The sequence below is a fragment of the Corynebacterium phocae genome, assembly GCF_008693075.1.
Classification (GTDB): domain Bacteria; phylum Actinomycetota; class Actinomycetes; order Mycobacteriales; family Mycobacteriaceae; genus Corynebacterium; species Corynebacterium phocae.
Map to the genome: position 1 here is coordinate 1 of NZ_VXKJ01000002.1, position 44217 is coordinate 44217.

A 44217-nucleotide genomic window follows, 5' to 3' on the forward strand; every position below is an offset into this window, starting at 1 on the left:
ACAACGGCAACACCAATCGCCCACCCCAAACAAGGCAAAAGCAACCAGCACACCGCAGCCAAACCAGCCCAAAAACTGATCCACCAAGTGGATCAATTTTCGCGCCAATCTGGATCACTTCTAGGAGACCACATACAGCCAGCCCGACGCAGGTTAGGGAGGAGATGATGGCTATGCGCCAAGAGGGAGCAGACATGAGGTGCCTTTCCAATATAGACTTTTATACTTAGGTTAGCCTACGCTTTGCCCGGGAATATTTTCAAGCGCTTGTTTCCCGGCTGCTCAGGTGGATTTACAGCAGCGTTCCCGCCCCTGAATTCTGCGCGAAACCAATGGAGACCCAACCGTCCATCGCTTAGTCAATAGTGAGAAGCCACCTCAAGTCCTTAATGCGATCCCAAATTCCGCACTCAACGGCGGAAAGGCCGTAACTACGAGCGCGCCTTTCGAAGTCCTCGACGGATTCGAGGAGACCCTCCACTAGCTGCTGAAGCTCCGCGCGGGCGTCTTCGGGGCTGATGAATTCGATGTGTGCCGCGCTCATCCCTAGTCTTCTTTCTTTAGCGCCGGGCGTTAGTTTAAAAACGGTTAGTGTTGCGCCGCCCGGAGGCTTTTGCAACAGCGGGAGCCATGAAGGACTCCGCAGTACACTACAGACGGGGGTAGCCGCAGGCACCTGCGGCTAGAAACTTTGTGGACGGGTCTCCAATCCGTTCACGGCTGCGGTTCCGAATGAGATGTATAGGTTTCCGCCGTACCGTTTCTGCGGAATTTCAGATTTTACAAAAGGTTGGACATGATTTTTTCCATGATTCTCATTGGGCTGGTGGGCGGCGTGCTCACCAGCTTGTCGCCGTGCATCTTGCCGGTGCTGCCGCTCATCCTGGCCGTCAGTAGCGGGGATAAACGCCGCCCCTACCTGGTGGTGGCTGGCCTGGTGGTCAGCTTCGCGGCGCTGACCCTGGTGGGTTCCCTGGCGCTCAACGCGCTGGGCTTGCCGGGCTCTACAGTCAAATGGGTAGGTATTGGCCTGCTTATTGCGGTGGGCCTGGGCATGTTGGTGCCCAAGCTGGGCGAGTGGCTCCAAGCCCCTTTTGACAAGGTTCCCAAGCCGTACTTCCTGCAGAACAAGGTCCGCGACCGCGGCGGTTTCGCGGTGGGCCTGGTCCTGGGCGCGGTCTACGTGCCCTGCGCCGGTCCGGTGCTAGCCGCCATCACGGTGGCTGCCGCCACGGGTGAGATTGACGCCCGGATCTTTGGTTTGACGCTGTCCTTTGCTGTGGGTGCCGCGTTGCCGCTGCTGGCCTTTGCCGTGGGCGGCAACAAGGTGGGCCAGCGCGTGGATTGGTTCCAGTCCAACCAGGGCATCATCCGCCGGGTGTCTGGCGTCATTGTGATCCTGCTGGCCATTGCCTTGGCCTTCGACGCCCCCGCCGCCATCCAGCGCTCCCTCCCCGACTGGACCTCCTCCGCGCAGCGTTCCTTGGGCGATAAGGTCATCATCGGCGACGGTGACTTGGAAACCTGCCGCCGTGAGGAAGACGCCACCAAAGCCAATGACTGCGGCAAGCTGCCTGAACTAGCCGGCCTGGAAAACTGGTTCAACACTGACCAGCCGGTGGACCCGCTTACCTCCGGCAACGTGACGCTGGTGGATTTCTGGGCCTACGCCTGCATCAACTGCCAGCGCGCCAATGAGCACGTCACCAAGCTCTATGACAACTACAAGGACTACGGCCTGGACGTCATTGGCATCCACGCCCCGGAATACTCCTTTGAGGAGGACCTGGCCAACGTCAAGAAGGCAGCCCAGGACACCGGAATCAACTACCCAGTGGTACAAGACAACAACTTTGTCACCTGGAAGAACTTCAACAACCGCTACTGGCCGGCGCACTACCTAACCGACCATAACGGCACCGTGGTCCAAATCCACGAAGGCGAAGGCAAGTACGCCGAAACCGAAACCCTGGTCCGCCAGCTGCTTAAAGAACGCGACCCCAACGTGGAACTTCCCGCTCCTGTGGAAAAGGACGTCACCGATCAGCCCCGCGAACCCCGCAACCCGGAGACTTACCTTGGCGCGCAGCGCTCCCGCTACCAGGCCAACCCAGTGCGCGGCCAGTCCATCGGCATGGTGGACTACGGTCCCGGCACCCCGCCTTCCTTGGGTCAGTATTCGCTGGCCGGCAAGTGGGACATTGGTGAGATGAGCATCAAACCCCAGCCGGGCGCTAGCCTGCAGCTGAACTACCAGGCCAAGTGGGTGCAGTTGGTGGTTTCCGGAAAGGGCACCATCAAGCTCACCCACGAGGACGGCAGCGTGGAGACCTTTGACATCACCAACCCCGGCAGCGTGGACCTCATCCGCGTGGAGAACAACCACCAAGAGCTCATCACCATTGAGCCTGACGCAGGGTTGGAGCTTTACTCCTTCACCTTTGGCTAAACGGAAACAAGATTAGCGCGGGGCACCGGTTTTGGTGCCCCGCGCTTTTTCGCTTTTGGTAGCCATGTCAGCGACCCCGCTAACCGGTTCCGGAGTTCACTTCTGATTGGTTTCTTCTCCCGGGTTCCTTTTCTGGGAGCTTAGTTTGCGGCTAAATCCTAGTCCTTGGGAGTCAGTGATTGGGGCTATTCGCCGTTGGCGGGACTTGCTCCTTCTTGTAACTTGTCCTCTTCTGCTTGGCGCCGGAGCTCAGCTAATTCGTCTGCGAAAAGTTCTTCGTACCCCGGGTCACTGCCCAGGTAATCCGGATTACACATTGCAGGGTCATCAACGAAAGCATCCGTGCCGGGGCAGTTGTAGCCACTGAGATCCCTTACCGGTTCAAGTATGTCCGGTGGAGTGATGGGTTGCTGTTGTGCCGCTGGGGGCGCAATTGGTTGGGCTGGTACCTGGGGTTGCTGTGGCTGCACCGGTGCTGCAGCCGATGGGGACGTAGTCACCGATGTTTCAGCCTTAGACGAAGCTGATGTGGACGGCGAACTGGACGGAGACTTCGAGGATGATGGCGTGGAGGTCTGCGACTTAGTGCTGGAATTCGTTGCGGTGGTTTCCTCACTATCAGTGTTTGACCCGGGACTACATGCCGTAAGAGCCAGGCACAAAGCGGCAAACAGAGGGACGAATTTTTTCAATTTCTTTCCATTCAAAATCAACTTCTGTGTTGGACTAAACCTAGCACGCGGAGGTGACGGCGCGGTGGTCCCGGTTCTTCCTCAGAAAGCACCTTGTAGTGTTCGTCGATTTTGGCTTGGCCGGTTCAGCTCTCCGTTGATGTCGCTAGACGTGCCTTCTAAAATGGCGCTCGACATCTTGATCCTCGAAAGTGACTTCAAGGTAAGGCCACAAACGGTCCCGCGATAGCCACTCTGTTTTTAGGTGTGTGTGGTTCATTCGAATCCCCCGGTTCGACTTGAATATTTAGGCAGATCCCAGTGTTTTAGCGCAGGTAATCCCCTCCCATCCAGGATTACGCGTTTTCACGTTACGGCCGCGGAGGGGTTTCCAAGTTTTGAAGTGAATTGGAAATCGTGGTCGGGGGTTTAAGGGCGGCGACCTTGACGGGTTTCAAAAGACCTCGTTTCCTTCGCTGCGCTGCTCAGTATTTTGGCTCAACCCATGAAGTGGTTTCCCTGCAATCCTTTCCGGCGTGTGCGTCGGTACGTTGTGCGAGGTAAATCCCGGGTCATGCCCGAAGCGCCCGTTTATTCCAATCGCCCACAATAGGAAAGGCCTGCAGGCACAAGTTGTCCTGTAGACTTTTTTGCTCGTAGCAAGGGACCTTGTCCTTACTTTCTTGACCGTCTATCGTACGCTACTAAATTTTTACCGCGACTCGGTTCGAGATAAGTATCTATGGCCGAGTCTCTTGCGGGCATGTCTTCGCTGGGCCGCGTAGCAGAGTCGGGGAGTGGGTATTGGTATTGCGCACTATCACGTGGGGCCTGCTGGAAGGGTTTCGTGTCGCTAGGTGAAAACCTTAATGTGTCGATTGGCAAACTGTGCACGGGTTTCACATCGTTGAGGTTCTCCCGCGTCCGGGCATTGTGGGACTGCTTCCAGAGCAGGTAAGAGTCCTGGAGATTCAGCCAGAATTCCGCGGAGGTGCCCAGGGCAGCGCCGATCTGGGTTGCAGATTCCCGCGTGATCTCCTTCTTTCCGGAAATAATCTCCGAAACAAATTGCGCCGGCCGTCCGAGTACCTCGGCAAATTCGGACTGGGTCCAGCCGCGTGCGTCCAGCTCGTCAGCGAGGATCTCTCCGGCCGGGAATAGCTCCGCTGAAATTGGAGTATTCATGAGTTCACCTTCTCTCAGTGGTGATCGACTATTTTCAATGACGATGGCCGCGGAGTCATCGCTGTCGGTTGCGAATCTAAGGATGAGTCGAAACTGCTTGTTCAAGCGGATTGAGGAGGTCCAGACTTGGTCACCTCCGTTTGTTCCAGATGTAACGACCGCAGGGCCCGCAGGTCCCGTTCATCCACGTCTTGGGCCAGGATCTGGAGTTCCTTGCGGTATGCCTCGACGATGTTCAGCCCCACCGTTTGGGGTGAGCCATCCTTTTGCTCACCTTAGTATCATTACCCTTTATATGAAGTAGGCTATCCGAGCAGTGTTGAGTTCGCGAGTAGGGGCCGGATGTGATTGAGGTGCCCCGGGTTCTTGACCCCAGGTATTTACCTTGATTTCCTTGCTGCTTGGCGCTGCGCCGCAGTTTCTTGATCAGGTTCCAGTGCGCTTTTGTCTAGGGCGGCACGCGGCCCCCGGCCCCAGGCTTGGGGGTTTCATGTGCGCGACGCTATTCCACTGCTAGCGCTAGTAGCGGATCTTCACAGCCTTTTCGTTAACGCCGAAACGCCATTTTCAGGGATGTGAATGGCATTTCGGAAAAATTTTTTGAAAAACTTTAAAAAAGTTTTCAGCTCCCACTCGAGCCTGCGGCGAGGACTATTGGGTTGGGTCATTACCCCAGGTAAAGCCATTATTAGGGTGAAAGTGGAGGGGGTGGAAGCTGCTGCCGATCGTGGTTTTCCGTGGCGAAGTCGGCAATCCCTTTCACTGTTTTTGACGGCGTGAATGACGTTCACGCTTGACACTGTTTAAAACAGGGTTTAGAGTAGTCCTTAACGAAAGCGAAAATGGCATTCACGCCCAGAAAGGTTTAACATAATGACTACACGGAAAATTGCCCTCATCGATATTGAGAACTTCAACGGAGGTCCTATCGCTACCCCAGGACAGGCACAGTGGTGCCGTACGATGCTCGAGCAATGGATTAAGCCTGCAGCCGATGAGCACATCGTGGTTGCAGCGGACGTAACTTCGGTAACTAACATCGACCTTGTCTGGCCGGGAATTCGCATCCTGGCGGGATATGGTGAGAATGGTGCTGACCTCCGGCTCCTCAAGGTGATGGAGGAAAACCTTCCGGAACGCTTCACCGGCATGACCCTCGTCAGTAAGGACCGAATCTTCGCCGAGAAGGTGAGTGATCTAGCCGGCCAAGGCCTTCCCACCCACGTGTATAGCTGGCCCCAAGCACTAGCGAAGCGTTTGCGATTTGCCGCTACTGAAGTAACTACCTCCATGAACTACAACTTCTCCCCAGACTACCGAAAGGCTGCCTAACAGTGACTACATACCAAGGCCAATTGGCGCTTAAAGACATCGCAGAGTTTGCAGGTGTCAGCCGTCCGACCGTGAGCAACTGGCGGGCGCGCAACGAAGATTTCCCGCAGCCCACCCAGGATTCGACTCCCCGTCGTCCGTTCTTCGACTTTAGTGAGGTCCTCGACTGGCTGGAAAAGCAGGACCTTCTTCCCGAAGACTGGAAGGACAAGGCGGCCTACATGGCCGTGAGGTCGGCAATCAACCCGCTCATGGCTTTCCGCCTGGACCCAGTCGAATCATCGATTCTGTGTCTTGGGCTGCTTGCCGCAATCAAGCGGGGATACAACGGACTCGCCGCCGCCGGTGGCAGCGGTTCGGCAGAAATGCTAAAAGCTCTTAAAGCTGCCTTTGACAGCCTCAAGGATTCACGTCTCCTTTTCATAGAACCCGGTAAAGTTCTCGAACCTGCAGAGTCGCTAAGTCCCGAGGTGGTGCGCACGCTCATCGGAGGACTAGCTCCGGTGGAGGAAGACTCCCTTCCCCAGGCTGCAGTCACAGTACTCGAGACCTTCCTCGGCAAGTCCGGACGCAGCGCGTTTGGTTCGCTATCAACGGATAGCTCCACAGTCACCCAGTTCCTCGCCAATGCGGCTAGCACCACCGTCGGCAAGGATGACGTTATCTACGATCCCACCTGTGGTACCGGTTCCGCGTTGCTTTCGCTTCAGAAGATTGCCCCGGAAGCGACATTCTATGGCAATGACCTCGACGCACCTACCGCCACCATCGCGGCCCTGCATGCCTACCTCCGCGGAGCAAACGCCACCATCACGCAGGATGATGCCTTCGAGGCATTCACCGCTCCAGAAGAGGCTGTTGACACCCTGTTGTGTGAACCACCTCTCGGCGAAAAGGTCGGTAAGGATACGTTCGCAGCGCTCACCATTCCTCTTGATTTGCCTAGCTCATCTCTCATGCCAAGGTCTGAGATCGCTATTCTTGTTTCCGCTATAGATAAGCTGTCTGCGAATGGGCGTGCCTATGTCCTGGTTCCTACCCAGGCGTTGACGGTTAAACCTTTCGCAGAGTTCCGTCAGAGGCTAGTTGCGCGCGGAGTGGTTGAAGCGGTGATCCAGTTGCCGCCTAAGTTCTTGACGTACACCTCTGTTGGTATGTCCTTGTGGGTTCTTCGTTCACTCGAGTCGCCGGAGACCACACAATCGGTGGCCATCGCTGACGCCACAGATGCCGATGCCCCCGCAGACCACATCGCAAGCTGGCTCCAGGGCCTGCGCAAAGGCGAGGACATCGGAATACCTTCGGGAATCATCGACCTTGGAACGCTGGTCACTAATGGTGGGGATCTCCTTCCGGCGCGCTTCTTGCAGGCACAGGATAAGGGGGAGTTGGTGGAGCAATATGTCACTTCGCTGGATGAACTTGACCGTTCTATTCAGCAGCTGAAGGATCAGGTAGGGCACTATTCCCGGTCGAAGAATCAGATTCCCACGTCTAAGACAACCGTGACGGTCCGGCAACTCATTCAAGATGGTGAGTTGAGACTGCTGCGCCACCTACACCTCTACGACCGGGACGGGACGATTGAAGCAAAAACAGTCGGTTCTAATCCCGATCGGGATAGGAAAGAGACCGTCGCAATTGCCTCTGCTGAAGATGCCCTTGTTCCCGGCGACATCATCGTTCCTGATTTTGTAGAAGCTCCTGTGTGGGTATTCGATCGTGAGGGCACGTGGGCACCGTCGCGAGGCATGTTCGCCCTGCGGGTGCAGGGTGACAAGTATCGTGCGGAATACCTTGCAGAGTGCATTAGTGCTGAGTACAACAGTGTTGATGACGGCTCAAGGCTTCCCCGTAGGTCTACTTCCCAGCTCCGCATTCCCGTGCTTACGCTGGAAGAGCAGGACGCTCTAGTGGACTGGTTCAAAGAACTCCGTCAGCTGGACCAGACCGCCAAGGGGCTGAGCCAAGCCATTGACGCTGCAGCGAATGGGGCGCTTAACGTTGTGCGTTTCTTTGGCAGCAACTAATCCAACCGGGGAGCCGAGCCCCTTCTCGGCTTCCATGTCCACACTTACATCTATAATCGTTCTATGACATTTTTCTTCACGAATCCCGTCGTAGTTCACGGGGTTGGTCTCTTCGACTAGACCCAGGTCGATCCGCAGAACCTTACAACGAAACATCAACTTAACCCTGCTCGAGGACGCCGAGCAGGGATCCCAGAAAATTAAGGAAAACATGGCTAATTCGTCATCCCAACTCTTCCAGGCAACATGGGGAGCCGCCGATACTTACCTCCGCGGGGTAGTGCCCCGTCAGCAGTACGGTAATTACATCATCCCGTTCACGGTTCTTCGGCGTCTGGAATGCCTACTCGAACCGACCAAGGCCGAGGTAATCGAGTTCGTTGAGAGCTCACAGCTCCCGCAAGATTTCGTTGACAGCTTGGTGGCTGAGGAATTTGGAACAACGTTCTACAACACCTCGTCACTCTCTCTGGAAATCATCGCCTCTACCGATGACAATGTGCAGGAGGGACTGATGGCGTACATCGCTGGTTTCTCCGACAACGTTGTCAAAGTATTTGAGTCTTTCGAGTTCTCAAAGTTGGTGGACAAGCTCGCTGACGGCAACGTGCTGTGGGGAATGATCAAACACTACTCCACGCTGGATCTTTCGCCAGGCAACATTGGTGAGCACGGCATGGGGGACCTTTTCGAGAACCTAATGTATCGTTCGTTTAGCGAAAACGGACAGGTCGCCGGTGAGTTCTACACTCCGCGTGACGCTATTCGTTTGATGGTGGACATTCTTTTACGCAGTGACGACAAGGGTATGCAAGGCTCCGCGCCTATCCGGTCGGTGTATGACCCAACTGCGGGTACCGCTGGCATGCTGCTCACTGCCAAGCACGCGATGAAAGAGATCAACGAGGATATCTCTATCACCTTGGCCGGTCAGGAATTGATGGCGGAGTCGTACGCTCTTGGCGCTTCCGACCTAATTGTCTCTGGTGAAGATCCAGACGTGCTGAAGCTGGGCGATACCCTTACCGATGACCAGTATGCTGATCAGAAGTTCGATTACGTTCTAGCCAACCCACCGTATGGTACCGACTGGAAACGCTCTAAGGCTGCCGTTGAAGCGGAGGCAAAAATAGAAGGATCACGCTTCAATCACGGGCTTCCTCCCACGTCAGACGGGCAAATGCTGTTTTTAACTCACATTGTGGACAAGCTGACGCCGAAGGTCTCTGAAACCGCGGGGGGGGGGGCGCGCATCTGTAGTTACTAACGGTTCCCCACTGTTTACCGGTGGTCCGGAATCCGGCGCGGACTCCATCCGCAATTATCTCATAACTGAAGATCTCATTGATGCGATCATCGCACTGCCCAAGGATATGTTCTACAACACGGGCATCCAAACCTACATTTGGGTTCTGGACAAAAACAAAGAACCCCACCGCCGTGGCTACATTCAACTAATCGATGCCACGGAAGTCTACGAGCCCATGCGAAAGTCGATGGGCAAGAAACGCCGCGAGCTAAGCCAGAAAAATATCGAGTTCGTCGCGAAGCTTTATGAAGCCTTCGAAGAGAACGATCACTCAAAAATTGTCACGGCGGACGAACTAGGCTTTGTGGACATCCCTATGTTCCGGCCGTCCCGTCTCCGTGTGAAAGTCAACGCCGATACCGTTGCTGCGGCCCTGAACCACGTAAGCGCGGCGACGCGTTCCCAGTGGGAGCCAATCCTCTTCGATGCGGATTCTCTCTCGTACAATGACCTAACTCCGTACCTAAAGCGCGAGGCCAGGGCCGCAGGCCTCAAACTTCAAGCCGGTCTGTTGAAGAATCTACTCGTGGAGCTCAGCGTGGAAGACCCCGACGCTGAGATCGCCCTGGACGCCAAGGGCAAGGTCATGCTGGACAAAGACTCAAAGGTCGTGGAACGGATCCCGCTGACCGAAGACATTGAGGAGCATATACAACGCGAAGTCCTTCCGTACGCTCCTGACATGGTGTGGAACCTGAAGGACGCAAAGACCGGCTACGAAATCCCGATGACCCGCCTTTTCTACAAGCCCGAGCTGACTGAAACAGTCGAGGAACTGGATGCTCAGGCGGCAGAGCTGCTTGCAGCTATCGAATCACAGTTTAAGGAGATTCGACATGAAGACTAAATCCGTCCGCCTTAACCTACTCGCCAAATTTCATAACGGAAAGGATTGGAAAGCAGTTGAGTCATCAAGCGGTGAGTATCCCGTCTATGGATCTGGCGGAATTTTTGGATCGGCTAGCCAGTACCTCCACGACGGTGAAGCAGTGCTATTCGGCCGTAAAGGTACGGTTGACAAGCCACTCTATGTTAGTGGAAAGTTCTGGACCGTGGATACCATGTACTATGCGGTTCCAAACGAAAAGATTCTGGCGCGCTACCTTCACTACTGGGCAACGACGATTCCATTTTCTACCATAACTACACAAACTGCCTTGCCAAGTGTTACTCAAACTGATTTGTCTCTTCTATCCGTGCCTTACTATTCGGTGAGTGTACAACGTGAAATAGTCGCTTTCCTCGACAGGGAAACGGCCAAGATCGATTCCCTGGTCGCCAACATCGATAAATATGTTGAGGTGTTGGGAAAATTGCAAGCTCGAGTGATAGTAGAGGCGCTGAATCTGGACCAATTGCCCTGTTCGACTATCGGGCGTCATGCACAGGTCAGTCTCGGAAAGACGCTACAGGCTAAAAGCAAGAGTGTGTTCGAAGTCGAGATGCCATATGTGCGCGCCGGCAATATCCAGCCCGGAGGTAGGTTGGATGGAGAGATTAAGACCATGTGGTTCAATCCGGCTGAGGTCGAAGAGTATGCACTCGAGGCTGGGGACGTATTGGTAGTTGAAGGCGGTTCAGTCGGCAGAAGTCTAACCCTTAGTGAAGAGCTGGAGGGATGGGGATTCCAGAACCATGTAATCCGCGTGCGTCCACACTCCGGTTGGAGCGGCAAGTACATTGATTACACCATTCGGGCTCACAAAGCTCAGGGGTTAATAGATTTGCTGGCAGTCGGAGCAACAATTCAGGGGTTATCAGCCGAGAAGTTAAAAAAGCTGCCCATCGCCTTCCGAACTTTGGAGCAGCAATGCGAGGTCGTTGATTTCATCGACGAAAGGCTTGGTTCTTTAGATGCCCAAATTACCAATTTCACCAAACTCCGCGACATTTTGGTCAAGCGTCGTGCGGCACTAATTACTGAAGTCGTGACCGGGCAGAGGGAGGTCTAGGAATGTCTGGACACGGAATGATTATGGAACGCGCTTTTGAAGAGTCTATCTGCGAGGCTCTTCTGGAATCGGGCTGGGTGTACGAGCCGGAGAAGAAGACGGAGGGTTGGGACAAGCAGCGTGCGCTGTACCTTCCGGACGTTGAGTATTGGTTGAAGTCGCAGTTCCCGAAGGAGTGGGAAAAGGCGGTGCCGGAAGGCATATCGGAAACTAAACGTCAGGTGCTGACCAGCAAGTTGTATGACCGGCTGGTGCAGATGTTGGACAAAGATCCAGTATTGGATGCCCGGACGGGTGAGATTAACCAGGGGTTGCTGGGCGTTTTGCGCAAGGGGTTTAGCTTTGCGCAACGCGGTGCCACCAAGTCGAAGTTTGACAAGATGGTTGAGTTCGCGCCAGAGAACCCGTTGTATACGGATGTGTTAGAAAAATCTAAGAACAACCGGCTTCGCGTCCTGCGCCAGGTGCCGTTTGACCTGAAGTCCACAGAGACTATCGATTTGGTGCTGCTAGTCAACGGTATTCCGGTGGTCACTATGGAGCTTAAAACCGATAACACTCAAACGGTGTGGGACGCAGTCAAGCAATACAAGAAAGACAGGAAGCCCAGCAAGGTGAACCGGCCGTTGCTGGTTCCCGGGCGCTGCCTGGTGCACTTCGCGGTGTCGAACCAGCAGGTGTATATGTCTACTGCGCTGCAAGGCGCGGATACTTTCTTCCTACCTTTCAACAAAGGCAATGAGGGGCGGGCAGGAAATCCGGAAAATCCGGAAGGCTCTGATACTGCCTACCTGTGGAATGAGATTTTTCAACCGGACCTGTTTCTGCGCATCCTGCGTGATTACGCGCTGTGGGAACCAGCCGCCAAGGGTAACCAAGGCCGGTTGATCTTCCCCCGCTACCACCAGCTGCGAGCGACGGAGAAGGTGGTCAATGACGTTTACGCCAATGGGGTTGGGTCAAAGTACCTGATTCAACACTCGGCCGGATCTGGAAAAACGAAGACCATCGCTTGGCTCGCGCACCGCTTGCAAAGGCTCATGGATGCGGAGGGAAAATCCGTATTCGACTCAGTCATCGTCATTACTGACCGAACAGTGCTCGATGACAATGTGCGCGAGGGCCTGTCACTCCTGCGGGCATCGGAAGGTTTGGTAGTCAATGTGGATCAGTCCATGGGTGCCAAATCCGCAATGCTCAATGAGGCACTCGTTGAAGGCGGGCACATCATTTCCTGTACTCTTCAAACCTTCCCCGCATTGGCCAAGGCGATCGAGCGTAACAAGTCCGCCAAGGGGCGCAATTACTGCGTCATCATTGATGAGGCGCACTCCTCGCAGCACGGACAATCTTCAAACCAGCTGCGCAAGCTGCTCACTGACATCGAGGTTGATGAAGACGCTGGAGTAGATGAGTTCCTCGAAGCCATGGAAACCGGTGTGGCCATAGCCAAGAATATGTCCTTCGTGGCACTCACCGCTACGCCAAAGGCCAAGACTCTCATGGCTTATGGTGTGGAATCCGAAGATGGTGACCACATGGTGGCTTTTGATACCTATGAGATGAGCCAGGCGATCGAAGAGAACTTCATTCTGGACGTATTGAAGAATTACTCGACCTTCCAAATGTTTGCGAGAATCCGGGATGAGCTGGGCCGGACCGAAGAGGTTCGTAAGGGCGAAGCCGTCAGCTACCTGACCAAGTACACCCGGCTGCACCCCACTTCCATTGCCCAGAAGGTCAAGATCACGGTGGACCACTTCCGCCGCAATGTGCAGCACCTCCTGAATGGGACGGCCAAGGCCATGGTGGTGGCTGCGGACCGTAAGAGCGCGTACGAGTGGTACCGGCAGATGAGCAAGTACATCGATGAGCAGGGATACCAGGACATGGAAATCTTGGTGGCCTACTCCGGCTCGTTGGACATAGGCGACGAGGACGGCCTTACCGAAAAGCAGGTCAATAACGTCCGGGACGTGGCAGAGGAATTCCGGGGGAACGATGTCCGCAAGATGCTCATCGTGGCAAACAAGTTCCAGACTGGATTCGACGAGCCCAGACTGTGTGCGATGTATGTGGACAGGAAGCTTGGCGGCGTACAGGCGGTGCAAACCCTTTCCCGTCTCAACCGCGTCGCCGAGGGCAAGCCGAACCCGATGGTGCTGGACTTTGTCAACGACTCGGAGTCGATTCTGAAGGCGTTCCAGCTCTACTACCGCGACGCTTTCATCGCCGGTGACATCCCCGCTAACACTCTCGATGACCTGGCAGTGAAGCTGGATGCGGCGGGTTTCTACACCCCTGAGGACCTGGAAAAAGTGGCGGAGCTATTCGTGAAATCAGCCCCTTCAGAAAAGTTACAGGCTGCACTGTCCCCAGTACGTCACAGGTGGAACGACCACATGCAAACGGCGCGGCTCAAGGGGGATGACAAGGCATACAATCTGGGGCGAGATTTCACCGCCAACCTGCGCAAATACGCCAACGCCTGGGAATTCCTCAGTCAGATCATTGATTACCAGGATGCGCACATGCACAAGCGGGCCATCTTGGCGGAACTGCTGGCTAGGAACCTGCACGCCGACCGGTTGAACGACGAGGAGGACTACGAGACCGGGGTGACCTTGGTGGGCGTGGCGATCGCGGCGGAGATAGAGGACGCTGACTTAGGTCTAGCTGGTTCCGAAGATAATGGTGAGCTGGAAATTCCAGGCTTTGATGGCAGCATGGTGGGGGAGAACTCACCCGTGGTTGCAGCCTTCGAAGAGGCGGTAAAGGAAGTCAATGACATTCTTTCCATCGCCGGTCTTGGGGCTTCCAACCACGCCACGCGCGCGGCCATTCGTGCCAGCTACGGCGTCTTGATTGAAGATGAGCGCGTCAAACAGCTAGCCAAGGAAAACGGGGCAGCCAGCATGGCAACCTCAGCCGAGTTCAAGCAAAAGAGTATCTCCGCAATTGTGAAAGCCGCGAAGGAGTCGGAGACCGTCTACAAAGCCATCATGGCTAATACGGACAACACCGAATCCATAGTCAAGGCCCTGGCTTACCTCGTGGAAGCGGCTGAAATGGAGGCCGTCCAGGGATAAGGTGTCAACCGCTGTTGGAACCGGATAGCCGCTCAACGTAACGGTCGAATTGAGAAAGGTTACCCGGTTCCAGCATGCGCAAGGTCCCGGGCGAAGGTGGTCTGTTCAGGTAAGGGGCGCGGGTAAGTACCCGGATTGGCCGCCTGCTGGAATGGTGACGGGAGCCTTCACCGCTTTCGTTTTTCGGTATACCCGCCTTGGCTGACTATCTACAGCGCGCGAGGGTGTTTTGCCGGTTAAGCCGAGGCCGCCAAGTCCTTTAACTCTTGTTGCTGCCGGGAGTCGAGTTCTTCCACATCCCACTTCTTGCTAGCGTCGAGTGCCTCAACGACCTGTGCCATTTCAACACTGTCGTGGAGATCGTTCATATCCAGCTGCCAGAATGTCTTAGCAGCACGTGTTGAAACAACAAGTACGGATAGCTTAAGGGCGTTGGGGCTACGGCCCGGCAAGCAAACCGGGACAATTACGTGCTCTTCGCCTGCCTCGAAATGGCGGGTGGCCGCTTCTCGAATGTGAGATGCCAAAGTACTACCCAGCGCTGGAATGATAACAGGCAGGGTCTCAACGCCTAGCCGTTCTAGTAAGCGGGCGCGTTCGCCGCCTTGGTCAAGGAAAGAACGGAACAGCTGCGCAACCGCCATGCGTGCGCGGTAGTTCCGCTTTTGCTTTTCGTTCATGGTTTACCTGCCTCCCAACATTCCAGATAGTCGAACGGATACAACATCTTATAGTAGTGCTCTTGGAACGTTCCGTGAACAACCCGGCGAGATTTCTCTTCCTCGACACCCCCGCTTAGGTGCTCGTGGACGTACCGGTCACTGTCACTACAGTCAATGAAATACTGATGACTGTGAACAGAGCTATGCCACGTATCGGTGCGCCTCACCTGCTCAAAGTTAGGTTGCTCGCCTTTGAGTTTCTGGCAGCGGCTATACGCTGCATGAGCGGGCGTAACGTTGAGCATGAGTGCGAATTGTTCCACCAACCCGTCCTGACCCTGCCATTCTCGAACGTGCAGGATAGTTCCTAACTCAGCCATTTCGATTCGGTCAGTGCGAAAATCGGCGGTTTCGTCCGGATCTGGGTACGGTACCGCCTCGTCCGGCGGCATACTCATGTCTGCCAGACGGTAGTTCTTTTTGTTCGGGTTAGGAGGCATACTTGTCAATCCTAGCGGCTCTAAAACATCACGTACGATCCTTAACCCGCAATGGCTCTTGGGAAAAAGTACGGTCGCAAACGTTTATTCCAATCGCCCGCGATAGGAAAGGCCTGCAGGCACAAGTTGTCCTGTAGATTTTTTGCTCGTAGCAAGGGACCTTGTCTTTTCTTTCTTGACCGTCTATCGTACGCTACCAAATTTTTACCGCGACTCGGTTCGAGATAAATATCTATGGCCGAGTCTCTTGCGGGCATGTCTTCGCTGGGCCGCGTAGCAGAGTCGGGGAGGGGGTATTGGTATTGCGCACTATCACGTGGGGCCTGCTGGAAGGGTTTCGTGTCGCTAGGTGAAAACCTTAATGTGTCGATTGGCAAACTGTGCACGGGTTTCACATCGTTGAGGTTCTCCCGCGTCCGGGCGTCCTGAGACTGCTTCCAGAGCAGGCTGGGAACCCCTGAGAACCCTTGGTTCGGAATTGGCAGGTTAAACCCGCAGAAATTGGCAGGTTAAACCCGCAGAAATTGGCAGGTTTTTCGTGGTGCCGGATGGCTTTACGGATCTACCTGGTAAAATGAGCAAATGACTTATTTACCGCGCTCCATAGACAGGCACCTTGATTTCTTCACAGAATTCGCGGCTGCCGTATGCGTGGACGGAGCCCGGGCAACTGGAAAGACTGAAACTTGCTCCCGGCGTGCAGACTTTTCCTATTTCTTGGACTCGCCTTCCGATAGGGCACCTTTAGAAGCGGATATTGACCTGACCTCCCTTCCGGAGGGAACTATCCTGCTCGACGAATGGCAAAACTTGCCCCAGGTGTGGAACTCCGTACGGCGCCGGGTGGACAGCGGTGAGAAACCCGGACGCTTCCTCATCACGGGAAGCGCAAGCCCATTGCCGGATAACGGAACCCACACCGGGGCGGGCCGAATTTACTCGGTCCACATGCGGCCCATGGGACTTCATGAGCGGATTTTCGAAACCCCTACCGTCGCCCTCAGGCAGTTGCAGCAAGGAGGCGCGCAAATTAGCGGTAGCACCGGGAAGACTATTGGGGATTACTGCCAGGAAATCGCCGGCAGCGGCTTTCCAGCTCTCATTGAAGCTCCATGGGAATGGCGGATGGAATTTCTGGATTCCTACCTAACCAGGATCGTTGACCGCGACCTTCCATCTTTGGGCGAATCTTTGCGGTCACCGGAGACTTTCCACCGGTGGATGAGGGCTTATGCAGCGGCAACATCAACTACTACCAGTTACAGCAAAATCATCAACTCCACTTCGGGATCTGACGGCGCGCAACTTTCGCGTGAGACAAACCGGCGTTTCCGGGATCTTCTCCAAAGGATTTGGGTGCTGGATCCACTGCCAGCCTGGCATAGCGGGCGGAATCCCCTCAAAGAAGTGACTCAGACCCCCAAGCATCACCTGGTTGACCCTGCGCTTGCTATGCGCCTTCTGGACTTGCAGGGCAGGGATCTGCTGACGCCAAGGGGGTCGCACATGCTTGGGCCCATGTTCGAAGCTCTCGCGACTCTGACGGTACGGGCTGCAGCCACTGCCACCGGATCTAAGGTCCGGCACCTGCGAACCCACGGCGGCAGGAACGAGGTGGATCTGGTGGTAACCGACAAGGAAGGTTACCACGTTGGGCTGGAGGTGAAATCAGCCAATTTTGTAGAGGACAAAGACGTGACTCAACTTCTGTGGTTCAAAAACGAAGTGGGAGAGGACGTCCGTGATGTCGTAGTTATCTACAGCGGTGCGCACGCATACCGGCGCCAAGATGGGGTAGCCTGCATCCCCCTTGGATTGCTGGGGGAGTAAATAACAAGAGAATTCTCGAATCTGCTCTTGAGCGACAGGTTAGGGCTTACAGCTAGCGACACGAAAAACGTTCCAGTGGGAGTTTGGGTGTAGTTTCTTCTTGCTGGGGTGGTGCTGGTGGAGCTGCAACGGTTTGCCCGGTTACTTCCCCCAAAGTTAAAAACAACCTCCTTAACGTAGTTCTAGTCACCCAAAACCGACTACTTAAGGATTTTGCTTATGTCCTTAAAGACCGCTTGTAATAGATCTTTGCAATAGGTAAAAGAACAACTGCATGGTAGTCCATGATTATGGCCGCATCCCCTTTTTGTCCGTTAACCCCCAGGCGCCGGGGTAGAAAAAGAATGGGCGGGCCTTCCCACGAAGGAAGAGCCAGTTAACCCTCTTTTTAGATCCCCGGCTGCAGCCATGCGCTGAACCCTGGAGATTTTTCTAATTCCGCAAGATTTTGTCTTGGTTATTTTGTGGGCATTCCCATCCTTCGGGAACGGGCATGCCTAGTTCTTCCGTAAGCACCTGAAAAGCTGCTTGAGGGCAGTCGCGCACCACCGCAGCTGTCTGGATTTCACGCCAACGTAGTCGGGCCTTTTTTAACTGCGTACTCCATCTATTGTTGTCAACATCGAGGTTGAACTCAATCCGGAGGGTTTCCAGCACATCTTCGAGACAAGGGCGGAACCGATGCCCACCCGTCGGAAAGTGAAAGTTGGAGATAAGCGGAATTGTGTCGAAGTATTTCTTCACCTTCGACGAGTTGTCTGGGGAGACTTTCGTTGTAAACCCAAGAAGATGAGTAAATTCGTCGCGGTGGCCGTGAATGTGGATGTGTGAGCTGGGTTGTTTGGTGTTTCTCCGGTCGTAATCAACGCGGAATAGGGGTGTCCCCTCCACTTTTCCATAAGGAAAAACCGAAAAGCTTGATTTCTCGACTGCCAGGTACGAGTTCGTTGAGTCCCAGCGGCACCAGTACTCCAGCTGAAGTCCAAGAATTCGCTTTCCTTGACTGTGTAGCAATACGGCTCCTGGTTTCCCGTCATCGGAGAGGCGTAGTCTAACTACAATCTTGTCCCGGGTGGACAATGGATCGAAATAGTATTGTTTGCCAGTGAAAGCTTCCAGTGAGTCGGAAAGCTTGTTGGTGAATTCGCCTACCAGCTTGTTAAGCTCACCATTAGTCAATATCGAGCAGCCACCTTAAATCCTGGATCCGATCCCATGTAGCTCGTTCGGTGGCAGTTAATTCGTAGCGGTAAGCTCGCCTCTCGAATTCTTCCAAGTCCCCGCCAATGATGGATTCTAATTTTTCGAGTTCGGCTCGAGCGTCTTCGGGGGAAATGAAATTAATTAACGGGGTGCTCATACCGACTCCTATCCCTTTTTGCAGGTGTGTGGAAACTATGGAAACAGTGGACTATATAGGACCAGTGTTGCTTATCGGACGTTCTACTACAAGGGTATTAGTTTTGATTTTTCCTTGATTCACTATAAATGGGGGTGATAAAAACGTTTAACGCGAGACCCCGTGCGTCTGACAGGGCCCCTGGACAAGGTCTTCAAATTTTTTAAAAACTAGGTGCGTTAGCGGATGGTGCTGAAAAAGAAGGGCGGGCCCTCCCGCGAAGGAAGAGCCCGTTGCCTGTTTTTTGCGGGGGAAAACCCGCTTTATGGGTGTCATTGTTGCACGGAAGTAACCGGGAGTCAACGGCAAGCGCCGGTTGCCTGGTGCTGTTGCGCGCTGCTTGCCGGGCTTAGGCCTGGCTGGCCATGGCCAATCCCAGGATTTCCGCGCCGGTGGTGGCGTGCAGGTGGTGGGCGGCAACGGTCAGTGACCAGCTGGTGTCCACTACATCGGTAACAAGTAGGATGGGGCCGGCAAGCTGCGGGGCGCCGCTGAAGTCCCAGTGGTTGTCCAGGGCGCGCACGCGGAAGGTGGAGTTTTGGGCGGTGACTTCCGCCGCGCCGGGGTGCACGGGGATGGTGCCGGCAAAGTCCATGCGGCCAATCTGGGCCAGGGCTTGAGCGAAGGCGGTGACCATGTCGGTGGTTTCTTGATCCGTGGTGCCCAGCGCCACCACGGTGACCGGCCGGTTGTCCCAACCCCAGTTCTTTAACACGTCCACGGCCAGGCTGAGGATGGGGTCGGAAGTCCACGGCTCGGTGGGCCGCCAGGTTTGCTCGCCCAGAACGCGGCCAAGCAGCGGCCCGGTGGTAATGGAATTGAGCCGGCCTAGCGCGCGGATGCTGGTCAGGCCCTTAATAGCGCCCTTGTAAGCCACGCCGTTAGGCCAGCGTTTGCGTACGTTGATCTCCACGCCCGGGGTGCTGGCGGCCTTGTCCACGGCGGCGGACATGGCCAGGTTCACGTCGGTGGAAAGGTGCTCACCCCGGCAGTTATCGCAGCGCCCACACGGGCCCAGCGCGGAGGGGTCATCGAGCTGCTGCCGCAGGAACTGCTCCCGGCAGGAATCCAGCGCGACGTAGTCCAGCATGGCCTGTTCCTCCTGGGCCTTGAGCGCCGCCAGCTTCTCGTAGCGTTCGGCGTCGTAGTGCCAGGGCTCACCGGTTGCTTCCCAACCGCCGCGCACGCGGTTGACCGCGCCTTCCACATCCAGGACCTTGAGTGCCTGGTCAATCCGACTGCGGCTGATGGAGACGTAGGTTTCCAGCTTGGGCGTGGAAAGGGGGCCATCGGCGGTGTTGAGTGCGTCCAGGAGCGCTGCGACTGTTTCCGGCGGTGGGAAGGAGGAGCGGGCAAAGTACTCCCAGATGTTCTTGTCCTCCGCGCCGGGGAGCAAGATGACCTCCGCGTGGTCCGTGCCACGGCCCGCGCGGCCAATGTGCTGGTAGTAGGAGACGGGGGAGCTGGGCGCGCCAAAGTGGATGACAAAGCCCAGGTCGGGTTTATCGAAGCCCATTCCTAGGGCGGAGGTGGCCACCAGCGCCTTGAGTTCGTTGCGCAGCAGCTGTTGTTCGAGCTCCTCGCGTTCTGCGGCATCCGTGCGGCCGGTGTAGGCGGCCACCGGGAAGTTGGCGGCGGCTAGGGCTTGGGCCAGCTCCTCGGCTGCGGGGACAGTCAGGCAGTAAATGATGCCGGAGCCCGGTAGCTTGCCCAGGCGGCTGGCAATCCAGGCTGCGCGCTGCGTGGAATCCGGCAGCTGGACCACGTTGAGGTGCAGGGAGGGCCGCTCCAAAGACCCGCGCAGCACGCGGGTGTGCTCACCCAGCTGGGCGTGGATGTCCGCAATCACGCGGTCGTTGGCCGTGGCGGTGGTGGCCAGCACCGGCGTGCTGGGTGCCAGGCCCGCCAACAGGTCTTTGATGCGGCGGTAGTCCGGGCGGAAGTCGTGGCCCCAGTCGGAGATACAGTGCGCTTCATCGATAACCAGCATGGCCGCAGAGCGCGCCAGGCCGGGCAGCACGTTGGCCTGGAAGTCCGGGTTGTTCAGCCGCTCCGGGGATACCAGCAGCACGTCCACCTCACCGGCCTCGATATCCCGGGTAATAGCGTCCCACTCCGTGACGTTGGAGCTATTGAGCGTCACGGCACGGATGCCGGCCCGCGCGGCAGCGTCCACCTGGTTGCGCATAAGGGCCAGCAGCGGGGAAACAATGACCGCCGGGCCAAAGCCCTGCCCGCGCAGCAGCTTGGCGGCAATGAAGTAGACGGCGGACTTGCCCCAACCCGTCTTTTGCACCACCACCAGGCGGCCGCGGGCGTTGACTAGGAGGTCGATTGCCTCCCACTGGTCGTCGTAGAGGGCGCTGTCCGGGTTGCCGGTGAGGTTACGCAGGTACTGGTTGGCGTCTTCGCGCGTTACGGTCATACCCGCCAGCATAGTGCGGTGTGCTTAAAGCCCGCGTTGGTGGGACAATAGGGAAAACCACGAATCAAAGGAGCCACCATGCCCGCTTTTGAAGCCGAAGTAGGAATGCCGTACTGGATTGACCTGACCACCTCAGACGCGGATGCCTCCGCGCGCTTTTATACCGAGGTCCTGGGCTGGGAAGCTGAGGAAGGCGCAGAAGGCGCTGGTTACCGCCTCATGCGCATCCAGGGTCTGCCCGTGGCCGGGCTCATCCCGCAGCCGGAGGACTCTAAGACCCCGGACACGTGGGTGACTTATTTCTTATCCCGCAACGTGGATGAGGACCTGGCCAAGGCTGAGAAGCTGGGCGGGCGCACCCTGGCCAAGCCGCAGCAGGTGGACCATGGTCTCATGGCGCTATGCGCTGATCCCACGGGCGGGCTGTTTGGCCTGATTGAGCCCAGTGGCCCGGATAAGTTCATTGCCGCCGGGGAGCCCGGCACCGCCGTGTGGCACGAGCTCAGCGTCACGCGGGATTTTCAGCAGGCCCTGGATTTCTACGGTGAGCTTTTCAATTGGGAGCTGCGCACGGTGGAAGGTACAGGTGAGGGCTTCGAGTACGCCACCGCGGAGGAAGACGGCGCGGCCTTTGCCGGTTTTTGGAACGCCGCCGGCCGTTTCCCGGAGGGCGTGGGCAGCTTCTGGCAGACCTTCCTAGGGGTGCGTGATGCCGATGCCGCCGCGCAGAAAGCCCTCGAACTAGGCGGCCAGCTCATCCAGGAGCCCATGGAGTCGCCCTTCGGGCGACTGACCGTGGTGGCGGACTCCACCGGCGCCACCGTCACCCTGGTGGAAGTGGAAGACGCCCCGGAAGAAGACCCCCGCGAGTCGGATGACCTATTTGGCCTTGAGCTCCCCGAAGACAACTAACCAGCAAGCCGCAGTGGAGGCCGTGCGCCGCGTGGTGGGGCTCGTGCCGCCCGGTAACGTCACCACCTACGGCGAGGTGGCCAAGGTGGCCGGCGTGGGCCCACGCTACGTGGGCTGGGTTATGCGCACACACGGCGCTGACCTGCCGTGGTGGCGGGTGGTCCGTGCGGACGGCACTACGCACGACCCCGCCCGCGCGCTGCCGCGCTGGGATGAAGAGGGCATCGGCGCCAGTGGTGCCAAGGCTGTGCTGTCGCTGCACGGCCTGGACGCCCGGGACTTGAAAGGACTTACCGGATGAAAGCGTGGGCATTCCTGCTCTGTGCTATCGCGGCGGAGGTGACTGCTTCGCTGAGCTTGAAGGGGGCCATCGGCGCCCCATGGCTCTACCTCGTGGTGGTGGCCGGCTACTGCGCGTCTTTTGCCTGCCTGTATATGGTCCTGCGCGCCGGGATGGGCGTTGGCACGGCCTACGGCATTTGGGGCGCGGTGGGCGTGGTGGCCACGGCCTGCCTGGCGTACGTTATCTTCGGGGAATCCATGACCGTGCAGATGGTGGCTGGCATGGTGGTCATCATCGCGGGCGTGGTGTGCGTGGAGCTGGGATCCCCTGACCCAGAACCTTTGGAAGAGGAGGTGCTAGACCTATGATGTGGCTCTACCTCGTAGGGGCAATCTTGTGTGAGGTCGCCGCCACACTGGGTCTGCGCGCGGCCGCCGGAACCGGCAAACGCGCCTGGTTTATCCCCGTGGGCGGGGGATACGTGCTGTCTTTCTTCCTGCTCAGCCTGTCCCTGCGCGCCGGGATGCCGCTGGGGGTGTCCTACGGAATCTGGACAGCCACCGGCGTGGCGCTCACGGCGGTTATGGCCGCCGCGCTGTTCGCGGAGCGTTTCACGCGCCTGAAAATCCTGGGCGTGGCCCTTATCATCGTGGGCGTAGTGCTGGTGGAGACGGGAATTCCCGGCCACTAGCTACTGGTGCTCCACCTTCTTGATGTCTTCGCTGAAATCCCGGTCCAGGTCCGCCTGGCTAAATTCCGGGGTCAGTGGCAGCCGCAATTTAAGGTCGGTGCACAGGCACAGCTCCACCGTGGCTTCTACCAGCTCGAAGTCCACCAGGTGGCCGCCCCATGTGCGGTCTTCGTTGATGACGTGCGCGTGGCAGCCGGCCACCGAAATCCCGGACTCGTACAGCGGAGTACGGAACCCGCCCACCGTGCCGGTGAAATTCTCCAGCCGCACCACGTCCTCGTTCTCGGTTGCCTCCACCATGGGGCGGTAGGGGCGGCGTTGCTGTTCCACCGTGCGCGCGCTGGCCCAGGCGAACCGCCCCCGGACGCGGAGCGCGTACATGTAATTGGAGCTGAACTGGATTTCATCTACCGCAGCGGAAAACTCATCCCGGGTCATGGGGCCGGTGAACTGGCGGGTGATGTGGGGGACAAAGTTAGTCACCACCGCGTACGGCGTCTTCTCCTCAAGCCCCGGCTGGGTGACCGCGCCATCGGAGCGCAGCCGGTAACACACCCCATCTAAAATCATCATTTCCCCGTCTAGACCGTTGAAAGTACCAAGCCCGAAGGAGCCGTGGCCAAGTAGTTCTCCCAAAGTCATATCGTCGTCATAGACGCCCTGGGTGAGTGCGGAAATAAGACTGGTTTGAAAGATTTGGTGGCGTGTTACCTGCATAGCGCTTAGTGTAGTCCAATTGCCCCGGCGGTTTTCCATCCACCTGGGTGTACTAAATGGGGGCATCCTTTCGTTTCCCGAGGGTAATCTACATCACGTTGGTTCCAATTTTTTAATTGAGGACTTATGTCAATGCGCTGGCGCTTTTCATCTTGTGGGATCAAAATGATGCTTCTGTATGGCCTTCCAGAAGTTAAGGCTACCCAAAGTGAGGCAACCCTAAACTATTATAGAAAGCTGTCAGTATTAACGCGCCCTGTAAATTTCCTGCCGGCGCTCTAAAAGATGGAGAAGAACTCTTGGCTTCTGCTTTCCCAAAGTCCCGTACCGCAGTCCTTGCAATTACCGCAGCACTATTTTCTGGAACCGTAGCAGCGCCCACCGCTGTTGCTGAAGAAGGTGACCACCTGTTCTGGGGCATCCGCGCCTCCTTCAACGAGTACGTGGGCGGACACACCTGGGTCGGAGACGGCGCTGAACCCGCCACCCTCAACGACACCATCGGGTTTAACTTCAAGCTCCGCGAGCAAACCTACGACAAGGAAACCAAGCGCCTTGAAGCCCAGTTTGATGGCAAGGTCATCTACAAGCAGTACTGCGATGGCCAAAGCGGCAACGACCCGGAGTACAAGCTCAAGCACTGGTGCGCGCTGGACCTGACCATGGAAAACCCCCGCGTAGTCATTGACGATGACCAGCCCAGCTACCTGGAAGCTACCGTCAAATCCCGGCAGTACTCCACCGGCCAGTTCTACCAGCCGGAAGAGCCGGTAAAGATTGTCAACCTCTACCCCCAGGCCGGTACCTATAACCAGGACGGCAACAAGATCAATTGGTCTGAAATCCCCTCCACCATCACCCACGAGGGCAACCTCATGATGTCCAACTTCTACGAGCCGGACGAGGGAATGGATCCAGTCCACCTCACCTACCACGGTGAGGGCGAAAACATCACTTCCAATGACGTCTTGCGCACCCACCCCACCTACTGGGACTCCCCGGAAGACTTTGATAAAACCAGCCGCCTGTTTGACACCGGCGACTCCATCATCACCAGCGTCGCGGGGAAAGGTATCTACCTGCTGTCTGCCGATCTCAAGGAAATTGACTTCCTAGAAAGCGATATTGACCGCTACGGTGCCGCAGCATACGACGCCAAAACCAAGACCTTCTACTACGCCAACAATAAGAGCGATAAGCTCATGGCCGTTCCTGTCACCGTGGCTGGCCTGGGTGAACCCAAGGTAGTTACCTCTGGTCACGGCGAAATCCTGGCCCTTGGCGCGCACCCCAAGACCGGTGCGGTGGTAGCCATCACGCAGGACCCCAGTGAGGGGATCAAGGCGATGGCCGATGAGAAGCCTGCTCGCATGATTAGCCTTGTCAATGGTGAAGCACGTGTGGTTGAACTGCCGGGTTCCAACGATTTGCTTGGTGTGCAGCTTGGCGAATATTCGCCCACCGCCTACCGCTTTGGGTTTGACAATGATCAGATCCGCGAAATGCTGCCCATGGACGACGGCACCTTCGTCTTCGTTCCAAGCTCTAATCCCAGCGATGCGGAAGAAGGGAAAGAAATCCATGACGTCATGGTGTCCATCAAGCCGGATGCTACCGAGGGTGCTGATGCCGCCAAATACATGCCGGGATCCCGCCACGACCAAACTACTTACTACGGCCAGGTCATCACCAACGGCAAGCGTATTATCCGGGCTAACGCACTGCCTGGGGAAGATACGTCTTACGCGGAGATGTTGGAATACAACGACCGCGACGTGGAAATCAAGGTCGCTCATAAGCTCTTGGAGCAAGCCCCGGGCTGGGGTGGTGGCACCTTTGACACCGATGGCACGGCAGTCTACCTGAGCGGTATGACCGGCAAGCTGACCTGGATTAATCCGGAGACCTTCGAGATCACTAAGACTGCCGCCGTTCCGGACGGTCGCGGAGTTGAAGAGCACGCGCACGGCCCGGTTATTGCCCGTAAAGACGGCACCATCTACACGCCTACCCTCAACCGCGGCCGCGGGGATTACCGCGAGCACTACGTTCTGCGTCGTCTGATCAACCTGAGCACCTTTGTGCCTTCCGAAAATGCCGGAAAGGGTATTGAGGAGCTCAAGAAGCTGGCGGCCGTTGAGCTAGCAAAGCGCAAGGTCGAACAGGCTGAGAAGAAGGTTCAGGAAGCTGAGGCCGCTGGTGACAGTGCAGCCGTGGAGACCGCGAAGGCCGCGCTTGCCGATGCCCGGAAGGAACTGTCCACCGCCAAGTGCGAGCTTGACCCCGATGATTGCGACGGCTCAGATACCGGTGGAACGATGCCGTCTTCCCCGGCTCCCGCTCCAGCGCCGAGCATGCCCGCTCCAGCACCGTCTCCAGCGCCGTCTGACCCGGCTCCGGCCCCAGCGCCGAGCATGCCCGCTCCAGCGCCGTCTTCCCCTGCTCCGGCACCGAGCATGCCCGCTCCCGCACCGAGCGAAAAGCCAAAAGACAACAGCTCAATCGCTGATAAGGACCAAAATAAGGCCCTGGCCTACGGCTTCGGCGCAGCGTTTGGTGCATTCGGCATCCTCGGCATGATTGTGGCACTTGCGCTTGGCCCGCTGAAGGCGTTCATCTTCAACTCTCCGTTCAAGCATCTCCTCGGTCTCTAATTCTGTAGAAGGAAAAATATTATGACTTACCGCTTTGGCCCCAAAGCAATCGCTATCGCCGCTAGCCTGGCGGTGGCAACTGCCACCGCAACCATCCCGGCAACTGTTCCGGTCGCGGCGGCGGTTGGTGAAACCAACGACGCCATGCCCCATGGCCTCTACGTTCAACCTTCCCCGGAAGGAGAGGAATTCTGGAAGGAATTCAAGACTTTCCAAACTATCTCCCTGGCACGCCACACCTTCCACACGGCAGCTCGCAAGGCGCGCTACGACCTTGATGCCCCTGATGAGTACTACAGGACGCTTTATGACGTCCACGAGCGGTCGGAGTACGCGTGCTACATCGCCAAAGCGCGCATGGGTCTGGCTTTGCTCAAGTACGAGGGTAACGAGGCAGCTCAGGGTATTGACACCGCAAAGGTCGGCCTTGACCTAGCTGAGTCTGAAAAGGCTTACCCTCTGCTCAAGGAAGCGGAGAGTGAGGCCTTCAAGATGGCTCTAGCTTCCGATGACAGTGACCCCCACCGCAAGGCTAAGAACTACCGCCATCAGGTATTCCAAGAAGGCAGCGGCAAGCTCAATGATTACATCCAAATCCTAAAGGGCGAGGATAAGCGGGCTTTGCTTGAGTACGACCCATACGCGGTAATCGATTGGGGAATCCCGGAGGGCTGGTTTGAAAAGGCCGTCGAGGTCGTTGATCCGACTCCGGAAGCGCTGGCACTCACAGTGACCAAAGCAGACGGTGACTACGTTGATTTGAAGAAGCTTGTCGCTGATTCCGCAGCGAACAAAGAAAGCCTGGATGAAGCCATCAGTGCGATGAAACCAGGCGACGGTCACGGACATGGCCACGGCCATGGAACTCCTCCTGCCGACTCAGATGAGCCCAAGCAGGAAGAGCCCAAGGTCGAGGATCCTAAGCAGGAGGATCCTAATGTCGAGGACCCCAAGCAAGAAGATCCTAAGCAGGAGGATCCCAAGCAGGAAGATCCTAAGCCTGAAACGGGAAGCATGAAGGAAATCCTCGGCTCCCACGAGATCGTGTTGCTCCTCGGCTCCCTCTTGGGAAGCCTCGGGCTGGTGTCACTGCTAGTTAGTGCCGCGCAACGTGGATTCGCTCGTTTCCACTTCCCAGCTGGCTTCTAACAGCTAAATCTATCTCTTCTTAGCGGGGCCCACGGTCCCGCTTCCATAAAAACAAAGAAAAGGAACATTTATGTCCTCTCGAATAAGCGCACGTGCGCTGGCGTTGACCACTGGTCTCGCCATAGCTTCTACCTCCATCGTCGTCCCGCAGTTTATGGGTAACGTCCCCTCAGTTTCCGCTGCCACGATATCCAATGAGGATTTGGAGAAGTACACTTTTGTTAAGTCCGAGAACCGGAATGAAGATTTCATCGCGGATTTCAAGCGTTATGAAGCTGTGGCTCTTATGCGCGAGGTATATCACGAAGCTACCAAGAATAACTATTACAGCGGCGAGGGAATTACTCCTGCCATGAGGACGGCTGCTGAGCGTGAACTGCAGATTGCTGATGCTCGTCAAGCGATTCTGCTTCTTGCCCTTGAAGGCAACAAGGATGCTCAGAAGATCGATGTCACCAAGATTGGTAAAGAACGGCAGACTATTGAGACCGCTAAGCGGCTTATTGATGCAGCGAAGTCGGAATTTAGCAAGTTCAGTGATGTTCCGAATGAGGAACATCGCGGTTACGTCTTTGATCGTGCATCAGATGGTCTCGATATTTGGCTAAACGCAGATGAAACTAATGGACAAAATTCCTACTACGGAACCCCTATCGATGATGAGCCCTTCGCAGTATACGACCATGGTATCAATGAGGAGAGGTTCATTACCGAGACTATGGAAAAGATTGCCCCTCCAGTGGACCTCGAGGTGGTAAAAGCAGCCGCCAATGGCGATTTCGATAACGGCGAGTTGGCTTCAGCTGTAGCTGCTAACAAGACAAAGCTGGATGAGGCATATGGTGCGCAAGAATCCACCACCGCTCCAGAGCCATCAGAGTCGGAGACCGTTACCCCTGGAAATCCAGGATCCGACGAGGAATGTGTGCCTACAGGTGCTGGCACATCACCGTCTGAGCTGAGCGCCCCCGACCGTATCGCAGTTGCTGAAAACGCTCAGATTGACAAGGCTTTCCTACCGGAATTCAAAAAGTTTGAAGCTGTGTCATTCGCACGCGAACTGTACAAGAAGGCTTACGATAAGGACTATTATTCTCCAGATTCCTCGTGGCCCTATGTTCGCGCTGATGATCGTGAGCTATCCGGTAAGTATGCGAGTCTGGCCCAAGCACGTCAGGCTCTGGCGCTGTTGGCATACGAAGGAAACGCCGAGGCCAAGGAGTTGAACCTCGAAAAGGTTGCCGTTGATGCCAACACCACAGTAAAGGCGGAAGAAATCCTGAGTCCTGCTGCGGCGGATGCCCGTAGCGCGTACTGGGAATCGAATAGTCCGTTGACGGAGCGCCGACATGAGGTGTTCTCCAATGGTCTAGACGCGCTGAAGACATGGAATGCAGCTGGCGCGGGTGCCGCGTTAAAGGATAATCCGTTCAGCGTCATTAATCTGGGTGTTGACCAGAAGTACGTTGACCAGGCGAAGCAGGAGCTAGAGGTGCCAGCAGAGGCTGAGAACCTTTCGGTTGCTGTGAAAGAGTCGGACGGCTCTATTGATGATTCAAAGATTGGCGAGGTTGCGGCTGCTAACAAGAAAGCGTTGACTAATGCTTTCGGTGGCGTTCCTTGTGAGGGCTCGGAGCCAGCTCCGGAGGAACCAGCAGGCCCTAATCAGCCGGTAGACGATGACTCGCTTTACTACGCCGAAGAAGATGAGCGTATTTGGGTGACTCCAGATGATGCCAAGCAGGCTTACCGGTCGGACTTCAAGACTTTCGAGGCTATCGCGGATCTACGTGAGGCCTATGCTAACGCCGTCCAGAAAGCGAATAAGGACGACAGTCTGCAGGCAGCTGAGAGGTTGAGCCAGCGGGAAGCTGATCTAGCGTACTCTCGCTTGGCTCTAGCCATCCTGAAGATGGAGGGTTTCGAGGAGGACGTCTACGATATTGACGCTACTGCTTTCACCTCCAACATTGATCAGGCGGAGAAGACGCTCGTTCTGTTGAAGAAGTATGAAGATAAGGCCAAGAGATTGGTCAACCTGATCCAGTTTAATCCTGCTAGTCCTAAGCAAGCGGAGAAAAAGCGCCGCGCGGAGGTGTTCGAGGTTGCGGTGAGGGCCTTGGAAAAGCAGATTGATGATTTGAAGGCTGGTGATGGCAACGAACTTAAAGATGCGCCGTTTGCTGTTGTTGACCGTGGCACCACGCCGGAGTCGTTGACTGAAGCTCTGAAACAGGTCTTGCCGCCGGTTGCGGCTAAGCAGCTGAAGGTATCCTCCCCTGCGCAAACTTCAGACGCCGATGCCGTCTCTAACGCGTCTGCACTCGAGGCCGCTTTCGGCCCGCTCGGCACCGAGGCAGAGGAGCCTTCTACTCCTGAGTCTTCTACGCCTGAGTCTTCTACGCCTGAGTCCTCTACGCCCGAGTCGCCTGCTCCGTCGCCTGAGCCTTCTACGCCTGAGTCCTCAACTCCTGAGTCTTCTACGCCTGAGTCCTCTACGCCCGAGTCGCCTGCTCCGTCTCCTGAGCCTTCCTCTCCCGAGTCCTCAACCCCTGAGCCTTCTACTCCTGAGTCCTCAACCCCTGAGCCTTCTACTCCTGAGTCCTCAACCCCTGAGCCTTCTACGCCTGAAACTTCCACTCCTGAGTCCGACGACACTGATGATGAGTGCGTTCCTGCTGACAGCGCTGCTGAGTTGAGTGCTCCGGACCGTATCGCGGTTGCTGAGGGCGCTCAGGTCAACGACGCGTTCTTGGCTGAGTTCAAGAAGTTTGAAGCAGTGTCATTTGCCCGGGAAATCATCGCTTTGGCGTTTGAGAAAGATTACTTGGACCCGAAGACCCCTTACCCGTACCCACTTGCTAACCAACGTGCGAAGGCTGATGAGTATGCTGCTCTATCCAATGCTCGCCAGGCACTAGCGTTGCTGGCGTACGAGGGTAATGCGGAGGCGCAGGCTTTGGATGTGTCTAAGATTGGGCACGACGCCGATGTCACCGCTAAAGCGCAGGAGCTTCTGCAGACCCCTGCCGATGAGGCCCGTCGCAGGGCGCTTTCGGAAAACAATGACCAGACGGAGCGTCGATACCAGGTCTTTTCTCAGGGACTAGATGCGCTAAAGGCATGGAATGGTGCTGATGAAGGGGCTGCGCTGAAGGATCCGGTATTCGGTGTTGTCAACCTTGGCGTGGCGGAGAAGTTCGTTACCAAGGCCAAAGATGAGATCAAGGCACCGGCAGAAGCTGAAAGCCTAGTTGTCACCGCCGTTGGAGACGATAAGTCTGTGGATGAGGATCAGTTCGCAGCGGACTCCAAGGCAAACAAGGGCAAGTTGGACAAGGCCTTTGAGCCGGAGATCTGCGAGTCGCCGTCGCCTGAGCCTTCCGCTCCGGAGACCAGCACTCCCGAGCCTTCTACTCCTGAGACCAGCACTCCAGAGTCTTCTACTCCTGAGACCAGCACTCCAGAGTCTTCCACTCCCGAGCCTTCCGCTCCGGAAACCACGACTCCGGAGGCGTCTGCTCCTGAGTCCAGCACTCCAGAGTCTTCCACTCCGGAGACCACCACTCCGGAGGCGTCTGCTCCTGAGACCAGCACTCCAGAGTCTTCCGCTCCTGAGACCTCAACTCCCGAGGCGTCTGCTCCTGAGACCACCACTCCGGAGACCACCACTCCTAAGCCTTCGACCCCTGAAGATCCAGCGGACAAGCCGGATTTCCACGATGAAATCAAGGAGTACCAACTCCCCATCATCCTTGGGTCGATTATCGGTTCCATCGGTGCCATCGGCCTGGGAATCGTCCTGCTGAAGACAATGTTTGGCGGCATCTTGAACGGTACTGGCTTTGCCGGTGGCGTGATGAGGCTGCCGCAGCTGATTGCCAGCTTCTTCCGCCGTTAAGCCTTTAAGGCGCTAAAACCCGCCGCCGTCAAACCTCATGGAGGTTGACCGCGGCGGGTTTTCGTATGCCCTAGCCCGGATACACGTTGGTGGTCGTAGCCACGGAGTATCCAGGATCCTGCGCGGCTAACTTGTGCGCGCGGATAATCAGCCAGATGAGGGTGGGGTAGAGCAGTACGGCGGACGCCACCAGCGTGATGATGTTGAGGTTTATCGACAACCCGCCGTAGTTCCACAGGAAGTGGCATATAAACGCCAGCGTCAGCCAGCCCAGCGCGTAGACCACGCGGCGCAGCCGGGACCAGCCGGCCGCGTACAGCGCCCAGCCAATTCCCCAACCGGCCAGCGCGGTGAAACCGATGTGCAAAAACGGCCCGATGACCAGCCTTTGCCCCCAAGTTACCCAGAACCCGGTCCAGTCTGAAACCGGGTCTAAAAACGCGCCGAAGCTGCCGTAGAGGAAATTCTCGTGGGTTTCAAAGCCCAGGCCCACAATCATGCCTACCACCATGGCGTGCCACGGCCGGTTGAGGTGCCTAAAAGACAAGCAGACGATAAGCACGCCGAGCGCCTTGGAGATTTCTTCCGGCCACGCGCCGCCGAAGGAGGCTAGGGAGTCATCCCAGCCCACGTAGTCAGCTAGGTGGACAATGCCTTCGCCGCCGGTGAGGACCAGCAGGAGACTGGTGCCGCTGCCCCAGATGAGCGCGGCGGCCACCCAGCCGCGCGACCGGCCGTTGGGCCAGATGCGCATGCGTGAGACGCCCCAGACCACTACCACGGCGTAGAGAATGGTCAGCACCAGCCCGACGCTGCTGAGCGTGGGCGCTATCAGGAGGCTGGGCACCTGGATAAACAGCGCGGAGATGCCGCCGAGTACCAAGGAAATCCACATAATGACGCGGGCGGTGGTGCTCATAGCGAAATCCTTTCGGTCTGTTTCTGGTCAAAGGCGCCGATGCCCTCCCGCGCCCGTTCGGGCAGCTTCTCACCGGTAGCAGCCTGCCAAATGGGGGCGGCGACGGCGGTGGTGGCATCGGCGGAGCCGGTTACGGTGAGGACGTAGTAGTCGTCCGCGTATTCGCCCTCCCCGCGGATGGCGATGGCCGCGGCCCGCAATTCAGGGTCGGTGAGCAGGACTCCGCGCCCGGCGGTGATTGGCTCCTGGCCGGCCAGGTAGGTGTCTATGTTGGGAATTTGCAGCCCGTTGTTGAGATTCTCGAAGCGCAGGGCGCGGCGTAGCAGGAGCACTTCATCGTCGATGTCGGTATAGGCGTTCATCTTCACCGTGGCCTGGCCGCAGTCCCACTCCGCCATGGAGCCTAAGGCGGCGCTGGATTCGCAGTTAAGCTCGGGGATTTCCTCCTGGAAGTCCAGGATGTCCAGGACTACGGGCTCGGTCACCCGCACGCTTTCAGGAAGCGCTGCGTAGATGAAGTTGGGTCCGCACAATATGACGGCGGCAAAGACCGACACCCCGGCCAGTAGGCCACCCACCTTGCGCGGTTGTAAACGATATTCAGGCATGGACCCCACTCTAGCTACTAAGGTAGGAGGGCATGAAAGACTTATATCAATTTGTCAATGGCCCTTGGTTGGAAACTCACGTGATTCCGGAAGATCGCGGCGCGGACGGAACGTTCTACGCGCTGCGCGATGAGGCGGAAGAGATGGTGCACGAGCTGGTCAAGGAAGATGACGGCCGGCCGGGTAAGTTGTACCGCTCCTTCATGGACGTGGAGAAAATTAACGCGGCGGGCACGGCTCCGCTGGAGGAAGACTTTGCCAAGCTAGCGGTAGAGGATGCTACGCAGTTCGCGCGCGTGCTGGGCGAGCTGGACCGTACTGGCGTGGGCGCGCCGGTGGGGCTCTACGTTGCTAAGGCATCGGATTCTGAGGACGCGGTGGCCTACCTGGTGCAGTCTGGGTTGGGTTTGCCGGATGAGGCCTACTACCGGGATGAAGGCCACGCGCAGATTTTGGAGGAGTACCAGGCGCACGTGAAGCGCATGTTGGGGTATCTGGATCCGGCGCGGTTGTTTGGCCTGCCGGTGGGCGCTGCCGCCCAGCGGATTGTGGAGTTGGAAAAGGAGCTGGCTGCAGGCCATTGGGATGTGGTGGCCTCGCGTGACGCGGTGAAGACCAACAACCCCACCGAGTTCGGGGACCTGCCGGCTAAGGTCCAGGAGATGCTGCGCGGTATGCGCGTTCCGGAGGCACGCGTGATTGTCAGCCAGCCTTCCTTCTTGGATCACCTGGATGGCCTTCTCACCGATGACCGTTTGGCGGACTGGCAGCTGTGGGCCACCTGGCACATTCTGCAGGCCCACGCGGCGCACCTGACGGAGGAGATCTCCAAGGCCAACTTTGAGTTCTACGGCACCGCGCTCACGGGCGCCACGGAGCAGCGTGACCGCTGGAAGCGCGCCCTGGGCTTTGCCGGCTTTGTGGGCCAGGAGATTGGCCAGCGCTACGTGGACCAGCACTTCCCGGCTTCCCACAAGGAAGAGATGTTGGAGTTGGTGGATTACCTTACGGACGCCTACCGTTCCCGCATTTCCACGCTGGAGTGGATGACGGAGGACACCCGCAAGCGCGCCTTGGAGAAGCTGGAGAAGTTCACCGCCAAGATTGGCTACCCGGACACGTGGAAGGACTACGGGGACTTGTCTTTCACTGATGACGTGGTGGACAATGCGCGTGCCGGCCATGCCTGGAGCCATGACTATGAGGTGGCCAAGCTTGGCAAGCCCGCGGACCGCTCGGAGTGGTTTGCCACCCCGCAGACGGTCAATGCTTTTTACAACCCCACGGTCAACGACATCACGTTCCCGGCGGCCATCTTGCGCCCACCGTTTTATGACGCGCAGGCCGATGCCGCTGAAAACTTCGGCGCCATCGGGGCGGTCATTGGGCACGAGATTGGCCACGGCTTTGATGACCAGGGTTCGCAGTACGACGGCACGGGCAACTTGAATTCCTGGTGGACTGATGCGGACCGTGCTGCGTTCGAGGAGCTGACTAAGAAACTGGTGGGCCAGTTCCAGGGCAAGATACCAAGCGTGCTGGCCGGTACAGATTCCCCGGGTGTCAACGGCGCGTTCACCCTGGGGGAGAACATCGGTGACCTGGGCGGGCTGGGCATTGCCGTTGTGGCGTACAAGAAGTACTGCGCCGACAAGGGCTTGGACCCGCTGGGCCAGCTGGCGCCGTTTAACGCTGAGGGGGCCCAGCCGGAACTAGCGGAGCAAGAGTGGAACGGCCTGCAGCGTTTCTTCCTGGCGTGGGCGCGCGTGTGGCGCACTGCCATCCGCCCGGAGCTGGCCGCGCAATACTTGGCCGTGGATCCGCACTCGCCGGGGGAGCTGCGCTGCAACCTCATTGCCGGGAACGTGGCGGAGCTCTACGAGGCCTTTGATGTGCCGGAGGACTCCCCGATGTACATTGCGCCGGAAGACCGCGTAACCATCTGGTAGGCCGCTTAATACGGCCCGAGGAAACGGCTGCCGTTCAGGTGGATCATGTGGGTGGGTTCTTCGGCCACCCACACCTCCGTTTCCCAGGCGAGATCCGGCAAGAACTTGCGCAGGGTTCTTTTATCGGGGAAGCAGCTGATGAGGACCAGGCCCGCAGAGGAACCTTTGAATAGGTCGTGGAGTTCGCGGTAGCGGCTGTGATCAATCGGGCCGTGAGTGGTGGCTGCCTCCATAAGGAACAGCCAGTTTCGATTTCTGTCTAGAACAACCAAATCGGGAAATTTACCATGGGGATCTAGGTGAATTCCTAGAGAATGGAGGGTTTCCTCTTCGTAGATGACTAATTTCTGGTCAGCGTCACCTATATAGAGAACTTCTCCGTCCTTGATGAAATGCGGACAGAATACTTCCACCATCTCTTTGATGAGCTGGTTTTGTCCTCCTGCCTTGAGAGACTGTCTGGAACCGCTGGGAAATACGATGTCAAATCGTTCGAGCTCGCGGGCAGCTTTCTGCAGCTCAATCTGGGTCAAAGACTGGGCTAAATAGGCCGCAACGTACTCCTCCCAATTAGGATCTAGGAAGTGCCGCAGCACGGGAAGTGCAGAGTCGGAGAGGCGATAATTATTTTTCGAGGAATTCGTCGGTCTAGCTGGGTCGTCGTCATTAGATAGGCAAAAACCAACCTCTACGAACTGCTTTAATACGAAACGGCGGACGGATTCCCTTGAATTCTCCGCGATGGGGTAGTCGAGCCTTTCGCGCATAAAGTCCATTATTGCGCGCACACCCATGCGATCATTCGTGGCTTGGTCCCAAGGGGTTTGTTCACTCACGTTGGCTAAAGCTAGCAACGTGCGGCAAGCTAGGGCGTTGGTTCTTTTGGCGTCGAAACCCAGCGCTGTGAGGATTTCTCGGGCCTGATCAAGCTTTTTCACTACTTTAACTTTCTTCAATTAGCTTTCGCCTAGTGATTTGAATACTTGTTCGATGGCATCTTCCGCTTCCATGTTGGACCTTGCCATGGCTTGGAGCTGCGCGACCGAGGGGTAGGGGAGCATTCTCAGGTCTGTGGCGTTGACCTGAGTGTGTCCAGAAAATAGTCGGAAAAAATGATCGATTCGGTCGCTGTTTAGCCAGATGCACAATCCCTTGGCGGTATCTAGATTCATGCCATGGCCCCCAGAGTGAAAGAAATTGACTTTGTTATCCAAGGCGGTGAAAGTGTCCGCCTGCCAAACGGCAGCGGTGATTCGTCGGAATTCTTCTTTGGAGCTGAATCTTTTTACTAGAACATAGTTGCCGGGAGGGATAAGTTTCTTGTCTTCGCCGGCCTGTGTGGGTTCAAACCATTGCGGTTTTTTTAAATTTACCTGGGGATGATGGATGGTTTCGCGACTGAAATTGGCCGGGTAAATTAAAGGTACCGACCGCGGCGATGGTTGGGAGAAGGTCTGTTCCCGGCTCCGAAAGTCGATCACCTTTCCCGTTGACACGGTGAAAGGAAGATCACTTATGGTGGAGGTAGCTCGTGAAAGCCACTGCAACACCTGCTCGTCGCGGTTGCTTGTGGGAACAAATATGACATTTCCACTAAACACGGACGAGAATGCCACTTTTCTTACAGAAGTAGGATCATTGGCAGCGTGAGAGGTGGAGATAGCGATTTCAGAGACAGGGGTGGGATCTGCGACTGTGCGGGTGATGATGGTTTCCTGCAAAATTTTGGTATCTGCGAAAACCTTCCGGCGAGATTCGAATGTATGGATATCAGTGATTTGTCCGGTTGAGGTGAGGAAGTTTCTAAATGCGGCGAAGTATGGACCGTTGTACCAAGAGCGAGGTGTGATTGAAATCATTGCCCCGCCGGGCTTTAGTAGCTTGTGAGCTAGTGCCATAAATGCGGCATAGATGTTAGGAACATGAATGCCCAGTTTTTTTAACTCCTGTGAACGCCGGTCGCTTGCTGGGAGCTTTGAATATGGGGGATTTTGAATGCATAAGTCGAACCTGTTGGTCTGTGGCTCTGCAAAAATGCCATGTGCGCTTATGCCGAGGTCTATGAAGTCTTCTTTTTTAATTTCGAAAGTGAAGTTGCCGTGGGTTCTAGCGCAGTCCTCAAGTGTTACCCGCAGCTGAGGTAGTTGAGCACTCTCTTTCTCAACGGCAGTGACGTGAACCGGAACGCCGGGCGCAACTTTGCCCAGGCGGGCAGTAACAGCGGCCGTCAAAATACCGGTGCCCGCGCCGGGATCCAGGAGCTTGATGGAACCCAACTGGGGGTTTTCCGGGACCAGCATCCGCGCCATTAGCTCCGCTACGGGCGCGGGCGTGAAGAACTGCTCGGAGACTCCTAGGTTTTCAATGCCAATGGAGTTGAGGGCGTCTACCCTCTGCTTTTCCGAACGTTGCAGTAATGAGCTCATGTAGATCCTTTGAGATCCGGGGGAATTTTTAGACCAGGATACCGTGACCCCTGGACAGACCTCCGGACCGACCTCCGGCCCCGGATGTCGGGGGTAGGCCGCTAGACTGTGGGGCATGGAAAATAACGTGCCCCACCGCCCCCTAGAAGACGGCCAGACCTGGGAGATTGGCGGCCAAGACCGCCAACTTTCCCAGGATGAGCAGCTAGATCAGCTCTACTCCTACTTGGAGGCCTATTACCCGCTGCCGGATTTCCGGCCGCCGTGGAAGGGTGGGGGCTCGCCGGAGGCGGACCGCTATTGCGCGTTGCTGCCCGACCGGATTGTGCAGGCCGCCATGCTGCTGTTGGGCACCGCAGTGGACCACTCTCTGCCGGGCGTGGCCTATACCGCGGGGATCACGGTGAGCGAGCACCCTCGCGGCGCGGTGTTCACGCCGTCTGAGCCCACCGGCAAGTACGCCGTGTCGCTGCATTCTGGGGGCTGGTGGCGCGGGGACGGCCAAGCGCTGGAGATGCAGTGGCGCCCGGAGGTGGCGGCGGCGGCGGAACTTTCTGGCACCACCATCGTGGACGTGGATTACCCGCTGGCGCCGGAGCACACCGTGGCGGACATGGTGGCCGTGGTGCAAGAAGTGGTGGATTCCCTGCCGGGGCCGGTGACGGTGTGGGGCTATTCCTCCGGCGCGGCGCTGGCCGCGTTGGTGCGGGCAGAGTCTTACGTGTTGACCTTCCCGGACTTCGGGGCGCTGGCAGGGCTGCCGGATAAACTCCGCGCCGGCTACCAGCTGCCGGAGACCTTGCCCCATTGCCTTATCCAAACCGCCACGCGCGACGAGGTGGCCGCCCCAGTCAAGCTGGCCGGCGCTAGCTACGCGGAATACGTCTCCACGCACCGGATATCCACGCCGGCGGTGGCGCGGGAGCGGATTAAGGACACAGCTAATTTTTTGGCGTCTTGAAAATAAAGGCGCGCTGGATAGCAAAGTTGGTGACGGTGGCCACGCCTTGGGCGATGACAAAGGAAATGGTGTCTTTGACGGTTCCCTCAAAACCTAGGGAGATAAGCGGGGCGTTAGTGACCCAGTAGAGGAAGTTCTGCACCGCGAAGGTGGAGATGTACAACAACGCCACCGCGGCTGCTGTCTTGCCGGTCACCTTGGCGTTGAACGTCCACCGCGCGTTGGCTAGGTAGGCGGCAATGGTGCCAAACACCCAGCCCACGGCCTTGGCCCCGGATCTGTGCAGGCCCAGGTGGGTGAGGGCAAGCGTGAGGCCAAAGTCAATCACGGCGGCCAGCACTCCCACACCGATGAAACGTGTGAGCTGGGTTTTAAGCGTATTGTTCACGGGGTACAAGCCTACTACTTGCGCAACAGCGCGCGGTAGATTTCCAGACGGTCCACAGGTGCCTTGCGCGCCGGGCCACACGCGCCGATGCCCCTTAAGTCCCGGTAGGAGCCAGCGATAAGCTCCAGCGCTTGGTGGCTTTTCAACGCCGATCCGTCTTCGTTGGTCCAGCCCAGGGCCTCCAGCACGGTTTCAAACACGGAGTTGGTCAGTTCTTCTTCCCCCATGCAGGTCAACGCCAAGACATAGGCCCAGAAGATGTCCTGGGACTGCATGGTGACCTCGCGGGGTAAGCGCCGCAGGCAAGGGTCCGGGGCGGGGGCTGGCGCGCGGTCCAAGTCAACGGCCTGGAGTAAGGGGATGAAGTCAAATACTTTGGAGCGTTGCACAACGTCGCGGACTTCCGGGCGCGCCTGCGCGAGCACGCTGGTGATGGTGGAGGTGCCCGTGAGCCGCGCGTTGATGGCGGAGATGTCAAAGCTTTCCGTGAAGGACCCGGAGCCGCCCACGCACAGTGCGCGGGGAGTGTCCGCGTCCCGCGGGTAGCTGTCCGCGACCTGGATGTTGAAATCCCACAGGCCCCAGGTGTAGTCCACGGTATAGCCCGGCTTGGTGAGGTAGTCCTTGATGCGGCGGTGCGGGTCAATCCGGGCGCCGCGCGCGCCGTGGTGCTCGAAGAACCGCCACGGGGCGTTTTCATCGGTGAATCCGAAGCACACGGCTAGCACCCCGTGGAGTTCAGCGAAGGTCATTTCACTACTCACGCCCACGTGCCGGTGGACTTCGCCGTCCGCGCGGATGTTTGCGATCTGCAATAGGGCGGTGGACTGCCTGCGCAGTCTGGCCGTCTCAAGATCAATCACGTCTGGGGTGGTCATAAACCCCAGGGTAGTGATTTAGTGGTGCGCGCGCTGTGGCGGACACATCCTGTGCTTTAGCACTAGGCTGGAGGGCATGAAATCAAATAATGACGCTTACCTGACCCCGGCACAGCAGGCGGCCCAGGACCAACGCTTGGAAGAGGACCGGCGCCACGGTTCTTATGAGGCTACCCGGCACACTAATTTGCCGCTCGATGATTTCATGACGCGGTTGATGGCGGAGGAGATCCCCATGCTCGATTCCGTGTCGCGGCAGCGGGTGTATGACATTTTACACAGTTATCAGGGGCCGGAAATCACCTCGCAGGACCAGCTACCGGAAGAAATCATTGATTTAATGGATCTTCGATAACACTTTCCAGGCGAGTACGCTTGGATACTGAATTATCTGTCTACACAGAGAGAGAAAAGATGGAATTGCACATTAGTGAAAAAACCCTGACCGGCTGGGGGCGCACCGCGCCTACTACCGCGCAGGTTCTATCCACCCCAGACCTTGATGTCATCAAGACCGCCGTGGCCCGCGTGGCAGAAGACAACGCTGACAAGCCGGACCACCTCAAGCGCGGCGTTATTGCCCGCGGCATGGGCCGTTCCTACGGTGACCCGGCGCAAAACGCCGGCGGCCTGGTTATTGACATGCAAGAGTTCAATAAGATTCACTCCATTGACCCGGAGTCCGCGATTGTGGACGTGGACGGCGGCGTCACCCTGGACCAGCTGATGAAAGCTGCGCTGCCTTATGGCCTGTGGGTGCCGGTTTTGCCGGGCACGCGCCAGGTGACCATCGGCGGCGCTATCGGGCCGGACATTCACGGCAAGAACCACCACTCCGCCGGATCCTTCGGCGACCACGTGGTCTCCATGGACCTGCTAGTAGCCGACGGCCGCATCCTGCACCTCAAGCCAGAAGGCTCCGAGGATGACCCCAGCGGAGACATCTTCTGGGCCACCGTGGGCGGCATGGGGCTTACCGGCATCATCATCCGCGCGAAGATTCAGATGACCAAGACTGAAACCGCCTACTTCATCGCAGACGGTGACCTCACAGCCAACCTGGATGAAACCGTGGAGTTCCACTCCGATGGCTCAGAGAAGAACTACACCTACTCCTCCGCGTGGTTCGACGCGATTTCACCAGAGCCCAAGCTGGGACGCGCCGCCATCTCCCGCGGCTCCCTGGCCACGCTGGCGCAGCTAGAAGAACTTGCACCCAAGCTGGCCAAAGACCCGTTGAAGTTCAACGCCCCGCAGCTAGTGACCGTGCCGGACATCTTCCCCTCATTCACCATGAACAAGCTGTCCATGATGGCCATCGGTGAGTTGTGGTGGCTAAAGTCCGGAACCTACCGCGATCAGGTGCAAAACCTCACGCAGTTCTACCAGCCGCTGGACCTCATCGGGGAGTGGAACCGCGGCTACGGCTCCAAGGGCTTCCTGCAATACCAGTTCGTGGTCCCCATGGACGCCGTGGAACCCTTCAAGCAGATCATCCGCGATATCCAGAGCTCCGGCCACTACTCCGCGCTGAACGTGTTCAAGCTGTTCGGTGAAGGCAACCGCGCACCGCTGAGCTACCCCATGCCGGGGTGGAACGTCTGCGTAGACTTCCCCATCAAACCGGGCCTGGGGGCGTTCCTCGATGAGCTGGATAAGCGCGTCATGGAATTTGGCGGCCGCCTCTACCTGGCCAAGGAGTCACGTACCTCCGCAGAGAACTTCCACCAGATGTACCCAGAGATGGAAGGCTGGCTAAAGACCCGTAAAGAAATTGACCCCACTGGCGTCTTTGCCTCTGACATGTCCCGCCGCCTCGAGCTGCGCTAACCGAAAGGAACTTTTATCCCATGCTTAATGCAGTAGGACAAGCCCAAAATATTTTGCTACTTGGCGGCACCTCCGAAATCGGATTGGGGATTGCCAAGGAATTCCTCTCCCGTGGTGAAGCCCACGTGACGCTGGCTGCCCGCAAGGACTCCCCGCGCGTTGCAGACGCCAAGGCACAGCTGGAAGCTGCCGGTGGCGTAGTTGAGGTCCTAGAGTTTGACGCCACTGATTTCGATGCCCACAAAGAGGTCATTGACCTAGCCTTCGCCGTTGGAGACGTGGACGTAGCTATCGTTGCCTTCGGAACCCTGGGCGACCAAGAAGAGCTCTGGAAGGACCAGGCCAAGGCAGTTGCCTCCGCCCAAATCAACTTCACTGCGCCCGTGTCCCTGGGCGTGCTCCTGGGCCAGAAGTTTAAAAAGCAGGGCCACGGCACCATTGTGGCACTGTCCTCAGTGGCCGGCCAGCGCGTGCGCCGTTCCAACTTTGTCTACGGCGCCGCCAAGGCCGGAATGGACGGTTTCTTTGTCAACCTCGGTGAGGCACTGCGCGACTCCGGCGCCAAGGTGCTAGTTGTACGCCCCGGGCAGGTTCGCACCAAGATGTCCGCCGAGGCCGGCGAGGCCCCTCTCACCGTCAACGTCGAAGACGTGGCCAAGGCTACCTACGACGCCGTGGTTGATGGTAAAGAATCCATCTTTGTCCACCCGTTGTTTGAGTACGTCTCCCTGGCGTTCAAGTTCATTCCGCAGAAAATCTTCCGCAAACTGCCGTTCTAGGCAGTTATGGCTAGCCGCGCCGGTCCTTCCTGGCGCGGTTTGCGCGGTTTTCGGGGAAATTTTTCCGTTCCGGGACGGGCGCCTAAAACCGTGATTTCACTGTGGATATGGTTCACTGGAATACATGACTGAAGCAACCGAAGTTTCGCCGGCCTTAGCGCACGAACCGCGCCGGGGTTCAATCCTGCGCCCCAGCGTGCGCCCGGTGCCTTATGCGGCCGACCTCATCTCTGTACGCGCCGCACTCGCAGGTATTTTCGGGGCAGGCGTAGGTGCCTTTGTGACCACGCTCTTGGCGTGGATGATCCTGAAACAAACCTCCTTGCCGGCCTTTAGTACCTCCATGGTGACGCGGGCGCTGACCACGGTGGGAATAGTGGGCATCGTTATCGTAGCCATGGTGTTCTTGGGCTGGTGGCTGATGGATGAATACCTCGAAAGCCGCAACCGGCCGGTGCGCCGGCCCAAATGGCGGACGTACGCCACCTATCTGGTGGCCTACCTGGCCCCGGCCGCGCTGGTGGTGGCAGCTATTGGCATTCCGCTGTCCGCCACCCGGCTGTGGCTAGACGGCATCCAAATTGACCAGGTATTCCGCACCCAGTTCCTCACCCGCACCACGGAGCAAGGCGGCTACGCCGACATGAACTACCTGGGGCTTCCTTCTTACTACCCGCTGGGCTGGTTCTGGCTGGGCGGGCGGCTGGCTAACTTGCTGGGCATTCCCGGCTGGGCTATCTTCCAGCCCTGGGCGCTCATCTCCTTAGCCACCGCGGGTTCCATCCTGGTTCCCATCTGGCAAAGGCTCATTGGATCGCTGCCCATAGCCACCGCGCTGGCGTTGTTTACCACGGCAGCCACGTTGATGTTTGCCGCGGAAGAACCTTACTCTGCGGTCATTGCCATGGGGGTCCCGGCGGTGGCTGTGCTGGCCTCGCATGCCTTCCGGGGCTCGTGGGCGGCAACCATAGGCGTGCTGTTGTACCTGGGTATCTCCGCGACTTTCTACACCCTATTCACCGGCGTGGTGGCCATAACCATTGTTAGCTTGCTGGCCGTGGTGACCGCCGTCTACGGGCGCGTGTGGCTGCCCATCATCCGCCTGGTGATAATTGGCTGCGGCTCCCTGGCCATCGCTGCCATTGCGTGGGGGCCGTACCTCATCGCCGCCTCCAATGCCACCGCGCCGCTGGAGTCCGCCGCGCAACACTACCTACCGGCCGAGGGCACCCAAATCCCCGTGCCCTTCCTGGCTCCCAGCCTGGTAGGCATCATCTGCTTCATCGGCCTAGTCTTCCTGGTCCTGCGCTGGGCGGACCTGGACGTACGCGCGCTGGCGTGGGCCCTTGGTGGGGTGTACGGCTGGATAGTGGCGTCCATGGTCACCACCTTGGCCGGCACCACGCTGCTGGGCTTTCGTCTGGAAATCATCGTGGTGCTCATCCTGGGCACCGCCGGGATCCTGGGCATGGCCGAGGCCCGGCTGATGGGCGTGCACCTGCTTTACCCCGCGCGTTTCGATGTTCCCACAAACCGCGCTATCACCTGGGCATTCATCGTGGTGCTGTCCTTTGCGGGTGTTCACTTCGCGCAGGGAATCCCGGGCGAAAACGAGTCCGCCATTGACCACGCCTACTCCGACACCGACGGCTACGGCGAACGCGCTGACCGTTTCCCGGCAGATTCTTCTAAGTTTTACCCGGAGATAAATGAGTTCATTCATAGCCATGGTCTGACCCCCATCGGAACGGTCATTATGACCGATGAAAAGCAATTCCTGGCTTTCCACCCTTATCACGGGTTCAATGCTTATACCGCGCATTACGCCAACCCGCTGGGTGAGTTTAAGACCCGCAACGCGCAGATGGAGACGTGGGCTGAGCAATCCTGGAGCTCCACCCCGGAGGAATTCCTTGATGCCCTGGAGAGCGCGCCGTGGAAGGGGCCGGATGCCATTATTTTCCGTGGCTCCCTGGACGTGATGGATGAAAAAGATATCTCAAAGGGGGAGGGGTTTAAGATTCACCTGGCAGAAGACATCTACCCCAACTACCCGAACGTCCGTTACCGCGCGGTCTTTTACTCCCCGAAGGTGTTTGAAAAGGGCTGGGACCTCAAGCAGGTGGGCCCGTACGTGGTGGCGGTGCGGAAGTAACCCGCGCCGATGCCGCCCCGCCTCAACGCCCGCAGACCGGTTTCCCGGCTGCGGGCATACGTGTGTTCCACCGGCAGCGGGGTGTGCTGCGGTGGTGCGGGTTCCGCCGGGTGCGCGTTGGCGGTAGCCGGGCTGCGGGGCTCGGCCGGGCTGGGTGTGGGCGCCCGGGTGCGACTGCGCGGGG

Annotated in this window: 36 protein-coding genes; 21 read left to right on the forward strand and 15 right to left on the reverse strand. The window is 57.5% G+C overall.

Annotated features, from left to right (window positions below):
• Positions 1–355: 355 nt before the first annotated feature.
• Positions 356–544 carry a hypothetical protein gene (locus tag F4V58_RS00010; RefSeq protein ID WP_075732291.1) on the reverse strand — a complete coding sequence of 63 codons (189 nt, stop codon included), beginning with the start codon at positions 542–544 and terminating at the stop codon, positions 356–358.
• 255 nt (positions 545–799) lie between these two features.
• Here F4V58_RS00010 and F4V58_RS00015 point away from each other — a divergent pair, with 255 nt between their 5' ends.
• The gene (locus F4V58_RS00015) at positions 800–2449 is read left to right on the forward strand and encodes a redoxin domain-containing protein (protein ID WP_084559794.1); all 1650 of its coding nucleotides are present in this window, start codon (positions 800–802) and stop codon (positions 2447–2449) included.
• A 185-nt stretch (positions 2450–2634) separates the two neighbouring features.
• Here the strand turns inward: F4V58_RS00015 and F4V58_RS00020 are convergent, their stop codons facing one another.
• On the reverse strand, positions 2635–3141 hold the full coding sequence (locus tag F4V58_RS00020; protein ID WP_150385638.1) for a hypothetical protein: 507 nt from the start codon (positions 3139–3141) through the stop codon (positions 2635–2637).
• Between the two features lie 654 nt (positions 3142–3795).
• A complete protein-coding gene (locus tag F4V58_RS12765) occupies positions 3796–4305 on the reverse strand; it encodes a HigA family addiction module antitoxin (protein ID WP_245803000.1) in 510 nt (169 codons plus the stop codon).
• An 873-nt stretch (positions 4306–5178) separates the two neighbouring features.
• Between F4V58_RS12765 and F4V58_RS00035 the strand changes: the two genes are divergently transcribed.
• The 6 genes from F4V58_RS00035 to F4V58_RS00055 all read left to right on the forward strand — a co-directional run bounded on the left by F4V58_RS00035 (position 5179) and on the right by F4V58_RS00055 (position 14017).
• Positions 5179–5637 carry an NYN domain-containing protein gene (locus F4V58_RS00035; RefSeq protein WP_075732297.1) on the forward strand — a complete coding sequence of 153 codons (459 nt, stop codon included), beginning with the start codon at positions 5179–5181 and terminating at the stop codon, positions 5635–5637.
• A gap of 2 nt (positions 5638–5639) precedes the next feature.
• Positions 5640–7667: a class I SAM-dependent DNA methyltransferase gene (locus F4V58_RS00040; protein ID WP_075732299.1), complete on the forward strand. Its 2028-nt coding sequence runs from the start codon at positions 5640–5642 to the stop codon at positions 7665–7667.
• Positions 7668–7878: 211 nt separating this feature from the next.
• Entirely contained in the window at positions 7879–8934 is a 1056-nt protein-coding gene (locus F4V58_RS12920) for a type I restriction-modification system subunit M (RefSeq protein ID WP_281247306.1), read from the forward strand.
• 10 nt (positions 8935–8944) lie between these two features.
• Positions 8945–9823, forward strand: coding sequence for an N-6 DNA methylase (locus F4V58_RS12925; RefSeq protein WP_281247314.1), 879 nt, complete (start codon positions 8945–8947; stop codon positions 9821–9823).
• Entirely contained in the window at positions 9813–10928 is a 1116-nt protein-coding gene (locus F4V58_RS00050) for a restriction endonuclease subunit S (protein WP_075732301.1), read from the forward strand. The genes F4V58_RS12925 and F4V58_RS00050 overlap by 11 nt, the downstream gene beginning before the upstream one ends.
• A gap of 2 nt (positions 10929–10930) precedes the next feature.
• Positions 10931–14017: a type I restriction endonuclease subunit R gene (locus F4V58_RS00055; protein WP_245803001.1), complete on the forward strand. Its 3087-nt coding sequence runs from the start codon at positions 10931–10933 to the stop codon at positions 14015–14017.
• 236 nt (positions 14018–14253) lie between these two features.
• Here F4V58_RS00055 and F4V58_RS00060 read toward each other — a convergent pair whose 3' ends face one another.
• The gene (locus tag F4V58_RS00060) at positions 14254–14697 is read right to left on the reverse strand and encodes a hypothetical protein (protein ID WP_075732303.1); all 444 of its coding nucleotides are present in this window, start codon (positions 14695–14697) and stop codon (positions 14254–14256) included.
• Entirely contained in the window at positions 14694–15179 is a 486-nt protein-coding gene (locus F4V58_RS00065; protein WP_075732305.1) for a hypothetical protein, read from the reverse strand. The genes F4V58_RS00060 and F4V58_RS00065 overlap by 4 nt, the downstream gene beginning before the upstream one ends.
• 582 nt (positions 15180–15761) lie before the next feature.
• Between F4V58_RS00065 and F4V58_RS00070 the strand changes: the two genes are divergently transcribed.
• Positions 15762–17009, forward strand: coding sequence for an ATP-binding protein (locus F4V58_RS00070; protein ID WP_075732307.1), 1248 nt, complete (start codon positions 15762–15764; stop codon positions 17007–17009).
• 432 nt (positions 17010–17441) lie between these two features.
• Here the strand turns inward: F4V58_RS00070 and F4V58_RS00075 are convergent, their stop codons facing one another.
• The 3 genes from F4V58_RS00075 to F4V58_RS00085 form a co-directional block, all read right to left on the reverse strand.
• Complete coding sequence (locus F4V58_RS00075) at positions 17442–18188, reverse strand: hypothetical protein (protein ID WP_075732309.1); 747 nt, start codon at positions 18186–18188, stop codon at positions 17442–17444.
• A complete protein-coding gene (locus F4V58_RS00080; protein WP_075732311.1) occupies positions 18181–18369 on the reverse strand; it encodes a hypothetical protein in 189 nt (62 codons plus the stop codon). Before F4V58_RS00080 ends, F4V58_RS00075 begins: the two co-directional genes overlap by 8 nt.
• A gap of 388 nt (positions 18370–18757) precedes the next feature.
• Positions 18758–20833, reverse strand: a complete 2076-nt coding sequence (locus F4V58_RS00085) for a RecQ family ATP-dependent DNA helicase (RefSeq protein WP_075736294.1) — start codon at positions 20831–20833, stop codon at positions 18758–18760.
• A 78-nt stretch (positions 20834–20911) separates the two neighbouring features.
• Here F4V58_RS00085 and F4V58_RS00090 point away from each other — a divergent pair, with 78 nt between their 5' ends.
• From F4V58_RS00090 to F4V58_RS00105, 4 genes are read left to right on the forward strand one after another with little or no spacing between them, the layout of a single operon-like run.
• A complete protein-coding gene (locus F4V58_RS00090) occupies positions 20912–21745 on the forward strand; it encodes a VOC family protein (RefSeq protein WP_075732312.1) in 834 nt (277 codons plus the stop codon).
• Positions 21723–22046 (forward strand): MGMT family protein, encoded by a 324-nt coding sequence (locus F4V58_RS00095; RefSeq protein WP_245803002.1) that lies wholly within the window; start codon positions 21723–21725, stop codon positions 22044–22046. Before F4V58_RS00090 ends, F4V58_RS00095 begins: the two co-directional genes overlap by 23 nt.
• On the forward strand, positions 22043–22396 hold the full coding sequence (locus F4V58_RS00100) for a DMT family transporter (RefSeq protein ID WP_075732316.1): 354 nt from the start codon (positions 22043–22045) through the stop codon (positions 22394–22396). Before F4V58_RS00095 ends, F4V58_RS00100 begins: the two co-directional genes overlap by 4 nt.
• Positions 22393–22719 (forward strand): DMT family transporter, encoded by a 327-nt coding sequence (locus tag F4V58_RS00105; protein ID WP_150385639.1) that lies wholly within the window; start codon positions 22393–22395, stop codon positions 22717–22719. Before F4V58_RS00100 ends, F4V58_RS00105 begins: the two co-directional genes overlap by 4 nt.
• Here F4V58_RS00105 and budA read toward each other — a convergent pair whose 3' ends face one another.
• Positions 22720–23436, reverse strand: coding sequence for an acetolactate decarboxylase (gene budA / locus F4V58_RS00110; protein ID WP_075736298.1), 717 nt, complete (start codon positions 23434–23436; stop codon positions 22720–22722).
• A 299-nt stretch (positions 23437–23735) separates the two neighbouring features.
• Here budA and F4V58_RS00115 point away from each other — a divergent pair, with 299 nt between their 5' ends.
• The 3 genes from F4V58_RS00115 (at position 23736) to F4V58_RS12635 (ending at position 31140) form a co-directional block, all read left to right on the forward strand.
• Positions 23736–26090 (forward strand): HtaA domain-containing protein, encoded by a 2355-nt coding sequence (locus tag F4V58_RS00115; RefSeq protein WP_075732318.1) that lies wholly within the window; start codon positions 23736–23738, stop codon positions 26088–26090.
• A gap of 21 nt (positions 26091–26111) precedes the next feature.
• Positions 26112–27239, forward strand: a complete 1128-nt coding sequence (locus tag F4V58_RS00120) for a hypothetical protein (protein WP_075732320.1) — start codon at positions 26112–26114, stop codon at positions 27237–27239.
• A gap of 70 nt (positions 27240–27309) precedes the next feature.
• Positions 27310–31140 (forward strand): hypothetical protein, encoded by a 3831-nt coding sequence (locus tag F4V58_RS12635; RefSeq protein ID WP_211272759.1) that lies wholly within the window; start codon positions 27310–27312, stop codon positions 31138–31140.
• 70 nt (positions 31141–31210) lie between these two features.
• Here the strand turns inward: F4V58_RS12635 and F4V58_RS00135 are convergent, their stop codons facing one another.
• Both F4V58_RS00135 and F4V58_RS00140 read right to left on the reverse strand, forming a co-directional pair.
• A complete protein-coding gene (locus tag F4V58_RS00135) occupies positions 31211–32059 on the reverse strand; it encodes a PrsW family intramembrane metalloprotease (protein ID WP_075732322.1) in 849 nt (282 codons plus the stop codon).
• Positions 32056–32667, reverse strand: a complete 612-nt coding sequence (locus F4V58_RS00140) for a hypothetical protein (RefSeq protein WP_075732324.1) — start codon at positions 32665–32667, stop codon at positions 32056–32058. The genes F4V58_RS00135 and F4V58_RS00140 overlap by 4 nt, the downstream gene beginning before the upstream one ends.
• Before the next feature lie 32 nt (positions 32668–32699).
• Between F4V58_RS00140 and F4V58_RS00145 the strand changes: the two genes are divergently transcribed.
• Positions 32700–34616, forward strand: coding sequence for a M13 family metallopeptidase (locus F4V58_RS00145; RefSeq protein ID WP_075732326.1), 1917 nt, complete (start codon positions 32700–32702; stop codon positions 34614–34616).
• 5 nt (positions 34617–34621) lie between these two features.
• On the opposite strand, the gene F4V58_RS00150 is transcribed toward F4V58_RS00145, so the two are convergent.
• Together F4V58_RS00150 and F4V58_RS00155 are read right to left on the reverse strand one after the other, a co-directional pair.
• Complete coding sequence (locus tag F4V58_RS00150; RefSeq protein WP_084559795.1) at positions 34622–35554, reverse strand: BsuBI/PstI family type II restriction endonuclease; 933 nt, start codon at positions 35552–35554, stop codon at positions 34622–34624.
• Between the two features lie 18 nt (positions 35555–35572).
• The gene (locus F4V58_RS00155) at positions 35573–37042 is read right to left on the reverse strand and encodes an Eco57I restriction-modification methylase domain-containing protein (RefSeq protein ID WP_075732330.1); all 1470 of its coding nucleotides are present in this window, start codon (positions 37040–37042) and stop codon (positions 35573–35575) included.
• Positions 37043–37157: 115 nt separating this feature from the next.
• Here F4V58_RS00155 and F4V58_RS00160 point away from each other — a divergent pair, with 115 nt between their 5' ends.
• Positions 37158–38003, forward strand: a complete 846-nt coding sequence (locus F4V58_RS00160; RefSeq protein ID WP_075732332.1) for an alpha/beta hydrolase — start codon at positions 37158–37160, stop codon at positions 38001–38003.
• On the opposite strand, the gene F4V58_RS00165 is transcribed toward F4V58_RS00160, so the two are convergent.
• Both F4V58_RS00165 and F4V58_RS00170 read right to left on the reverse strand, forming a co-directional pair.
• Positions 37984–38391 carry a GtrA family protein gene (locus F4V58_RS00165; RefSeq protein ID WP_075732334.1) on the reverse strand — a complete coding sequence of 136 codons (408 nt, stop codon included), beginning with the start codon at positions 38389–38391 and terminating at the stop codon, positions 37984–37986. The genes F4V58_RS00160 and F4V58_RS00165 overlap by 20 nt on opposite strands.
• A gap of 14 nt (positions 38392–38405) precedes the next feature.
• On the reverse strand, positions 38406–39269 hold the full coding sequence (locus tag F4V58_RS00170; protein WP_075732336.1) for an IS1096 element passenger TnpR family protein: 864 nt from the start codon (positions 39267–39269) through the stop codon (positions 38406–38408).
• 76 nt (positions 39270–39345) lie between these two features.
• Here F4V58_RS00170 and F4V58_RS00175 point away from each other — a divergent pair, with 76 nt between their 5' ends.
• The 4 genes from F4V58_RS00175 to F4V58_RS00190 all read left to right on the forward strand — a co-directional run bounded on the left by F4V58_RS00175 (position 39346) and on the right by F4V58_RS00190 (position 44033).
• Positions 39346–39624 (forward strand): hypothetical protein, encoded by a 279-nt coding sequence (locus F4V58_RS00175; protein ID WP_075732338.1) that lies wholly within the window; start codon positions 39346–39348, stop codon positions 39622–39624.
• A 59-nt stretch (positions 39625–39683) separates the two neighbouring features.
• Complete coding sequence (dprE1, locus tag F4V58_RS00180) at positions 39684–41099, forward strand: decaprenylphosphoryl-beta-D-ribose oxidase (protein ID WP_075732340.1); 1416 nt, start codon at positions 39684–39686, stop codon at positions 41097–41099.
• Between the two features lie 20 nt (positions 41100–41119).
• A complete protein-coding gene (gene dprE2 / locus F4V58_RS00185) occupies positions 41120–41878 on the forward strand; it encodes a decaprenylphospho-beta-D-erythro-pentofuranosid-2-ulose 2-reductase (RefSeq protein WP_075732342.1) in 759 nt (252 codons plus the stop codon).
• A 124-nt stretch (positions 41879–42002) separates the two neighbouring features.
• Positions 42003–44033 (forward strand): galactan 5-O-arabinofuranosyltransferase, encoded by a 2031-nt coding sequence (locus tag F4V58_RS00190; RefSeq protein ID WP_084559611.1) that lies wholly within the window; start codon positions 42003–42005, stop codon positions 44031–44033.
• The last annotated feature ends 184 nt before the right edge of the window (positions 44034–44217 follow it).

Excerpts from the sequence above, each read along its gene's own strand:
- F4V58_RS00145 (WP_075732326.1), top strand. The coding sequence starts at position 32,700 with ATGAAAGACTTATATCAATTTGTCAATGGCCCTTGGTTGGAAACTCAC.
- F4V58_RS00190 (WP_084559611.1), top strand. The coding sequence starts at position 42,003 with ATGACTGAAGCAACCGAAGTTTCGCCGGCCTTAGCGCACGAACCGCGC.
- F4V58_RS00070 (WP_075732307.1), top strand. The coding sequence starts at position 15,762 with ATGACTTATTTACCGCGCTCCATAGACAGGCACCTTGATTTCTTCACA.
- F4V58_RS12635 (WP_211272759.1), top strand. The coding sequence starts at position 27,310 with ATGTCCTCTCGAATAAGCGCACGTGCGCTGGCGTTGACCACTGGTCTC.
- F4V58_RS00155 (WP_075732330.1), bottom strand. The coding sequence starts at position 37,042 with ATGAGCTCATTACTGCAACGTTCGGAAAAGCAGAGGGTAGACGCCCTC.
- F4V58_RS00060 (WP_075732303.1), bottom strand. The coding sequence starts at position 14,697 with ATGAACGAAAAGCAAAAGCGGAACTACCGCGCACGCATGGCGGTTGCG.
- F4V58_RS00140 (WP_075732324.1), bottom strand. The coding sequence starts at position 32,667 with ATGCCTGAATATCGTTTACAACCGCGCAAGGTGGGTGGCCTACTGGCC.
- F4V58_RS00080 (WP_075732311.1), bottom strand. The coding sequence starts at position 18,369 with ATGAGCACCCCGTTAATTAATTTCATTTCCCCCGAAGACGCTCGAGCC.
- F4V58_RS00175 (WP_075732338.1), top strand. The coding sequence starts at position 39,346 with ATGAAATCAAATAATGACGCTTACCTGACCCCGGCACAGCAGGCGGCC.
- F4V58_RS00050 (WP_075732301.1), top strand. The coding sequence starts at position 9,813 with ATGAAGACTAAATCCGTCCGCCTTAACCTACTCGCCAAATTTCATAAC.
- dprE1 (WP_075732340.1), top strand. The coding sequence starts at position 39,684 with ATGGAATTGCACATTAGTGAAAAAACCCTGACCGGCTGGGGGCGCACC.
- F4V58_RS00105 (WP_150385639.1), top strand. The coding sequence starts at position 22,393 with ATGATGTGGCTCTACCTCGTAGGGGCAATCTTGTGTGAGGTCGCCGCC.
- F4V58_RS00160 (WP_075732332.1), top strand. The coding sequence starts at position 37,158 with ATGGAAAATAACGTGCCCCACCGCCCCCTAGAAGACGGCCAGACCTGG.
- F4V58_RS00010 (WP_075732291.1), bottom strand. The coding sequence starts at position 544 with ATGAGCGCGGCACACATCGAATTCATCAGCCCCGAAGACGCCCGCGCG.
- F4V58_RS00065 (WP_075732305.1), bottom strand. The coding sequence starts at position 15,179 with ATGCCTCCTAACCCGAACAAAAAGAACTACCGTCTGGCAGACATGAGT.
- budA (WP_075736298.1), bottom strand. The coding sequence starts at position 23,436 with ATGCAGGTAACACGCCACCAAATCTTTCAAACCAGTCTTATTTCCGCA.
- F4V58_RS12765 (WP_245803000.1), bottom strand. The coding sequence starts at position 4,305 with ATGAATACTCCAATTTCAGCGGAGCTATTCCCGGCCGGAGAGATCCTC.
- F4V58_RS12920 (WP_281247306.1), top strand. The coding sequence starts at position 7,879 with ATGGCTAATTCGTCATCCCAACTCTTCCAGGCAACATGGGGAGCCGCC.
- F4V58_RS00100 (WP_075732316.1), top strand. The coding sequence starts at position 22,043 with ATGAAAGCGTGGGCATTCCTGCTCTGTGCTATCGCGGCGGAGGTGACT.
- F4V58_RS00085 (WP_075736294.1), bottom strand. The coding sequence starts at position 20,833 with ATGACCGTAACGCGCGAAGACGCCAACCAGTACCTGCGTAACCTCACC.
- F4V58_RS00055 (WP_245803001.1), top strand. The coding sequence starts at position 10,931 with ATGTCTGGACACGGAATGATTATGGAACGCGCTTTTGAAGAGTCTATC.
- F4V58_RS00135 (WP_075732322.1), bottom strand. The coding sequence starts at position 32,059 with ATGAGCACCACCGCCCGCGTCATTATGTGGATTTCCTTGGTACTCGGC.
- dprE2 (WP_075732342.1), top strand. The coding sequence starts at position 41,120 with ATGCTTAATGCAGTAGGACAAGCCCAAAATATTTTGCTACTTGGCGGC.
- F4V58_RS00170 (WP_075732336.1), bottom strand. The coding sequence starts at position 39,269 with ATGACCACCCCAGACGTGATTGATCTTGAGACGGCCAGACTGCGCAGG.
- F4V58_RS00090 (WP_075732312.1), top strand. The coding sequence starts at position 20,912 with ATGCCCGCTTTTGAAGCCGAAGTAGGAATGCCGTACTGGATTGACCTG.
- F4V58_RS00120 (WP_075732320.1), top strand. The coding sequence starts at position 26,112 with ATGACTTACCGCTTTGGCCCCAAAGCAATCGCTATCGCCGCTAGCCTG.
- F4V58_RS00035 (WP_075732297.1), top strand. The coding sequence starts at position 5,179 with ATGACTACACGGAAAATTGCCCTCATCGATATTGAGAACTTCAACGGA.